The sequence below is a fragment of the Microvirga sp. GN3 genome, from assembly GCF_055792825.1.
Genome location: NZ_JBVVAK010000036.1, coordinates 1 through 56,339 on the forward strand (window position 1 = coordinate 1; position 56,339 = coordinate 56,339).

Annotated in this window: 51 protein-coding genes, 1 tRNA gene and 1 pseudogene (1 of these 53 running past the window's edge); 21 read left to right on the forward strand and 32 right to left on the reverse strand. The window is 59.3% G+C overall.

What is annotated here, in order from left to right; genetic code table 11:
• Positions 1-123 precede the first annotated feature (123 nt).
• The 8 genes and pseudogenes from ACS5Q1_RS18305 to ACS5Q1_RS18340 all read right to left on the reverse strand — a co-directional run.
• Positions 124-420, reverse strand: a complete 297-nt coding sequence (locus tag ACS5Q1_RS18305; protein WP_473099532.1) for a transposase — start codon at positions 418-420, stop codon at positions 124-126.
• Between the two features lie 212 nt (positions 421-632).
• On the reverse strand, positions 633-1,805 hold the full coding sequence (locus tag ACS5Q1_RS18310; protein WP_473099533.1) for an acyltransferase family protein: 1,173 nt from the start codon (positions 1,803-1,805) through the stop codon (positions 633-635).
• 363 nt (positions 1,806-2,168) lie between these two features.
• Positions 2,169-4,325 (reverse strand): hypothetical protein, encoded by a 2,157-nt coding sequence (locus ACS5Q1_RS18315; protein WP_473099534.1) that lies wholly within the window; start codon positions 4,323-4,325, stop codon positions 2,169-2,171.
• 134 nt (positions 4,326-4,459) lie between these two features.
• Positions 4,460-4,870, reverse strand: a complete 411-nt coding sequence (locus tag ACS5Q1_RS18320; RefSeq protein WP_473099535.1) for a GtrA family protein — start codon at positions 4,868-4,870, stop codon at positions 4,460-4,462.
• Positions 4,839-5,789, reverse strand: a complete 951-nt coding sequence (locus ACS5Q1_RS18325; protein WP_473099536.1) for a WxcM-like domain-containing protein — start codon at positions 5,787-5,789, stop codon at positions 4,839-4,841. Before ACS5Q1_RS18325 ends, ACS5Q1_RS18320 begins: the two co-directional genes overlap by 32 nt.
• On the reverse strand, positions 5,764-6,771 hold the full coding sequence (locus tag ACS5Q1_RS18330; RefSeq protein ID WP_473099537.1) for a glycosyltransferase family 2 protein: 1,008 nt from the start codon (positions 6,769-6,771) through the stop codon (positions 5,764-5,766). The genes ACS5Q1_RS18325 and ACS5Q1_RS18330 overlap by 26 nt, the downstream gene beginning before the upstream one ends.
• Positions 6,772-6,775: 4 nt before the next feature.
• Positions 6,776-7,876 (reverse strand): DegT/DnrJ/EryC1/StrS family aminotransferase, encoded by a 1,101-nt coding sequence (locus ACS5Q1_RS18335; protein WP_473099538.1) that lies wholly within the window; start codon positions 7,874-7,876, stop codon positions 6,776-6,778.
• A 434-nt stretch (positions 7,877-8,310) separates the two neighbouring features.
• Positions 8,311-8,530, reverse strand: a pseudogene (locus ACS5Q1_RS18340) (IS3 family transposase); the annotation flags it as partial.
• Positions 8,531-8,718: 188 nt separating this feature from the next.
• Here ACS5Q1_RS18340 and ACS5Q1_RS18345 point away from each other — a divergent pair.
• Positions 8,719-9,642 carry an NAD-dependent epimerase/dehydratase family protein gene (locus tag ACS5Q1_RS18345; protein ID WP_473099539.1) on the forward strand — a complete coding sequence of 308 codons (924 nt, stop codon included), beginning with the start codon at positions 8,719-8,721 and terminating at the stop codon, positions 9,640-9,642.
• A gap of 469 nt (positions 9,643-10,111) precedes the next feature.
• Here the strand turns inward: ACS5Q1_RS18345 and ACS5Q1_RS18350 are convergent, their stop codons facing one another.
• The 3 genes from ACS5Q1_RS18350 to ACS5Q1_RS18360 form a co-directional block, all read right to left on the reverse strand.
• Positions 10,112-12,181 carry a glycosyltransferase gene (locus tag ACS5Q1_RS18350; protein WP_473099540.1) on the reverse strand — a complete coding sequence of 690 codons (2,070 nt, stop codon included), beginning with the start codon at positions 12,179-12,181 and terminating at the stop codon, positions 10,112-10,114.
• Positions 12,182-12,346: 165 nt separating this feature from the next.
• Positions 12,347-13,612 carry a glycosyltransferase family 4 protein gene (locus tag ACS5Q1_RS18355; RefSeq protein WP_473099541.1) on the reverse strand — a complete coding sequence of 422 codons (1,266 nt, stop codon included), beginning with the start codon at positions 13,610-13,612 and terminating at the stop codon, positions 12,347-12,349.
• Between the two features lie 217 nt (positions 13,613-13,829).
• Entirely contained in the window at positions 13,830-16,247 is a 2,418-nt protein-coding gene (locus ACS5Q1_RS18360; protein ID WP_473099542.1) for a glycosyltransferase, read from the reverse strand.
• A gap of 292 nt (positions 16,248-16,539) precedes the next feature.
• Between ACS5Q1_RS18360 and ACS5Q1_RS18365 the strand changes: the two genes are divergently transcribed.
• Positions 16,540-18,534, forward strand: coding sequence for an acyltransferase family protein (locus ACS5Q1_RS18365; RefSeq protein ID WP_473099543.1), 1,995 nt, complete (start codon positions 16,540-16,542; stop codon positions 18,532-18,534).
• A 232-nt stretch (positions 18,535-18,766) separates the two neighbouring features.
• On the opposite strand, the gene ACS5Q1_RS18370 is transcribed toward ACS5Q1_RS18365, so the two are convergent.
• Positions 18,767-19,375, reverse strand: coding sequence for a peptidoglycan-binding domain-containing protein (locus tag ACS5Q1_RS18370; protein ID WP_473099544.1), 609 nt, complete (start codon positions 19,373-19,375; stop codon positions 18,767-18,769).
• 907 nt (positions 19,376-20,282) lie between these two features.
• On the opposite strand from ACS5Q1_RS18370, the gene ACS5Q1_RS18375 reads away from it, so the two are divergent.
• Positions 20,283-20,510, forward strand: a complete 228-nt coding sequence (locus tag ACS5Q1_RS18375; protein WP_473099545.1) for a hypothetical protein — start codon at positions 20,283-20,285, stop codon at positions 20,508-20,510.
• Here ACS5Q1_RS18375 and ACS5Q1_RS18380 read toward each other — a convergent pair.
• Positions 20,497-20,619 (reverse strand): hypothetical protein, encoded by a 123-nt coding sequence (locus ACS5Q1_RS18380; protein WP_473099546.1) that lies wholly within the window; start codon positions 20,617-20,619, stop codon positions 20,497-20,499. The two genes, ACS5Q1_RS18375 and ACS5Q1_RS18380, sit on opposite strands and share 14 nt — an antisense overlap.
• A gap of 658 nt (positions 20,620-21,277) precedes the next feature.
• On the opposite strand from ACS5Q1_RS18380, the gene ACS5Q1_RS18385 reads away from it, so the two are divergent.
• From ACS5Q1_RS18385 to vapC, 3 genes are all read left to right on the forward strand, one after another.
• The gene (locus ACS5Q1_RS18385; protein WP_473099547.1) at positions 21,278-22,420 is read left to right on the forward strand and encodes a hypothetical protein; all 1,143 of its coding nucleotides are present in this window, start codon (positions 21,278-21,280) and stop codon (positions 22,418-22,420) included.
• A 76-nt stretch (positions 22,421-22,496) separates the two neighbouring features.
• The gene (locus ACS5Q1_RS18390) at positions 22,497-22,715 is read left to right on the forward strand and encodes an antitoxin (protein ID WP_473099548.1); all 219 of its coding nucleotides are present in this window, start codon (positions 22,497-22,499) and stop codon (positions 22,713-22,715) included.
• Complete coding sequence (gene vapC / locus ACS5Q1_RS18395) at positions 22,715-23,128, forward strand: type II toxin-antitoxin system tRNA(fMet)-specific endonuclease VapC (protein WP_473099549.1); 414 nt, start codon at positions 22,715-22,717, stop codon at positions 23,126-23,128. The genes ACS5Q1_RS18390 and vapC overlap by 1 nt, the downstream gene beginning before the upstream one ends.
• Before the next feature lie 77 nt (positions 23,129-23,205).
• On the opposite strand, the gene ACS5Q1_RS18400 is transcribed toward vapC, so the two are convergent.
• On the reverse strand, positions 23,206-23,583 hold the full coding sequence (locus ACS5Q1_RS18400; protein WP_473099550.1) for an HNH endonuclease signature motif containing protein: 378 nt from the start codon (positions 23,581-23,583) through the stop codon (positions 23,206-23,208).
• 12 nt (positions 23,584-23,595) lie between these two features.
• On the reverse strand, positions 23,596-24,111 hold the full coding sequence (locus tag ACS5Q1_RS18405) for a hypothetical protein (RefSeq protein WP_473099551.1): 516 nt from the start codon (positions 24,109-24,111) through the stop codon (positions 23,596-23,598).
• A gap of 286 nt (positions 24,112-24,397) precedes the next feature.
• On the opposite strand from ACS5Q1_RS18405, the gene ACS5Q1_RS18410 reads away from it, so the two are divergent.
• On the forward strand, positions 24,398-25,345 hold the full coding sequence (locus ACS5Q1_RS18410; protein ID WP_473099552.1) for an NAD(P)/FAD-dependent oxidoreductase: 948 nt from the start codon (positions 24,398-24,400) through the stop codon (positions 25,343-25,345).
• A gap of 9 nt (positions 25,346-25,354) precedes the next feature.
• On the opposite strand, the gene ACS5Q1_RS18415 is transcribed toward ACS5Q1_RS18410, so the two are convergent.
• On the reverse strand, positions 25,355-26,374 hold the full coding sequence (locus tag ACS5Q1_RS18415) for an alpha/beta hydrolase (protein ID WP_473099553.1): 1,020 nt from the start codon (positions 26,372-26,374) through the stop codon (positions 25,355-25,357).
• Between the two features lie 161 nt (positions 26,375-26,535).
• On the opposite strand from ACS5Q1_RS18415, the gene ACS5Q1_RS18420 reads away from it, so the two are divergent.
• The gene (locus tag ACS5Q1_RS18420) at positions 26,536-27,867 is read left to right on the forward strand and encodes a solute carrier family 23 protein (RefSeq protein WP_473099554.1); all 1,332 of its coding nucleotides are present in this window, start codon (positions 26,536-26,538) and stop codon (positions 27,865-27,867) included.
• 128 nt (positions 27,868-27,995) lie between these two features.
• Positions 27,996-28,856 (forward strand): SDR family oxidoreductase, encoded by an 861-nt coding sequence (locus ACS5Q1_RS18425; RefSeq protein WP_473099555.1) that lies wholly within the window; start codon positions 27,996-27,998, stop codon positions 28,854-28,856.
• A gap of 54 nt (positions 28,857-28,910) precedes the next feature.
• Here ACS5Q1_RS18425 and ACS5Q1_RS18430 read toward each other — a convergent pair whose 3' ends face one another.
• A complete protein-coding gene (locus ACS5Q1_RS18430) occupies positions 28,911-29,114 on the reverse strand; it encodes a hypothetical protein (protein ID WP_473099556.1) in 204 nt (67 codons plus the stop codon).
• Between the two features lie 197 nt (positions 29,115-29,311).
• On the opposite strand from ACS5Q1_RS18430, the gene ACS5Q1_RS18435 reads away from it, so the two are divergent.
• Positions 29,312-29,485: a DUF1328 domain-containing protein gene (locus ACS5Q1_RS18435; RefSeq protein ID WP_009494036.1), complete on the forward strand. Its 174-nt coding sequence runs from the start codon at positions 29,312-29,314 to the stop codon at positions 29,483-29,485.
• 84 nt (positions 29,486-29,569) lie between these two features.
• On the opposite strand, the gene ACS5Q1_RS18440 is transcribed toward ACS5Q1_RS18435, so the two are convergent.
• Together ACS5Q1_RS18440 and ACS5Q1_RS18445 are read right to left on the reverse strand one after the other, a co-directional pair.
• On the reverse strand, positions 29,570-30,115 hold the full coding sequence (locus tag ACS5Q1_RS18440; RefSeq protein WP_203440515.1) for a sigma-70 family RNA polymerase sigma factor: 546 nt from the start codon (positions 30,113-30,115) through the stop codon (positions 29,570-29,572).
• Positions 30,112-30,336: a NepR family anti-sigma factor gene (locus ACS5Q1_RS18445; RefSeq protein ID WP_473099557.1), complete on the reverse strand. Its 225-nt coding sequence runs from the start codon at positions 30,334-30,336 to the stop codon at positions 30,112-30,114. Before ACS5Q1_RS18445 ends, ACS5Q1_RS18440 begins: the two co-directional genes overlap by 4 nt.
• Before the next feature lie 184 nt (positions 30,337-30,520).
• On the opposite strand from ACS5Q1_RS18445, the gene ACS5Q1_RS18450 reads away from it, so the two are divergent.
• The 6 genes from ACS5Q1_RS18450 (at position 30,521) to ACS5Q1_RS18475 (ending at position 35,007) form a co-directional block, all read left to right on the forward strand.
• Positions 30,521-31,327 carry a response regulator gene (locus ACS5Q1_RS18450; protein ID WP_203440513.1) on the forward strand — a complete coding sequence of 269 codons (807 nt, stop codon included), beginning with the start codon at positions 30,521-30,523 and terminating at the stop codon, positions 31,325-31,327.
• A 302-nt stretch (positions 31,328-31,629) separates the two neighbouring features.
• The gene (locus ACS5Q1_RS18455; RefSeq protein WP_473099558.1) at positions 31,630-32,145 is read left to right on the forward strand and encodes a hypothetical protein; all 516 of its coding nucleotides are present in this window, start codon (positions 31,630-31,632) and stop codon (positions 32,143-32,145) included.
• A gap of 381 nt (positions 32,146-32,526) precedes the next feature.
• Positions 32,527-33,216, forward strand: coding sequence for a PRC-barrel domain-containing protein (locus tag ACS5Q1_RS18460; protein ID WP_473099559.1), 690 nt, complete (start codon positions 32,527-32,529; stop codon positions 33,214-33,216).
• 244 nt (positions 33,217-33,460) lie between these two features.
• Positions 33,461-33,697 (forward strand): hypothetical protein, encoded by a 237-nt coding sequence (locus tag ACS5Q1_RS18465; RefSeq protein ID WP_203440510.1) that lies wholly within the window; start codon positions 33,461-33,463, stop codon positions 33,695-33,697.
• A gap of 13 nt (positions 33,698-33,710) precedes the next feature.
• The gene (locus tag ACS5Q1_RS18470; protein ID WP_473099560.1) at positions 33,711-34,259 is read left to right on the forward strand and encodes a hypothetical protein; all 549 of its coding nucleotides are present in this window, start codon (positions 33,711-33,713) and stop codon (positions 34,257-34,259) included.
• 331 nt (positions 34,260-34,590) lie between these two features.
• Positions 34,591-35,007: a VOC family protein gene (locus tag ACS5Q1_RS18475; protein ID WP_473099561.1), complete on the forward strand. Its 417-nt coding sequence runs from the start codon at positions 34,591-34,593 to the stop codon at positions 35,005-35,007.
• 58 nt (positions 35,008-35,065) lie between these two features.
• Here ACS5Q1_RS18475 and ACS5Q1_RS18480 read toward each other — a convergent pair.
• Positions 35,066-35,136: transfer RNA gene (locus tag ACS5Q1_RS18480), tRNA-Asn, on the reverse strand.
• A gap of 315 nt (positions 35,137-35,451) precedes the next feature.
• Here ACS5Q1_RS18480 and ACS5Q1_RS18485 point away from each other — a divergent pair.
• On the forward strand, positions 35,452-36,354 hold the full coding sequence (locus ACS5Q1_RS18485; RefSeq protein ID WP_473099562.1) for a DMT family transporter: 903 nt from the start codon (positions 35,452-35,454) through the stop codon (positions 36,352-36,354).
• A gap of 81 nt (positions 36,355-36,435) precedes the next feature.
• Here the strand turns inward: ACS5Q1_RS18485 and ACS5Q1_RS18490 are convergent, their stop codons facing one another.
• Positions 36,436-36,630, reverse strand: a complete 195-nt coding sequence (locus ACS5Q1_RS18490; protein ID WP_099508661.1) for a con-10 family general stress protein — start codon at positions 36,628-36,630, stop codon at positions 36,436-36,438.
• A 438-nt stretch (positions 36,631-37,068) separates the two neighbouring features.
• Between ACS5Q1_RS18490 and ACS5Q1_RS18495 the strand changes: the two genes are divergently transcribed.
• Positions 37,069-37,491 (forward strand): HIT family protein, encoded by a 423-nt coding sequence (locus ACS5Q1_RS18495; protein ID WP_473099563.1) that lies wholly within the window; start codon positions 37,069-37,071, stop codon positions 37,489-37,491.
• A 54-nt stretch (positions 37,492-37,545) separates the two neighbouring features.
• Here ACS5Q1_RS18495 and glpK read toward each other — a convergent pair whose 3' ends face one another.
• The 3 genes from glpK to ACS5Q1_RS18510 all read right to left on the reverse strand — a co-directional run bounded on the left by glpK (position 37,546) and on the right by ACS5Q1_RS18510 (position 41,873).
• On the reverse strand, positions 37,546-39,042 hold the full coding sequence (gene glpK, locus ACS5Q1_RS18500) for a glycerol kinase GlpK (protein ID WP_473099564.1): 1,497 nt from the start codon (positions 39,040-39,042) through the stop codon (positions 37,546-37,548).
• Positions 39,043-39,062: 20 nt separating this feature from the next.
• On the reverse strand, positions 39,063-40,583 hold the full coding sequence (locus ACS5Q1_RS18505) for a glycerol-3-phosphate dehydrogenase (protein WP_473099565.1): 1,521 nt from the start codon (positions 40,581-40,583) through the stop codon (positions 39,063-39,065).
• An 87-nt stretch (positions 40,584-40,670) separates the two neighbouring features.
• Positions 40,671-41,873 carry an MFS transporter gene (locus ACS5Q1_RS18510; protein WP_473099566.1) on the reverse strand — a complete coding sequence of 401 codons (1,203 nt, stop codon included), beginning with the start codon at positions 41,871-41,873 and terminating at the stop codon, positions 40,671-40,673.
• Between the two features lie 381 nt (positions 41,874-42,254).
• Here ACS5Q1_RS18510 and ACS5Q1_RS18515 point away from each other — a divergent pair, with 381 nt between their 5' ends.
• The 3 genes from ACS5Q1_RS18515 (at position 42,255) to ACS5Q1_RS18525 (ending at position 45,897) form a co-directional block, all read left to right on the forward strand.
• A complete protein-coding gene (locus tag ACS5Q1_RS18515) occupies positions 42,255-43,748 on the forward strand; it encodes a DEAD/DEAH box helicase (RefSeq protein WP_473099567.1) in 1,494 nt (497 codons plus the stop codon).
• A 108-nt stretch (positions 43,749-43,856) separates the two neighbouring features.
• Positions 43,857-44,552 (forward strand): hypothetical protein, encoded by a 696-nt coding sequence (locus ACS5Q1_RS18520; protein WP_473099568.1) that lies wholly within the window; start codon positions 43,857-43,859, stop codon positions 44,550-44,552.
• Between the two features lie 91 nt (positions 44,553-44,643).
• Positions 44,644-45,897, forward strand: a complete 1,254-nt coding sequence (locus ACS5Q1_RS18525; RefSeq protein ID WP_473099569.1) for a DUF763 domain-containing protein — start codon at positions 44,644-44,646, stop codon at positions 45,895-45,897.
• On the opposite strand, the gene ACS5Q1_RS18530 is transcribed toward ACS5Q1_RS18525, so the two are convergent.
• From ACS5Q1_RS18530 to ACS5Q1_RS18565, 8 genes are all read right to left on the reverse strand, one after another.
• Complete coding sequence (locus ACS5Q1_RS18530) at positions 45,894-46,841, reverse strand: acetamidase/formamidase family protein (protein WP_473099570.1); 948 nt, start codon at positions 46,839-46,841, stop codon at positions 45,894-45,896. The genes ACS5Q1_RS18525 and ACS5Q1_RS18530 overlap by 4 nt on opposite strands.
• A 109-nt stretch (positions 46,842-46,950) precedes the next feature.
• A complete protein-coding gene (locus ACS5Q1_RS18535) occupies positions 46,951-47,340 on the reverse strand; it encodes a VOC family protein (protein ID WP_473099571.1) in 390 nt (129 codons plus the stop codon).
• A 20-nt stretch (positions 47,341-47,360) separates the two neighbouring features.
• Positions 47,361-48,524: an ABC transporter permease gene (locus ACS5Q1_RS18540; protein ID WP_473099572.1), complete on the reverse strand. Its 1,164-nt coding sequence runs from the start codon at positions 48,522-48,524 to the stop codon at positions 47,361-47,363.
• Positions 48,521-49,540 (reverse strand): ABC transporter permease, encoded by a 1,020-nt coding sequence (locus ACS5Q1_RS18545; RefSeq protein WP_473099573.1) that lies wholly within the window; start codon positions 49,538-49,540, stop codon positions 48,521-48,523. Before ACS5Q1_RS18545 ends, ACS5Q1_RS18540 begins: the two co-directional genes overlap by 4 nt.
• Positions 49,537-51,450 carry an ABC transporter substrate-binding protein gene (locus ACS5Q1_RS18550; protein ID WP_473099574.1) on the reverse strand — a complete coding sequence of 638 codons (1,914 nt, stop codon included), beginning with the start codon at positions 51,448-51,450 and terminating at the stop codon, positions 49,537-49,539. The genes ACS5Q1_RS18545 and ACS5Q1_RS18550 overlap by 4 nt, the downstream gene beginning before the upstream one ends.
• Positions 51,450-53,315, reverse strand: a complete 1,866-nt coding sequence (locus tag ACS5Q1_RS18555; protein ID WP_473099575.1) for an ABC transporter ATP-binding protein — start codon at positions 53,313-53,315, stop codon at positions 51,450-51,452. The genes ACS5Q1_RS18550 and ACS5Q1_RS18555 overlap by 1 nt, the downstream gene beginning before the upstream one ends.
• Positions 53,316-53,346: 31 nt before the next feature.
• The gene (locus ACS5Q1_RS18560) at positions 53,347-55,287 is read right to left on the reverse strand and encodes a glycosyltransferase (protein ID WP_473099576.1); all 1,941 of its coding nucleotides are present in this window, start codon (positions 55,285-55,287) and stop codon (positions 53,347-53,349) included.
• A gap of 9 nt (positions 55,288-55,296) precedes the next feature.
• Positions 55,297-56,339 carry the 3' portion of a glycosyltransferase family 4 protein gene (locus ACS5Q1_RS18565; RefSeq protein ID WP_473099577.1) on the reverse strand. The gene runs 76 nt beyond the window's last position, so 1,043 of the gene's 1,119 nt are visible here — the last part of the coding sequence; its start codon lies beyond the right edge, outside the window; the stop codon is at positions 55,297-55,299.

Sequence of the window (56,339 nt, forward strand, 5' to 3'; positions counted from 1 at the left end):
GGGGCGCATCGAAATCAGAGCGGAGTGGGATTGGCATGGCGAACCTCTCTGGTTCGCTAAACTGAATCACACCCGCCCCAGTCCGAGAAATCACGAACGAGTCAACCCTTCAGGGACTTGGTATCAGAGGTCTTGACCGACTGGCTGTCGATGATCGCGGCTGTCGGCTGCGGCGCGTGGCCGATCGTGCGACGGTAGCTCTCGCGCTACACGCGCGACTTGCTCCCAGGTGCCGCTCTTGCGCCACTGGGCATAGTGATAGAAGACGGCGCAGCGCGGTGGATACTCGTGTGGCAGCATCCACCATTGCGCCCCGGTACGCAGCAAATAAAAGACTGCATCCATGATGCGGCGTAAGGAATGAATCTGTCGCCGTCCAGCCGGATGGCTGCGGGGATCGGGGGCGCGAGCGGCGCGCATTCGGCATCATTGAGATCGCTGGCATAGAGACAAGTGTTCAAAGCGGAGCTCCTCAACCGTCAAACAGCCCGCATCCGCCTCACCGGTTCCAGTGAAATCTCTTCTGATTCAAACACTTGAAGCGAGTAATATAATTGCTCACCAGGCTCTAAGCGATCAAGTCGGCTCTCGCTTCTGAGCCTCTTTATTGATCCGCATCCATGAATGATACATTAGGCAGCGCGTGACTTCACACGCTCAAACCTCGCCTTAAGGCGCAGAAATGGACGTTCTAGAAGATAATAAGACGCTAACGCCAAAGTCGTGGTTGCCGCGAACACAGCTGCAAATCCTATGAGCCATGCCGAAGGTGTTGGATTCTGGAATATCGACGGCATGAAGAAGCTCACAGCCCATATACAGGCAGGATGATAGACGTAGAGACCGAAAGAGATCTTGCCCAATTCCCTTAACGGCTTCAATGCCAAGAATTGCTTGAAGCTACCTCGTGCGAGAGCTGCTAAGGTGAAGCAGCCAGCAGAGATGGCAACCAAGGTAAACCGAACGGAGCCGCGGAAAACGGCGGGAGTGATCAAGCTGAATGTACTCCAGAGTACTAGGGCGCCGATCATAAGGAGCAGCCATGCAGGAGTGGCTACCAGCCACGTAGGTTTACGCCGCACTAAAAGCGCACAGATCGCCCCGACTACGAAGGGATCAAGACGGCAGAGAAATGAAACCCAGCTGAAAGCCGACGGCAGCTCGTTTGCGGTGGCATACATCCTGAATGTAACAGATACCGCGATGGCAACTGCAGCAAGGACAAGCGCTCGGTGGATGAAGGCTGCGGAAAAGAAGATCAGTATTGGTGCGACAAGGTAGAATTGTTCCTCCAAGGATATCGTCCACAGGTGTGAAAACAGTGGCGAGAGTGTACCCGGAAACACGACATACGAAATATTGCCTGTGAACGTAGCGAAGGGCAGAAGGTGCTGTTTCAGTGCCAGAGCCGTATCGTTGAATGGGTAGAGTGACGGGATCAGGACCAGCGCCAAAAACAAATAGAAGAAGTAGAGAGGCCAGATCCTGAGAGCGCGCCTAACATAAAATCCTCTCAGAGAAATCGCGCCATAGCGTGCACCTTCTTCCCGTAGCAGCGTGAAAATGAGGAAGCTCGAAAGAACGAGAAACAGATCTACCCCTACCCAGCCATAGCGGTTCACGGTGCCGATCGCGCTGCCGATCCAAAGCACCTCCGAAAAATAGCCGGCTGGTGTATGGTAGTGATGAATAAGCACTAGGAAAAAGGCGAAGAACCTGAGGCCGTCAATCTGGGGTAGGTAAATTCTATCGCTTGTGGACGCGGAAACTACTTCCAACCCTAGAGGCTGAACAGGGCGCTGCATGAGAAGAATACTTGGGTTGATGTTCCTGATAGTGCAAGCCATAGCCGAAAATGATCCAGCTGCAACGAATTTAGGTGCCGCTCCTGTCGGACCTTACGCTTTTGTGTCTTTACTACAACTTCGGACATCCCAAGACCATCGAGACCTTCGAGAGGGTGCTTTCGCTCGTCCGACAAACCTCTGAGGCCTCCTAACCCTCACATCGAAAAGGACATTTTATGACTCGCTAGCCTCGCTGATGCGAGCCTTTGGACTGCCGCCCGGCTGGCTGACCATCTGGCTGAGGAGACGGGCTCCCATGTTAACAGTTTCTCGGGCGCAGCGGCAGTGGTGTTGTGGCTTAATCAGAACCTTCATGTTGCGCTAAGAACCGGCCAAGCGCCTACTCAGTAGGTAGCCTAAGAGCCCAGCCGCCAATAGAAGAGATACCCCCGCGTAGAAGAGCATCCAAGCGTATCGCTCACTGCGAACCTCAAAAAAGACCTCAATGTCCCAGTTACCGGGCGGAACAATCCAAGTGCGCAAATATTCTGGCGTATGCTCGGTACTTTGAGGTGCAAGACACTGGCCGTTCTGGCAGAGCCGCAACGACCAACCACGGGTCCATATCTCGTTCTCTACCACGCGGACGGCAACAATGGACGACAGCTTGTAACGCGCCCAACTCCCTCCGTACCCAATAATGCTGCCGCTGATACCAGGCACACTGCTCTCGATTTCCCCAGCATCTGACGGAGCCCCAATCATCGCTACATCAAACGGTGTGTTGGCAGGCAGGACGAAAAGCTTCTGCGCTTGTCGAACAAAGCCCAGAAGTTTGGGGCCGGCAACTGGGTCGGCAATTGCCTGCCTGTAACTCAGATGAGGCTGCGAGAGACGTAGATTATTGTATCCTAAAACGCAAAAAAGAGGGGCGTAGAAACACTTGTTGTAGGCGACCGAATTCTGATGTGTCGCCACAACATCATGGGTCTCTCCGATGACGAAGCGTGTAGGGCGGCGCGTAGTCGAAAGAGCTTTTCGGTCAGCCACTTTTGTGCTGCTCAAGCGGAAATCGAACATCTGCCGCTCGATCTTTGCTCCCCATTCCAACCTCCAACTTCTTCCTTCTCGGTTATGGAAAATATATCCCTCGCCAACGACGACGAGTCCGAGGCCAGCAATGAGGACGAAGGAGATTGTGTTGATGTTTGAGGGTCTAAAACGGCTTGCCACCATCGCCCCTGACAAAAGTGTGGCAACAATGATGATTGTGATCGCCGGAAGGACGAGATCTACCAGGCTATAGCCTAGCTGGATCGCAAGCCAGGTTAGGAGGGCAAAGCCCATCATTGCATGAAGCGTGCGATGCGAGACAAATTTACTATCCAGTTCATTTGTGACGCTACGCCACCCCTCGCAGGCTAGCACTATCAGGCCTATGTGTAGCGTCGGGCGCCAGTCAGAGAGTGAGAAACGACTGACGCTGAATCCTGGAAGAGGGAGAGATTGCCCAAATAGCGCCGGGCTCATTGCTGCGAGAAGGGCCGCGGCAATCAAGATCAAAAAAACCTTGGTTACATACGACAACTGCGAGATGAATATGCATCCGATTAAGAAGCCGGCCGGAAGCCATAGGCTTCTCATCGTCAGATCGTTGGGCAGGAATGGCTTGTTATGAGAAAGAACCAGCGTGATCAGCAGTGACGGTGTCAGAGGCATTCTCAGTGCGCCGTCCGTTGACACCCAGTCTCCTTCGACAAAAGGTGGAAGCCATTTCAACATGGCCATAGCGAGCGCGCTGAGACCAACAACTGCATAGATGATAATTAAGCGAAGCGTATCGCCGCGTGTGATGTAGGGAATGGAGGAGGCGCCTAGGAAGAGGGCGAGTGTGTATGCGCTTGCAACTATAGATCCAGGGTAGGCTGCAACAAGGAACTGAAATAGTAGCAGGGCCGCGATGATCGGTTGAGCCCAGGAGCGAAGTATGATGCTGGGGTGAAGGCACCACATAAGCCATGGCAAAAAGGCCGTTGCCCTAATGATATCGACGTGCTGAGCATTTGAGTAGAAAGAGGATGAAAAGTGAAAGGCAAGCGCGCCCAATAACGCCATTGGTTGATCAAAATCGAGCGTTCGCAAGAGTACATACATGCCGACGCTGCCGGCAAGCACGTGTAAAGTCTGAAGGATCGTTGCTGCTTGGATCGTGTAGGGTTGGTTGATAAGATCAAGCAGGGCCAATGGAATGTAAAACGCGCCTGACTGCAGGGACCAGTAAGCGGGAAAGCCCAAATCTCCCCAGGAGAACCATTTCGGAGGATGAAAAAAATTGCCATCCGCGTACCAAGCAAACGCCTGTGCGTGGTACCCACCAATAAAATCAAATGGGAACGTCATCCAACCCAATAGGTGCGGATAGAATGCGAGAATGTTCGCGCCAGCAAGTGTCAGGAGAGCGACAATAGCCCAGCGAACGGCCGGCGTTGGGGTTGATAGTCCCCCAAACCGAGAGATGCCTCTCTTGAGATGACGCATAGCCTGTCCTTACTGAGCTTCTTTCACGACTGAGATGTCTAACTTAGCTCATCTGCAGCGAAGCCGATCTCTCTGCCACTGAGAGGTCGCAGCGAACCGCTATCGGCTGTAACCCGTTCGCCACACCGGGATATTTACAACTCGGATGTCTGTTTCCTCGTCCCTTGGAGAACGAACCGAGTGAGTACATACGTCACGGGAATGTTCAGGGCGATCACGGCGAGCATAGCAATGCGACTATCAAGCCCTATGTGTGTCAGTGCCGCCAACACGATGAGCCCTAAAATATACTGAACGAGGTAAACGGCCGGAAATTGGACGGCGGTGCTCAGGGATGCCCGTGCACGGAAGACAAAGTATGTGTTGATCAAATAAGAGAGGCCTATGCCTGCTATATAGGCGATGGTGTAGGCGATAGAGGAGGGCAGTGCAAAGCTGAGCCCCACAAATAGCATGTAGGTGGCTGCGGTGTTCGCTATCCCGCCCAATAGGAACTTCAGCAACTGCAAACGACTAGCGTGCACGGTCAGATAGTCCTGGGCCAACGGCGGCTTTAAAGTCATCGTATGAGCGAATATAGTCATCTGGATCATAGTAGTGCGATGCAAAGACAAGAAGAACCGCATCTGCGGAGTATCTGTATTGCGTCCCCCAGATCATCGCCGGCATATATATCCCGACGCCTGGGCGGTCCAAGGTCACTTCTCGACGGTTGATTCCATCATCAAGCAATACACCGCACGATCCTCGGACGCATATAAGAAACTGATCGCACATCTTATGGGCGTGTTCGCCGCGGACCTCTCTGCTAGGAACATTGAACACGAGGAAATAGCGCTTCGGAGCAAATGGAACATCACGCTCGAATTCCCCAACAGATAGTTCACCTCGTAGGTCTTTGGCGACCTTCAAAGTCTGCATGAAAGACGCGCCAACTCCTAGATCAACGCGTCCGAATCCGCTAACCGCATTCGAGTCGCCGGTTGGATTCTCCTGGTCTGTCACATAACCCTTAATGCGCGCAGGGTTGCCAACGACGATTGCATTGGGTGGAACGGAGCGTGTTACGACCGCACCTGCGCCCACCATTGCACCGGTACCGACCTCGAGGCCCGGCAAAATCGTCGCATTTGCTCCAATGGAGGCCCCGCGACGAATGATCGTTCTTGCAAAGGCTTCAGGGTAAATCTTGCTTCGTGGAAAGCGATCGTTTGTGAACGTGGCATTTGGACCAATGAAGACGTCGTCTTCAATCGTAATACCGTCCCATAGCTGCACGCCGCACTTTACAGTAACTCGGTCACCTACGATGACATCGTTCTCGATGAAAACACCATCGCAGACATTACAGTTAGCTCCAATTCGAGCTCGTGGAAGAACATGGGCAAAGGCCCAGATCCGGGTTCCAGGCCCTACATTGTCGCTTTCGCAGAGGGCATTAGGATGAACGAAAGGCTGACTCATAGTCTATCTCATCATGCGGGAGCGAGTTGGAGGGTTCTGTGGAACCTTCGAAGACGCGTGCTGTGCGCACCAAGGCAAGAGGACGTCGCTTTGTGTTTTCGTAGCTCCTCCAAGAGTACGCGCCTACAAGGCTAAGCCCAAGAGTATTCAAGGCTCCGAAGAAGGTAATGACCACGATTGTCGTTGTGTAACCAGCAACTTCAATCTCTCCCAGAATGCGTAGGATGATCACGCCAAGCGTGAGAATCGCAGCTACGGCAATTCCCAGGATTCCCGCTGCTGCTAGTAGCCGGATTGGAAGATCCGTGAAAGCAAATATGCTATCGAGGAGATAATTGATTTTCTTGCTAAGGGTCCAGGCGCTCTTTCCAAAAGCGCGCGCCCTCCGCTTGTACAGAACCTCACTGCGTCGGAAGCCCAACCAAAAAACTAATCCGATCAAGGAACTGTTTGCTTCTTCCAGCGCAAGCAGTTCATCGCGAATACGTCGATTGCAACCGAAGATATCAACACCTCCGGCAGGAATCTCACGAACGATAAATCGACGATAGAATCCCCAGAAGATATTGGCTGATAGGCGTGACATCGCCGGATCGTCGCGTTCCTCGCGCACACCCACAACAATATCGAAATTGTTCCGAACAAGCTTTTCTAGAAAGTCCACTAGCAGTTCGGGCGGTTCTTGGAGATCTGCCGCTATCACCGCAAAATATTCACCATGCGCAGCGTGCATTCCCGTCCGAATTGCGGCGAACGATCCGAAATTTCTCGAGTGAAGAACAAGCTGTGAGCGAAACGCAGCCTTTGGAAGAGCCTCTTCCAGCAGGGAATAGCTATTATCTGGGCTGGCATCCACCACAAACACAAACTCTGTTTCCAAATCGTATCGCTTGCGAATAACTTCACTGATACGAGTAAACTCGGAGATCAAGTGAGGAACGAATTCTGCATTGCGGTAGACAGGGATGATGACAGAGTACATGGCTCTACCATCCATTCAACGTGACAATCACGCGTGTCACTTCATCGTCCTGCAGTTCTGGATAACATGGCAGTGTAAGGATCTCTTCAGCAAGCCGATCCGTCACAGGCAAAGGTTGCCACTCGTGCATCCCCTTCAGTGCTAGCTGCCGATAATCTGGAATCGGGTAATGAATGTCGGTCATGATCCCTTGAGCTGCGAGATATGCCCGTAGCGCCTCTCGCTCACCGCAGTTCACCACGTAGAGGTGCCCTACAAATTCCTGCCCGTACACGGGAGGGCAGGTGATCCGGGAATTGGTAATCTCTCGCGAGTAACGGTTGGCGATTGCACGGCGGCGCTCGTTCCAAGCGTCGAGTACGGGCAGCTTGCCCCGTAAGATCGCTGCCTGAATCTCGTCAAGGCGACTGTTACGAGCTCCAAGCGAGGCAGCTTGGTACTTGGATATCCAACCGTACTGGCGAAGGCGCCGGATCTGAGCGGCAATTTGGGGGTCGCTTGTTGTGATTGCGCCACCGTCTCCGAGAGCGCCCAAATTCTTAGTTGGATAAAAGCTAAAGCTTGCTGCTGCGCCGAAAGCTCCAGCTTTCCGGCCGTTACGACTTGCTCCATGAGCTTGAGCACAATCCTCGAAGACGGGAACGCCCGCTGCGTCAGCAACCTGCAGAATCGTCTCCATATCATGAAGAAGTCCGAACAAATGTGTCACGACGATTGCCGACAATTTCTCCTGGGCGACGATATCTCGGAGGCGCGAGATGTCCATCAATCGAGACTCGCGCTCGACTTCGACAAATACTGGCTCAGCACCAATGGCATTTAATGCCGTCATCGTGTAAAAGCCAGCATTCGCAACTGTTGCAACTCGGCTTCCGCTCGTGACACCAAGAGCACGCAAGCCGATCTCGATAGCGTCCGTACCATTCGCAACGCCGATGCAGTCCTTAGTCCCGCAGTATGCTGCAAACTCGCGCTCGAAGTCCTCGTTCTCACGGCCAAGTACATACCAGCCGCTTTGTATTACCCTCTCGATGGCAGAGCGTACTTCGGTTTCAGTTGCCTGAGTGTGCCGGACCAGGTCGTTAACTGCTATACGAGGCGTCATTGTATTTCTCACATTCCTGATGCTCATTAGATACAAACGTCATCCGATGCAAGACGCAGTTAACTTGGTGGGCCAAGACAGAGCGGTTATGTTTATGGTTATCTGGGTTCAAATTGTTTTTGATAGGTATCTGATCGGAACCGTATGGATCTCATAGAGATTTTGATGTTAATGGCAAATTAAATCTTAAATTATGATCCATGATGTCTTAGTTTTTATTTTCCTTGCATGTCGGCGTATCACTGCTAAGCTTTAGAGAAATGCCTTTTGGACCAAGAATATCTTCAGGGTGCGTATCTTTTGTCTCACACCATAGTGCATCATAAGAAGGGTAGAGACAGGTTGCTGGATTAGGACTTCGACCGCTTTCAGACACGGGAACGGTCTGATTTCATTTTTGCCCGGGAAGCTATGGGCCACGTCGGCGGCGGAGGCTTCTTTGGACCTGTGGCGACCTTCAGCGCTTCCTTTAAGGATCTCGGCTTCCAAGGTTTTCTTGCCGAGCAGCCTCTACAACTCGCGGATCTGCTTTTGCAGAGTTCGATACTCGGAAGCCGCAATTGCCTCCCCTTGAGCACTGGAGGCGGTCAGCGCGCCCTGGGCGGCGAGCTTGCGGTAGCGAATGCGATAGCGAAAGAGTTGATCGGGGGCCACCTAGGGCCGGACCTCCGGTCGCATCTTTCCATCAATGACTGATACCGAGACAGCCAAATCGTTGGTCGCTACGGTCCGCCGATAATCGAGGGAAATTCTATTTGGATCGACGACTTTCTAGACGAAATACTTCGAATTCGTGCTAGCGGTTTATAAATCAGTCGATCAATGCACTGTTGAAGGTTCTTATGTCGTCTTATCTTGTCACAGGTGGTTGTGGGTTCATCGGATCGCATCTCGTGGAGGCTTTGTTGGCGGATGGGCATTCTGTCCAAGTTCTTGACAATCTCTCGACTGGCAAACGGTCAAACTGCCCGGCTGAAGTGGAAATTATTGAAGGCGACGTTGCTGATGCAGCACTCGTTGCTGACGCCATGCGCGGAGTCGATGGATGCTTTCACTTAGCGGCGGTTGCCTCAGTGGAACTCGGAAACCAGGATTGGCTCGGCACTCACCGGACCAACCTGAGCGGGGCCATAGCGGTTTTCAATGCGGCAAGACAAGGTAAGGACGCCCGGCCGATCCCAGTGGTCTATGCTTCGTCTGCTGCCGTTTATGGGAACAATCCAAGCATTCCGCTCCAAGAGCATGCTACCAAGGCGCCGCGCTCAGCCTATGGTGCCGATAAACTTGGTTGTGAACAGCACGCACTCGTGGCCGGCATAGTTCATGGTATCCCCACCTGCGGCTTGCGCTTCTTCAACGTCTATGGACCTCGGCAGGACCCAAACTCTCCATATTCAGGAGTGATCTCCATCTTCTGTAAGCGTCTGAAGATGGGTGAGCCTATAACCATCTTCGGTGATGGATCGCAGACGCGTGATTTTGTTTATGTTAGTGACGTTGCAAAGGCCCTCATCGCTGGTATGGGGAACGCTTCTATCGACGGTAACGTGTACAATGTTTGTACAGGCAGGCCCACAACAATCGTCGATCTCGCCAGCAGGATTGCTGAATGTCTCGGCGTCGACATCAAGCCCAACTTTGCCACGCCTCGTAAGGGCGAAATTCGGGAGTCAGTTGGAGACCCCATCAAAGCATCTTTGGGGATCGGATTTTCGGCGAGCGTCGATCTAAAGTTCGGTCTTGCCCAAACCATAGACGCAATATGAACCTGCCTCCGGAATGTTCCATTAGAGGGGTCGATTGAAGTGCTCAGGAGGCTTGACTGGAGCCGAGCGACATTTTGACCCCTTTGATCCCTTCGACCGGCCGAGGCGCCGGTTGATGCGAAGAGTGTACGAATGCTTAAAGGGGCAATTTGCTATGACTGGCGGCGGGGTGGGAATGTGATGTCGTTTGGGCGATCCGAGATGGATGGCCATGCCGATCCAACGCAGAACTGGATTTGACGCGCTGCAGCTTCATTCATTTCCCAATCTGGGAGGGTGGCCCACCCCCTGGCATCAATGACCTGAGCTGCAGGCCGCACCCTCCGGGCAAGTTCGATGTCGAAGGACCTAATGGAACCCTGGTTCGCAAACCAGGGTCCAACCATCCCAGCTTATCAGCCTTCATCGTCAGGATCGGATCCCTGTGAAGCCGGAGTAGCCCGGTCCAGCCGTCTATTCGAGAATGTCCTCAGAATAGCTTTCGCTTCAGCCAGCGCAGAGTTTTCGCCACTTTCCTTGGGAGCACTCTCTCGACCAGAAAAATGCGCCCAACAAGCATCCTTTCCTCTATGCGATAGCGCCTCCTGAGGAAGGTGGAGACAGGCTGTCGGGTTAAGGTTTCGACTGCCTTGAGACGCGGAAACGGTCTGACCTCGTTTTTACCTGAAAAGGTGAGGGCGGTATCGGCGGCGATGGTTTCGAGCGAGGTGAGGTACTGCTCCATCGAGTAGTCCTGGTGGCGGGCAAAGGCCGCCTGCGACAGCCGGACAAGCGTGTCCGGCGTCAGACCCTCCAGCCGCTCCACCACCGCCTCGGCCGAGTACTCGTCGAGCAGGAAGCCGTCCACGCCATGCCGGATCACCTCGGCCGGGCCGGGCGCATAGCTCGGCGCAATCACCGGCACGCCGAACGAGAACGCCTCCAGGATGACGTTGCCGAGCGACTCCTTCTTCGATGGCAGCAGCAGAACCGAGGCTTCCTCATAGAGCTTGGGTTTGTCGGTGACGTTGTAGGTGATCTCGACCCAGTCGCTCACCCCGGCCGCGGAAAGCTGTGCCAGGAAGGCCGGCAGGTCGGGGGAGTTGGGGCCGTCGGTGGTGAAGATGCGCAGCCGCGGCAGGCCGCGCGCCTTCATCAGCTTTGCGATCGGCACCAGACGCTCGGCGCCCTTGGCATGAAAATCGATGCGCCCGACATAAGTGACGAAACGGTTCTTGTCCGGATTGTAGCCGTTGTCGGAGCGGGTGGCGACCGGCAGCCGGACCTTGGTCAGCTCATGAAGGCCCATCTGGCGATGGAGCAGCATGTCCATATCGGACAGGCACAGGATGCGCGACACCTTGTAGCGGTTGATGTAGCTGGAATGCGCCAGAACCTCGGAATCCTGCAGGAAGAAGGAGAGCTGGCCCGAGGCCATGTGGAGGATGGGCAGGCGATCAAGGTGGGCGCGGACGGCGGGCGAGAAGCCGCGGATGATGTTGTTCGGGGTGATGACCACCGTGTCGGTGGGATGACAGGTGCTCAGGAAGGCGAGCACGCCGGCCTCGTCGTCCGCCGCACGCAGCGCCCCCGGCACGGAATGGTTCGGGTCGCGCCGGGTCAGGCAGACGTGCCGGATGGCTCGGCCCTGGGCGGCGAGCACGGTATTGCGCACGCGGCTCGAGATCCCGCCGATATACGACAGATCATGAACCAGATGAATAATCGTGCGGAGCTTGAACGGCATGATGTCATTCAATGCCTTACGCAGCGCCAATTTTTCGCTGTCCGTCTGGGACGGATCATCGCTCACGACCGCGAGCAGATTGCGATGCAAATTCTTGAGATAGGTATCGTCGATTCCATACCGCTCCTTGAGAGTGTGATAATTCTCCACCCTGGCTGCGATTTCCGGAAGAAGAATGTTCTTTGAAAGCGTGGACTTGCGAGCGGACGCGATCAGATAAAAGGGGGCTGTGTCGACCAACTGGACGCGATCAAAGCCGCCTAAGAGAAGCCGCATATTCAGACGCACGTCCTCGCTGCGCCCTTTGACGCTGTCTTGCAGGTGCAGACGAAGCGCATCCCGGTTATAGATTTTTCCTCCGATGCCGGAAAGGATACGTGTAATCGTGTGACTGGAAATCGGGCGCTCAGGATCAATCGCTTCTGGAAACATTCTGTTCCGCCCGATCTCGAAGGGCGTGACGATCATATCGAACCCTGGCGTCAGGCGGCTGGCCATTGCCGTGAGAGCTTTCGGCCGGATGAGGTCGTCGCCATCGATAAAGATAACATAAGGCGCTCGTGCCTGGTCGGCGATGAACTGGCGACCAGCGGATGGGGAACCGACATTGACTTTTGCCAGGTGAGCCTCGAAGTGGCTCTTCCTCGATATGGGATGCTGTTCAATCAGGGATGCAGTGCCGTCGGTGCTGGCATCGTCGAACAAAACGATTTGAAAGCGCTTCTCGTCCAGCACGGCAAGCCGATCGAGGAGGTGCTCGATGTTGTCCCGTTCATTGTGAGTCGTGACGCCAACCGTCAAAATGGGATGCATGCCTGATCTCAAGTTCACTTTGGAGAAACGACGTTATTCATAGGATATCCATTCGCACCCGCTGAAGCTTGACCGGCATCCTGCTCATGTCCTGGTGCAAGGACTGCCTCCAACAGCTCTCACAAGTGGCGGCAATCATCTCGTGCGCGCTATCGCGATACTCTTCTAGGGTTGAGACTTCCATGTGAGCTTCGCCCGAATGAGACGGAGCGGCTCTGTCATACGCCAAGACAGAGTCCTTTTTATCAGACTTAACCGCAATTGAGTCCGTTCCAGCCGAGCTGTCAGCATTTCTATCGACTTGATGACGGGGTAGGGTCTGAATTCATTTCTACCTGGGAAGCTGTGTGCCACCTCGGTTGCGATGGTTTCGAGCGAGGTGAGGTACTGCTCCATCGAGTAGTCCTGGTGGCGGGCAAAGGCCGCCTGCGACAGCCGGACCAGCGTGTCCGGCGTCAGACCCTCCAGCCGCTCCACCACCGCCTCGGCCGAGTACTCGTCGAGCAGGAAGCCGTCCACGCCAGGCCGGATCACCTCGGCCGGGCCGGGCGCATAGCTCGGCGCAATCACCGGCACGCCGAACGAGAACGCCTCCAGGATGACGTTGCCGAGCGACTCCTTCTTCGACGGCAGCAGCAGAACCGAGGCTTCCTCATAGAGCTTGGGCTTGTCGGTGACGTTGTAGGTGATCTCGACCCAGTCGCTCACCCCCGCCTCATCGAGCAGGGTCAGGAAGGCCGGCAGGTCGGGGGAGTTGGGTCCGTCGGTGGTGAAGATGCGCAGCCGCGGCAGGCCGCGCGCCTTCATCAGCTTTGCGATCGGCACCAGACGCTCGGCGCCCTTGGCATGAAAATCGATGCGCCCGACATAAGTGACGAAACGGTTCTTGTCCGGATTGTAACCGTTGTCGGAGCGGGTGGCGACCGGCAGCCGGACCTTGGTCAGTTCATGGAGGCCCATCTGGCGATGGAGCAGCATGTCCATGTCGGACAGGCACAGGATGCGCGACACCTTGTAGCGGTTGATGTAGCTGGAATGCGCCAGAACCTCGGAATCCTGCAGGATGAAGGAGAGCTGGCCCGAGGCCATGTGGAGGATGGGCAGGCGATCAAGGTGCGCCCGGACGGCGGGCGAGAAGCCGCGGATGATGTTGTTCGGGGTGATGACCACCGTGTCGGTGGGATGACAGGTGCTCAGGAAGGCGAGCACGCCGGCCTCGTCGTCCGCCGCACGCAGCGCCCCCGGCACGGAATGGTTCGGGTCGCGCCGGGTCAGACAGACATGCCGGATGGCTCGGCCCTGGGCGGCGAGCACGGTGTTGCGCACGCGGCTCGAGATCCCGCCGATATACGACAGATCATGAACCAGATGAACAATCGTGCGGAGCGTCGAGGCCTCCGGAAGCATCGACACTGAGGGTAACTCTGTCATTGCTGAGCTGCTCCAAGCTGCATTCCGCCGGCAAAGATTCGCATATGAGAGCCAAGGTGTAGTCGTAAGGATAACGAGTTGGATTGGGTAACTTGGAATTGTAATTGAATCAATGCTTCATAGGAAGCGTATGTATAAGTTGAAGATGATGATGTTGGTTGCAAAATATTCCCTTGACGTACCGTCAGGCCGCGTTGCCCGAGAGAGGTGTATTGTACTAGTCAGAATGAGGGGATTGCGGAACGTTCTGGTTGAGGCTGGCGGTATCCGATCCCTGGCTCAATTGTTGTTGTCTGGCAGTATTTTTGGGTTCTGACGGCCGACTTTTGCTTGGAAGACGAGCAAGAAATCCTTCATCTGAAGATTTTCTCTTCTGTGTTGCGACGCCCTGAAGGTGATACACCTTGCTGTGGGGTGTGTAGATAATCCGCTGGTTCAAATGTCGTCGGATGAAGTCGCACAGGATCCAGTCGGAGCGGTAATGCGGACCGTTGCCGCTATCAAGCCCGCCGGCAGCTCTCATTGTCTCCGGCCGTACGAGACCACAGAACAACGGGGCATAGGTGAGTTCGACAAATCCATCGTCCCGGTCGAATTCCAAGTCGATGATGTTGTTGTGGTGAGCGGAAAGATTAATGTCGCATTCGATGGCGCTTACTGCTCCCGGTGTATGTACCTTGGAGGCTTTACTATTGGCTGGGAGGGTTTGCCGCGGAACCGCCATGCCTGCGTCAGCATGCTTGAAGAGAACGTAGCGTAACTCATCAAGCCAGTCGGGCGTGGCCAGCGTATCATTGTTGAGAATGAGGATCTTCTCATTGCGATCCATAACCTCCGACAGACCGCGGTTCACGGCAAAACTGAACCCGGAATGCTTGTCCTCCTTGATCAGACGCACATTCTCAAACAGTGTCGGCAACTTTTCCAATTGCGCATAGGTCTCCTCGGAGGATCCGTTGTCGACAATCACGACATGATAAGGGGTTGGCGTATGTTCCGCGATGGACCGCAGGCACACCTCGAGTTCGCTCGCTGACTCGTAGTTTGGAATCACGATTTGAACCGGCTCGACAGGCAGTCGAGACAGCTTCGTCTGACGCAGATCCCGTGATCTTTGTCCGATTGAAAAGGCGAGATGTTCTTTCTCGTCCATGGTTGTAAAGGGCTGGGTCCACGCCGACCGTTCAACGAGTCTCAACTGCACAGCCTTGAGGGCGTCAGCGTCATCCCGCGCAGCGCTGGCGTTATCGGTCGGTTCCGTCTGGCTCCCGGCGGCGACGTTTTCGTCGGCCTTTGCCTGACCGGCAGTGCTGAGATTGTCATCCGCTTTTGCCTGATCGGCCGCGGCGATGTTTTCGTCTTCTTTTGCTTGCTCAGCAGCGGCGGCGTTATCGTCCGCTTTGGCTTGGAACGAGTGGCTCAGCAGGCAGGGAACAGCAATCGGTTGTGCGACTTCCGTCATCCTGAGGGCGAGGTCCCATCCGCCATGCTGCTTTAAAGAGGCATCGAACGGCCCAATCTCATCCAAAAGATCGCGCTCGTGCACGAGTGTGACGGGCACCATGTAATTGGTATTTTCCAGAAGGGGCCGGTTAAACGGCGCGAACCGAACTCCTTTGAAGGTACGGCCTAGCCGAGCGTTGGGATCGAATTTCTCCCACATGACGTGAGCGCAGTATGCGATCCGTGCACGTTGCGATCGCATCTGATTCAGAAGAATCAGGAGGAAGTCGGGATCCCATTGGTCCTTATCACCAAGATAAGCAATGACGCGGCCAGATGAGCGCTCAATTCCTGTATTGCGAGCGCCGCCGACCCCAAGCTGCTCGGCAAGACGGACATACTTTATGCGATCATCGCCGAACTGTTTGATCAAGGCCTCCGTCTCGGAATTGTCGCTCGCATCGTCGACAACGATCAACTCCCAGTTCTCGTATGACTGCATCAGGACCGAGACGATCGCGTCAGCAATGACAGCCGCACGATTGCGCGTAGGCATGATGATCGAGATGAGAGTGTCTTGTGGGAGCGTGGAATAATCACGCGCCAACTTTTTCTTGTTGTTGTCCATATAAGCAACAACGCGAAGATCGCTTTCCCATAACTCGGAGCCGATCGCATCGGGCGTGGTCATGGCTCTGTGGCAGTACTCCTCGAACGTATTGTAATGCTTGTGGAGTCGGGTCTTGATCTGATATGGCGCCAGAAATTTTGTGGGCGGCACGCGGCAGAGAACCGGGGAGGCTGTGACGCGATAGAGATGTTCCTGAGGAATATTCGCGCGATCCAGATAGCGGACGTTCTCGAAGACTTGAGCGGGCTGATGGCCCATGTTCATCCCGCTCTCAAGATAAGTTCGGTATGCCTCTTCAGGGTCCTTCGGGACCTCGGGGTGGCGCGCAGTATACCAGGCCGCGTCGAAGAGCTGCCGCGCCGTTTCAACCCGTGGTGGCTGCGGCGCGATCTCGGTTTTGAGCGGCTTCTCGATTTTCGGGGGCGGAGCTGGCGGAGCGGGGGCGACAGTGATGCGCTCAGCGATAACTTTCACTGTCCCATGAGGCAGAACGGGCCTGATCCACTGCCGAACAGGCTGGGGGATGAGGAAGAATGCCGATTTGAGGATGCGCCGTATCATGTCCGTTTGCATGGGTTTGCCGGAACAATGCGTTAGCTGCGAGTGCTCCCAAACGCAACCTCATGTGACATGATATCTAGGGGTCGAAGAGCCTCGCCCCAGGTAAGCCTCAGGGGAGTTGCCGTTACGCATGGATTAGGAAGATGGCCAGTCCGGTACCTAAAGTCGCATGCTCGGGATGGTGGTTGGAACCATAGTCGGTCTGGTCAGCACTGCCTTACGATTGCCCAAGCTTGCATGTTGATCAGGACTTTGGCTATGAGCCAAGAGCTATCAGGTTATAAAGTTTTTCATGCTTCTCTCTCGCCATCACCTTGTTCCGGAAATCCAGGGGCTTCGCGCTGTGGCGGTGCTGGCGGTGCTGATCTATCACCTCTGGCCTAAGATCTTGCCGGGTGGCTATGTGGGGGTGGATGTCTTCTTCGTCATCTCCGGCTACCTGATCACCGGCTCTCTGTTCAAGGAGTTCGAGGGCACAGGCGGGATCAACATCGGCGGCTTCTATGCCCGCCGGATCCGACGCCTCCTGCCGGCTGCCGCCCTTGTCTCTCTGGCGGTGGCCGTGTCGGTTCCGCTCTTCCCGCGGGGGCAGTGGGCCGATATCGCCAACAGCCTCGTGGCCAGCGCGTTCTACGTCCAGAACTGGTTCCTGGCCGCTCAGGCCGTCGACTATCTGGCCGACGACGCCAAAGGGCCAATGAACCACTTCTGGTCGCTCTCGGTCGAGGAGCAGTACTACATCGTCTGGCCCTTGATCCTCCTACCCCTCCTGCAACTCGCACGCCGGACCGCCTTGAGCCCCCGCGCGGCCTTCGGCTGGTTTGTGGGCTTGATCGGGCTGGGATCGCTGGCCTACTCGATCTGGGCGACCCCGCTCAACCCGGGCATGGCCTATTTCGCCACTACCACCCGCGCCTGGGAACTGGCCCTTGGGGGAGCTCTGGCCGTCTTTCCGGTAAGGCACGTCCTGCCCCCATCCACGCGTGGGACTCTCGGGCTCGCCGGTCTGGGAGCTATCGTCCTCGCGTGTCTTGCCTACAGCGATGAGACGAGCTTCCCCGGATACACGGCATTGCTGCCGACCCTTGGCGCGGCGGCGGTGATCGTTTCCAGTGGCGCCCAATCTTCCTGGTCGGCCGGTCGGCTGCTGAATTCGCGTCCCTTTCAGTATTGCGGCGACCTCTCCTACTCGCTCTACCTCTGGCATTGGCCGCTCATCGTGCTCTATGGCGAGGTGACAGGCCGGGCCATCGGTCCTCGGTCCGGTCTCGTCCTCTTCCTGGCCGCGGTGGGCTTGGCTCATCTGAGCAAGATCTTCGTCGAGGATCCTTTCCGAGGCGCACGCTTTTCCATCGGTCGCACCCTTGCTGCCGGTGCGGGTGGGATTGGGCTCACCGTCATCGCCGGTGCGGTTTATCTCGCGCGGGACGGGAGCGAACCAGTGCCGGGTGCCATTGCGGAGCTCCCGCGGGGGGCGCCGGCAATGAAAGATCCGCAATACAATTGGCGAAGGGAAGATCCTTCAAAGGTCATACCTAAACCCGAGAGGGTCAAAGATGATGTATCATCTGCCTATGCAGCCAAATGCCATCAGATGATTGAGGGAACTGAGGTTCTGACCTGCGACTACGGGGATCCCAAGCGTGGTACGAAGATCGTCATGGTCGGCAATTCCCACGCCACGCACTGGTTTCCTGCCTTTGAGGAACTCGCACGCACACAGCCGATCTACTTTCGTGGACTAGCGAAATCGGCGTGCATATTCTCATTGGAGCCGGTTTACGACGCTGGTCTCAAGCGCCCCTATACGGAGTGTGCGGAATGGTCGAAGAACGTGATCGAGTGGCTCGCGAGGGAACGCCCGGATGTCGTTCTCATTTCCCATTCTCCGGCTGATAGAAAGATCAAGCCCGAAGTACTGGCCGCGACTTGGAAACGCTTGATTGAAATGGGGATGGACATTCGTCATGTCCGATCCATTCCGCGACCGTGGTTCGATCCAGGTAAATGCCTTGAGGGAAACGAGGATTGGATGGCCAAGTGCATACCTTCACGCAAGCGGGCCCTAAAGCAGAACAATCTCTATGTTGTGGCAAAGATGCTGAATGTGGAGATATTAGACTTCTCTGAATATTTCTGTGATGCTGATCGTTGTCCCGTGCTGATCGGTGGAGTTCTCGTTTACCGCGACAGTCATCATATGACGGCGACCTATGCGAGGTCACTTAGTCGGGCTATGGAGGAAAAACTCGCGTCCGTCATACGAGTTAAGGCTGCTGACCGATAGTCGTGTATCCAGGCTTCCAAAATCCTATCTGAATGGTGACGGATTGTTCTCGCCAGTTCATGCTCCTGGGAACGATCTGACCGGATACCTTTCGCTTCCACGCGCTGCTTTTTCCACATGGCAGCCGCCACTTAGGGGCATAAGCTCCGATGTAGTGAATCTTTTGACGCTTGCGCCAAGCCACCGATCGCCGCATCCATCGACCCCAAGGTGCACGTGATTGCCAGTCAATCTAGCGTAGTGAGGGCTGTGCTGCCGTGTGAGAAGCGCGAAGCACACGAATAGTGTCAGCGTCGAGGCGCCCGGTTACTGGCAGCCCTTGGGCTTGCTGGAAAGCCTCAATTGATCGCCGGGTGCCTGGGCCCGATACGCCATCTGCTTTCACGGGCCCATATCCCAGCACCGTGAGCGCCTGCTGTGCCTTGCTGACTTCCTCCTTTGAAAGGGGGATGCTGGCTTCCGCAGGTCGGGCGGGGCTCACCTGCGACGATCCTGTCTCTTTTGGAGCTGCTGCTTGAGCCGGACCGTCGGTGGGTTGGGGACGTATCAGGTCAATTTCGCCACTTACTCGAGCCCGAAGATACTCCAGGTGCTTTAGCTCTTGGGTAGCGGCGGCGATCTGCTTTTGCACGTGCTGCAGATCTCGATCCCCCTCTTTGAGACGCTCCAGTTCCACAGCAAGTGCATCACGATCTGCACTGGCCGTCTCAGCTACCTGGGACAAGCGTGCAATTTCAGCTTGAGCATCCGCCTGGTACGATTGGGGACCCAGGACTGAGAAACCATACAGAGCCCACCCCGCTACGGCCACCACGGTCACTGTCAGACGGTTTATCACCACGCACCCCGGTCCTATCCTGCTTCTTGTATGCCGCTGATATGGGCTGCCGAGGGTGTGGCAGGAAGGGGTGACGAGAGGGTTTCATCGATTTCTGTCCGCTGGCTTCTGCCGGCGGAACTCCTTATCGCCTCGCGCCAATACCAAGTGAACCTAATAGGGGAGGTGCATGTCCGGACTTGATATCGTGGACCGACTCAAGTCCGCCTCAGAATACGAGGGAGATGTATCTCTCGGCGAAGTTCAGGTACTCTTCATCGAGTCCGCCGAGACGATCGAGTGCCTTCGGTCCCTGTTGGAACCATTGGACGACCTCGAGCTACAAGACTTGCCGCCCAACGGCAATGCTTAGGTGTTTTGTTGCGGAATGTTGTTGGGATCGGGTGCGTTGGGCGATTGAGGACTACGCCTGGCGCTTCGCTGGCATGCGGCGGCCGTCTTCTCGCCGCAGGATGACGTGGTGCTCTCCATTCATCCCTGTGCCGCACCACCCCTGCTATCCGGATCAAGATTGCCCGCTCGGCCGCGCCCGCAGGCGCATTGGCGAAACCGTCCGGCGGGAGCATTGAAACTATCCGTAAGTGGCGCAAACGCAGACCGAGGACTGCCAGGACTGCTCCAGCCGTCCGCACAAGCTGCCCTGAAAAGCCATGGAAGATGAGCGAGCCAGTGCATTGGGCGATGAGGATCAGCAGAAGAATGTCAATCATCCATTAACATTCATCCGTGACCACCTCATGGGGCTGGCCAGTTTCCAAACAAGCGAACAGGGCATGTCTCAGCTGGTCGCTGATATGACTGATTGCTCATCATATTTAGGTTGTTTAGCAATGATCTGGCCGGAGATCTTCCGCTTCCATGGACGACGCTTGCCACATGGCAGCGGCCTCGTTGACCGTTGGGCGCCAATATGCCGGATCTTCTGCCGCTTGACCCGGGTCGCCCCGCGATGATCATCGCGGCTCTTTATCAAAGCGCGGGCCTCATGGGCCAGTTCCCTGTTATCAAGATTGTCAGCGCCTCCGAGTTCCAGGGCCCGAATATGCTCGGCAATCCAGCGGTTGCGCACGCCATCGATCTGTTGGTGCGCATCACACGCCGCCCACGTGTTCTCTCCCACGCCTTCAGCCGCCGGTAGGGGTCAGCTTCTCACGGGGCGTTGTCCCCACATCCTCAACCTCGACGGAAGCCATGGCATTGTCCTTCAGGAGTTGGTCTGCGATCGCGAGTAGCGATGGTCGCGTCATCCGTGACTTTCCGCCGAGAAGATCAACGATCCTCTGGAACAGCCGCTCGCATTCAACCTGCAACACTTCACATGAGGCGATGAGGATTGCGATTTCTGACGTGCTTGGGGTCGATGGGAACAGCAGGCCTGTCGAGGCCACGATTCACCCAGACGCTTCTTCACAGCTTCTCTCTGGTGGGCAGACTTCCTCGGTAGGTGAGATTGATCACGGCAGGTCGAAAAAGTCCTCCTGCTGCAGGGATGAGGATTCTCGCCTCGTCCACCGGGCTTGGAGGGGAATGGCCCGATACCAACAGGGGCTCCAAACTGTGCACGATCAGGGCTGCAGGACATGGTTGACCTCCAGTTCCAGACTCTGGAAGACGCTGGCATTCCGACGATCATGAGCGTGAAGAACGGGGATTGGTGTTCGCTTGTGCCATCCCAAGCATCCCGCCTCCGGCACCGGTTGTCGCCCCGTTCGGTGGCCAAAGGACTTTGAGAGGCCAGAAGATCTCCTCCCCATCGAAGCGAGATAGCCAGCTTAGGGGCTCCTGGTCCCGAAGCGCGAGGCTCGTTGGTCGATCTTGTGCAGGATCAGCACGGATGCCCTAGGCCACCTGGTTGCACCCCCGGCATATAGGCCGCGTTTACCGCACAGCTGCATAATCAGGGCTATGAGTAAGAACAATCCGACACCCAAGCAACCCGCCGAGCAGAACCACGCCTTTGATGGCAACCGGCCACCGGCCGGCGTTGTGTCGATCCTCCAGCAGCGCGCCCTGGTTTGGGGTGAGTCGGCGGCGGACTATGATGCCCTCTTTTCAGCAATCCTCGAAGAGATCATGCCAATCACGACCTTGCAGTGGCTGCACGTGAAGCACCTCACCGACCTGACCTGGGAGATCCACCGGTACCGCCGCCTGAAGACCAACATCATCAACCTCGCCCGGATCGAGGCGGTTGAAGCGCTCCTGACACCTCTTTTGGTCGGCCGCCCCGACACGCTCCAAGCCTATGAACAAGAAGGTCAGGTGCGGCGCGTCGCCCATAATCTGCAGTTCGGCAATGAGGCCGAGCGGTCAGCGGCGCATCAAACTCTCATCAATTTTGGTTTCAAACCTGATGATGTCACCACCCAATCCATGGTGCTGTCGCTTCCCGATGTGATGAGGCTCGAGAGCCTGATTGCCTCGGCCGAGGGCCGGATGGTGCTGCTCCTGCGCGACGTCAATCGCCTCAAGGATGACTTCGCCGCACGGCTCCAGAGGACCGCCAGAGCCCTTCAGGATGGAACGTTGGCGGGGGCCCGCTGCTCCAGATCCGGAGCCGCCCCAATGACCTCCTCACAGCAAAGGGCCTCCAATCGCGCCAACGCGCAAAAGAGCAGTGGGCCAAGGTCAAAGGAGGGCAAGGCCCGCTCTGCCCGCAATGCCCTGAAACACGGGCTGGCCGCCCCGGTGGCCCTCGACAACTCCATCGCCTGGCACATCGCGAGCCTCGCCCGCAGCTTTGTGGGGGATCAGGACCCCAACTCTCCGATCTGGATCTATGCTCAGCAGATCGCCGAGGCCGAACTCGATCTTGTGCGCATTCGGCAAGCGCGCGTAAAAGCCTGGAATCAGCAGGCGGCGGAGTGGACGAGCCCCCCGGGACGGAATTTGCCCGATGAGCGAGGAATCCAAACATACAGGACTCTCAGCAGCCTGCTGGCCAGGATCGACCGCTACGAGCGCCGAGCACTGTCCCGCCGACGGACAGCGATCAAAGCCCTCGACACCGCCCTGCAAGCTCTCAAGGGCAATTACAGCTCAGAGTGACGTGACCGGCGCAGACCAAGTCTTGTCCTGATGATCTCTGTGCGTATATACTATCGTGTATATACGGAGGGTGCGCATGGCATTCGCTAAGGTTTTCCGGTCCGGCAACAGCCAAGCCGTTCGGCTGCCCAGACAATTTCGCCTCACGAGCGACGAGGTCGAGATTTTTCGCCGCGGCGACGAGATCGTCCTGCGCGAGAAGCCCAGAAGCCTGGCACGCGCCTTCGAATTGCTGTGTGATCTCCCGGAAGTCGAGCGCGACGATGCTCTCCCTCAGGAGCGTAAGGGCCTGTAATGCCCGAACCCCGTTATCTCCTCGATACCAATATCTGCATCTACATTCGCCGGGAACGCCCACCATCCGTGCTGGATCGGTTCAAGGCCTTGAACCCCGGCTCGACGGTGATCTCCGTCATCACCTATGGTGAGCTGGTCTACGGGGCCCGCAAAAGCCAGGACTCCGACAAAGCGATGATGATCTTGGACGAGCTCACAGAGCTCATTCCCGTGGTCCCCATGGCGACGGATGTGGCGGACACCTATGGACTGATTCGGTCTGATCTGTCGGCGCGCGGTGCCTTGATTAGCAACAATGATCTTTGGATCGCAGCCCATGCCATGAGCCTGAACTTAACTCTCGTGACAAACAACGAGAAAGAGTTTCAGCGGGTTGGCGGCCTCACACTCGAAAACTGGGCCAAGGGATAGGCCTCGGTCATTGCCGGCACGAGCCGGCTGCACACGTTGGCTCGGCCTCCAGCTGGCCTTAAGATGAAGACGACGCGCTACTGGCGCCGCACGATGGTGCCATCAAGTCTTTTCTTCCAGCGGCTTTGCCGGCCACAGGGCATTGGACGTTTGGATTGCGCAGCACCGAGATGCTGGATTTTCTGCTTCTTGGCTTTGGCGGCGCGGCGATGGTCATCCTGTGTCTTGCGCAGCCCACAGGTTTCATGCGCCGGTCCCATGTTGTCCGGTTCATCCAGCCCTCCGAGCTCCAGCGCGCGAATGTGTTCGATGATCCACCGCTCCCGAACCCCATCGATCGGTTGCTCACACAGGACGCAGATGCCGCGGGCGCGTTCCCATATCGCCAGTCGCTGGCGCGGCGTGAGCTTGCGCCGCCGTGTCGTTCCCACATCGTTTGGTACAACAAGGGACATGTCGCATAGCCGTCATCGTTTGAGGGGCTTGGGATTCGCGTCCACTTCAAGCCCATGCTGATCATGGTCTCGATCGCCGTGGGACGAGGCGGCTGCTTCACCGCCATCGATCGGAATGAGCCGAGCCCGCAGACCGGTCGCGGCGACGGTGAGAGCGGAGGCAGCAGGGGCTTGTTGCCGGAAGACGGGTGTCCTGTCGGTGTCGCGTTGTGCAAAAGGGACACGCGGTGACGGGTCTTTCTGTGTTGGCACACCCACGAAGGTCAGCACGTACTCTGCGCGCCGGGCCAACCATACAAGTTCTGCCTGAGTGCACGTCAGCTGGTTGAGGTCATTCGTCGTCAGCACCGCTGCAAGATCGCGAATGAGGCGGATCAGAAGATCACAATCGCGGCAGGTGCGAAGGGCCGCTTCCTCTGCCGCATCGCGGTCCCGCGCGATCAAGGCCATAACAACCGCGCGAGCCGAGGCGATGGCGTAAGAGAGGTTGGCCGAGCAGGCATTGGCAGGATCATGATCACCAAGCATGGGCGGCCTCCTCCATATCGATAAAAACAATATATCGTTACTTACGTTACGTCAAGTGCGATCTCATCAAAACTCGCTGGTCCCCCTGGAAGGTATCAAGGGGCTTGCAGAAGCGTCTGGCGATCAGGATTTTGGCAGAACGAACCCAATGCGAGGGTACCGCCTGCAGCTGGCCCGCTGACACCATCAGCTTGCCTGATCAGACAGAACGCGGCAAAGGTGCATGACCTTTTCCCGCCCTCATGTGTTGTGCCTCCTGTGAGGCCAGCGGGGAGATTGTGCGGGAATGGGGTCGAACGGGGACATTCTGGATTGCCTGATCGTTGGTGGAGGGCCGGCAGGGCTGACGACGGGTCTGTACCTGGCCCGTTTCAAGCGCCGGTTCGCGGTGGTGGACGGCGGAACGCCGCGGGCGGCCTGGATTCCGACCAGTCACAACATCCCCGTCTTCGCCGAGGGCATCTCCGGTGAGGATATCCTGGCCCGCGCCCGGGCCTGCCTCGAGCAATACGGCGCTCCGATCCGGACGGGGCAGGTCACCGGCCTGCGCAAGCAGCCGGATCGTTTCATCGGGGTGGTGGAGGGCAATGATGGCAGCACGTGCCAGATCGCGGCCAAGCGCGTGGTGCTGGCCACCGGCTCCGTCGATATCGAGCCCGATCTACCCGACTTGCCCAATGCGGTGCAGCGTGGCCTCGTTCGGTATTGCCCGATCTGCGACGGTTATGAATCGCGGGATCGGAAGATCGCCGTCATCGCCTATGGTTCACATGGGATAGGGGAGGCGGTCTTCATCGCCCGCACCTATTCCCGTGATGTGACCCTGCTTACCCTGGGGCAACCTCTGGAGCTGAATTCGGAGCAGCGGGGAAGGCTCGAGGAACACGACATCAAGGTCGTCGAAACGCCGGTCGAGTCCCTCGACATGGAAGACGACCGGATCTCCGCCGTGCATATGGGCGGCAAGGAGCACCGCTTCGACGTGCTCTATTCGGCGCTCGGGCTCAAGTACCGATCGGATCTCGCGATCTCGCTCGGCGCAGAACATGACAAGTCGGGTGCCCTCATCGTCGACCGCCATTGCCAGACGAGCGTCAAAGGCCTTTATGCCGCGGGCGACATCGTTCGCGGTCTCGACCAGATCGTGGTCGGGATGGGGCACGCGGCGCTCGCCGCGACCCACATCCACAATCACTGCGAATTGCCGACCGAGGATGAACCCGGCGGCGCGTGATCCGATCTCTTAAGTGAGCGCCTTCGCCAGAAGCGGCAGGCTGATGTCCATGCGGTAATCGACCGAGGAATGGTCGTCGTGGAATTCCTCGTAGGTGTGCGGAATGCCGGCGGCTTCGAGCTTCCGGTGCATGATCCGCGAACCATAGACCATGTTGTATTGGTCGATGTCTCCGCAATCGATGAAGAAGGTCTTCAGTTTGCGCAGGTTTGCCTGATACTCGGCCTGATCGACCATGCGCAAAGGATCCCAGCGCAGCCAGTTGTCCCAGCGCTCCTCGATGATCTCGCAGGTCTGAAGATCGACCGGCAGGCGGATGCCGTAGAACTGGCTCGGATCGGGATCGAAGCTCGCGGCCTGGGCGAGCAGCATCAACGTATGCCAGTCCTTATCCTTGGCCTTCGGACCGGCCTCGAATTTGCGTAAGAAAGCCTCGATGGACATGTTGTGGTCGACGAGGTGGCGCAGCGCGCCGGCGAATTCGCCGAGGTGATAGAGATACTCGAAACCCACATCGCCGGAATGGGAGGCCGCCGCCGACCAGACCGAGCCGCCGTGGCGCAGGGCATGGACCATGGCGCCGAAGCCGCCCGAGCTCTTGCCGAACACGCCCCGGCGCCCGTCTCCGCCGCAACCGAAGCGCTCCTCGACGAAGGGCAGCATCTCGCGGATCAGGAAGGTCTCCCAAAGCCCCATGGCCGCGCTGTCCACATATTGGTTGCCGCCAAGGCGCGTGAAGCAATCGGGGAAGGCCACGACGACCGGCGGCATGGCGCCCGTGCCGATCAGGCGGTCGAGGCGCTCCGGTAGGTTTTCGCTGTAGTTCTTCCAGTTGGTATGGGCCGGCCCGCCCGCCGTATAGCCGACGAGGTCCACGAGGAGAGGCAGGTGCCGGCCGTCATGGCCCGCCGGTACATAGACATCGATCCGGCGGCGGGACGGGTCCCCGAGAAGGTTGCCCTTGAGGCTTTGGCTGTCGAGCCAGAGGCTATGTACCGTGCCGACCGGCACATCATGGTCCTTGCGCATCGTCACCCTCGTTCATCCAATCGCCCATGATGTGAGCGCCGAACGGGCACTTGTCCAGAATCCGGGCCCTTACGGCGGTTAATAAGTCCTTATCGCACCTAGCCATTCCAAGCGCTGCGGGTCTACGGTGCAGCCCGATGCGTCATAGCTTGGGGGATCTTATGAGCGACAGTTTCTTGCCACGATGGAGCCTAAAGACCGAAGGCGTCATCATGCCGGACGAACGGCTGCCGACCGGCCAGATGGTGATCGTGGGCCTGCAGCATGTGGTGGCCATGTTCGGTGCAACCGTGTTGGCGCCGATCCTGATGGGTTTCGATCCCAACGTCTCGATCCTGTTCTCGGGTCTTGCCACCATCATCTTCTTCTTCGTGGTCGGCGGCCGGGTGCCGAGCTATCTCGGCTCGAGCTTCGCCTTCATCGGGCCCGTCCTCGTCGCCACGGGCGCGAGCGTGGGCAGCCCCAATCCGAACATTGCCCTGGCACTCGGCGGCATCATCGCGGCGGGTGCGCTTTATTTCCTGATCGGCGTCGTGGTGCAGATGGCGGGACACCGCTGGATCGAGCGGCTGATGCCGCCGGTGGTGACGGGCGCCATCGTGGCCGCCATCGGCCTCGTGCTGGCGCCGATTGCCATCAACAGCGCCTCCGGGGTCACGCCCGATAATGCGGCCGGCAACGATTTCGCGCGCTGGATCGCGCTCGCCACCGTCGTGGCGGTGGGCCTCGTCGCCGTCTATGCGCCGGGCACGGCGCGCCGCCTGCCAGTGCTGATCGGCGGTGCCGCCGGCTACCTGATCTACTACATCTGCGCCAACATCTTAGGGCTCGGGCAGCCGATCGACTTCACCAAGATCGGTCAGGCCGCCTGGTTCGGTCTTCCGACCTTCCAGAGCCCGGTCTTCGATGCGCGGGCGATCAGCCTGATCGCTCCCGTGGCGATCATCCTGGTGGCCGAGAACCTCGGGCACATCAAGGCCATCGGCGCTATGACCGGCCGCAACCTCGATCCCTATCTCGGCCGCGCCTTCATGGGCGACGGTCTTGCCACCATGCTGTCCGGCTCTGCCGGCGGCACGGGCATGACCACTTACGCCGAGAACATGGGCGTGATGGCCGTGACCCGCATCTACTCGACGCTGGTCTTCGTCATCGCGGCCGGCTTCGCGCTGCTTCTCGGCCTGTCGCCCAAGTTCGGAGCCTTCATCGGCACCATTCCGGGGCCGGTGCTCGGCGGGTTGTCCATTGTGGTGTTCGGCCTGATCGCCGCGACCGCGGGCCGGATCTGGGTGGAGAACCGGGTCGATTTCTCGAACCCGCGCAATCTCATCACCGTGGCGGTGGCCCTCGTCCTCGGGGCCGGCAACTTCAAGCTGAACGTTGCGGGCTTCACGCTTGATGGCATCGGCACGGCCACCTTCGGCGCGATCATCCTCTATCACATCCTGCGGATGGCACCTGCGCCGGCCGAGCGTCCGCACGCAGCGGAATAGGTACAGTCCTTTTCCAGGAACACGCCTTTGGAGCCCGCGTTGAGCCTCAACGCGGGCTTCGTCTTGCGTGGCCTTTCTCGATCCCGGCCGCTCGAAGCTCCGCATCCTTTTCCTGCATGGGAGATGCCATGAGTTCCGAACAGAAACAGACCTTGCCGCCTCAGGTCCAGGATCAGCAGCCCGGTCATGAGACCGAGATGAATCCGCGTCCCGACTACGAGCCCCGCTATCCCGGCAGCGGGCGATTGAAAGGGAAGGTTGCCCTCATCACCGGCGGCGACAGCGGCATCGGGCGTGCGACCGCCGTTCTCTTCGCCCGCGAAGGCGCCGATCTCGCCATCCTGTATCTGAACGAAAGCGAGGATGCGCAGGAGACGAAGCGGCTCATCGAGCGGGAAGGGCGCACATGCCTGACCATCGCCGGCGATGTCGGCGATCCGGATTTCTGCCGCTCTGCCGTCGATCAGATCATCAAGCGTTTCGGCAAGCTCGACGTGCTCGTCAACAATGCGGCCGAGCAGCATCCGAAGAAGGACATCGGCGAGATTACGCCGGATCAGATCGACCGCACCTTCCGCACCAACATCTTCGGCTATTTCTACATGGTGCAGGCCGCCAAGCCGCACCTCAGGAAGGGAGCTGCAATCGTCAACACCGCCTCGGTGACGGCTTATCGCGGTAGTGGAGATCTTCTCGACTACAGCGCCACCAAAGGCGCCATCGTGGCCTTCACGCGCTCGCTGGCGCAGAAGCTTGCAAGCGAGGGAATCCGCGTCAATGGCGTCGCACCCGGTCCGATCTGGACGCCGCTCATTCCATCGACCTTTCCGGCCGAGAAGGTGAAGCAGTTCGGGGCCAACACGCCCATGGAGCGTCCCGGACAACCGAACGAGGTGGCGCCGTCCTTCCTGTTCCTGGCTTGCGAGGATTCCTCTTACATCACCGGTTCGGTTCTGCATCCGAATGGTGGCGATCCGACAGAGGCTTGAATAACAAAAAGGGCGGCCTGAAGGGCCGCCCGCTTTACGATTGCCGTTACTGCATCAATGTCTGCGACGGACACGCACCGGAACGAGTCCATGCGCAGGTGTCGTCAAGGCGAAGAAAAGCATGATGGCTGAAAGCGAACCGCCGATCAGGAAGAGTACTTCTGCAATTTCGACCTGAGAAACCGCACCAGTGATGGCTGAAAGGGCAGTAACAGCGGCAAAGATACAAAATGCACGAAGGGCAACTGAACGAGTCATTGACCATCTCTCCCAAGTGATCTGGAAAACGTATGGGTTGAAGGCAAGTTCCATGCGAATAAAAGCCTGCCAAACTACTTTTGAATGATTGATGAATGCCGACGATCATGCTTCGCGCAATGGAACCCTACAGTCGCGCTTGGCGTTGTTTGAGCATCGTCGGCTTGAAGTCGATTGTACTTTAGCGAGGTAACACCATGCTCGGTTGGGCAGTCACTTTTCTCATTATCGCTCTGGTCGCCGCTCTGTTCGGCTTCGGTGGTATCGCCGGTACCGCTGTCGAGATCGCCAAGCTGATCTTCTTCGTCGCGATCGTTCTCTTCGCCATCTCGGCCGTCATCGGCCTGCTGCGTGGACGAAGCCCCATGTGACGGCAGACGCATCCTTATTCGCAAACGCCGCTCCGAAAGGGCGGCGTTTTCGTTTGTGCTGCTGACATGACAGGGTGTGCGAGGTCAGCCCTGCAGGGCAGCTCGTGTCATGCTGTCGGGGCCGAGGTCCTCGATGTCGTCGACATTCAACAGCGAGGCGAGACGAAACCGCGCCCGGTTCACGCGGCTCTTGATGGTGCCGACCGCGCAGCCGCAGATATGCGCGGCTTCCTCGTAGGAAAAGCCCGAGGCGCCGACCAGAAGCAGTGCTTCTCTTTGGTCGGGCGGAAGCTTGGAGAGAGCGCTCCGGAAATCCTCGAAATCCAGGTGTGAGCCCTGTTCGGGCTGCACCTTCAGGCGTCCGGCATAGGACCCGTCCGGATCCTCGACCTCACGGCGGCGCTTGCGATACTCGGAGTGGAAGAGATTGCGCAGGATGGTGAAGAGCCAGGCATTCAGGTTCGTTCCCGGCTCGAACCGATGCAGATTGGCCAAAGCTCTTAAGAGGGTGTCCTGAACGAGATCGTCTGCCCTGTCGACTTGACCCGAGAGCGAGATAGCGAAGGCGCGAAGGCTGGGGACCGCCGCGAGAAGAGCATCTCGTAACTCCGGTTCGGGTTCTGGGGTCATTGAGACCCCCCCTTTCCTCCGTTCTTCTTGTCCAGCTGGTCAAGCAGTTCCTTGAAACGGTCAGGGACAGGCTGCTGCATGAGCTCGTCATACATGGCGCGCAGTTGGTCGCCGATGCGCTTTTGGCTGCCGCTGTCGAGCTTAGGATCGGTTGCAAGCTTATCGCTCACGGACGTGTCCAGAATGGTCCGAGCAAGCTTGTTCCCCTTATCAACCGTCATCGTCGTCCCCTTGCCATCCCATTATCTTTCAGAGGGATAGCCAACCTTGGCAATATCCATATATTGGTTTTCGAGCAATAACGCTGGTTGCGGCACCCGGTTCCATCCATGGAACTTTTGCAGCTTTGCCACGTTGAATGGTCCGTCGGTACAACGAGTCAAAAGCACAGTTAAGGGGAAGCGAATGTCGACAGCGCAGCTTGTCGTCCAGCATTTACCGTATCTTCGCCGCTACGCACGCGCTCTCACAGGCAGCCAGATGGCTGGAGACGCCTATGTGGCTGCCACCTTGGAAACCCTCGTCAGCGAGCCTGAGACCATCGGCCCTTCCGGAAACGTGAAGGTCGAGCTCTTCCAGGTCTTCACCCGAATCTGGAATTCCCTGTCAGTGAACGGCCGCAGCGAGCAGATCCAGCGCGATCTGCCGGCGGAAGTCCGTCTCGGACAGATCACCCCGCTGCCCCGCCAAGCCTTCCTCTTGTCCTGCCTTGAAGGTTTCGGAGAGGAAGAGGTCGGCCAGATCCTCGACGTCGATACGAAGACCGTTCGTGAACTCGTCGACGAAGCGGGCCGGGAACTGGCGGCCGACATGGCCACCGATATTCTCATCATCGAGGATGAGCCTCTGATCGCCATGGATCTCGAGGCTCTGGTCGAAGGCCTTGGCCACAACGTGACGGGCGTCGCCCGCACCAGGACAGAGGCCGTGAAGCTCGCCACGGCGAAGCAGCCGGGTCTGATTCTTGCCGATATCCAGCTTGCGGATGGCAGCTCCGGTCTCGACGCCGTCAACGATCTCCTCAAGGCCTTCGAGGTACCGGTGATCTTCATCACAGCCTATCCCGAGCGCTTCCTCACCGGTGAGCGGCCCGAGCCGGCCTTCCTGATCGCCAAGCCCTTCCAGCCGGCGAATGTTTCGGCCGTTATCAGTCAGGCCCTGTTCTTCCAGCAGAGCGCCCGGCGTCGCGAGGCGCGGGCCGCCACGGCCTGATCCCAAAGCGACAGGGGTTACCAAGTAATCGCCCGGCCTCTGGCCGGGCTTTTCTTTTATGATGATGTATTCAGGGCAAAAAAAGACGGGCTCATGAGCCCGTCTAAGGTGCCGGCCAATGCACAAGGGGAATGCGGGGAGGACCAGGAGGCCGGTGCTTTAAGAACGCCCTATCGAAAACAAAGGTTCCCAGCTTTTTTATGCCCCTTTTTATTCGCCACTCCTACGGAAGCAGACAGGAACATCAAAGATATGGTCGCGTTGTTTTCTCGAATTGCTGAGGTGGATAGCAGGAGAGGGGAATGTTCCGCACACCCGTAGCTTTGGTCGGACTGGCTGGGGCTTTCTTCGTGGCCGGAAGTTTCGCCCCCGCGTCCTTCAATATGCCGCCCCTGATGCAATCCGAAGCTCTGGCTCTCGCGGCCGCCGGATCGGTCAAGGGTGACCGGATCTCTGCGCCGGTCCCAGCCAGCAAGCCGGCAGCGGTGTCGATCGTGGAACTGATCGGAGTCACCAATGCTGCCGTGATCCTGCGCGACCATGATGGAAAGGTGCTTTACAAGTCGGATCCACGCACAGGGATCACGATCTTCGCGCGAGACACGGATCTGCCCGTCGTCACTCTCAAGGACGAGACGGACAACCCTGTCGCCCAACATCCCGCCCGCCGTCAGGAAGGCATCGAGGCTCCGCGGGAACAGAAGCCGAAAGCCCGCAATCCGGTCGGCTGTGTGGGCGATGTCAGTCCGTTGGTGAAAGGCAACGCTAATCGGATGCCGAGCCTCTGCCTCGCGCTGCTAGAGCAATCCCTTTCGTGAAGGCGATCAGAGCCGCAATAATCTCACCGAAAGCCAATGTCGTCGCAGCCTCGCTGCCGGATGGGTCCTGTTCTCGCCGTGATTGAGCCTAGCGATCACACGTCAGTCAGGTTGTGGCATCCACCCGCTTTTCATTGGAACCAATCGTCTGAGAGTTGGTTGCCGTTATCGGCATATCTGCGCTGCTTGTCGGTTGATGAGTGGCAATGGAAATGTGTTGTCTCTGAATATTAACAAGTATTCAGGTTTAGTATCGAAATATAAAGCCAGATAACATTGTCTTGATTAAGGCGTTATTCGGAACGGTTGCTGGTGCCGCGCGTTACACTCCCGCGCACTTCGGTGCCAACGCGATTTAATGGATCCTCAGGAGAAAAAACAATGCTGAAGAAGCATATGGCAGCTTGCCTTGTAGTGACGGCCTTCGCGGCTGCACCCGCCTTCGCACAGACCTCGGCCCCCTCGGGTTCGACCGAACGTCCGGCTGCAACGGGTTCCGGCTCGACCACCACGGGCTCGCCGGCCATGCAGCCTGGCGCATCCACCACGAGTCCGTCTTCGACCACCATGGGTCAGAGCAGCGCCATGTCCGGTCAGTTTATGACCAAGATGGACGCCAACCAGATCATGGCCTCCGATCTGATCGGCACCCGCGTGGTCAGTGCCAACAACGAGTCCATCGGCGACATCAATGATGTCATCCTCGATCGCAATGGTCAGGTCATGGCGGCTGTCGTGGGCGTGGGTGGTTTCCTTGGAATCGGCGAGAAGGATGTGGCCGTTCCGTTCAAGTCGCTTGAGTTCATGAGCGCCCAGCAGGCACAGGCCCTGGATAGCAGCAAAAACGTCAACACGACCGGCTCGACGGCTACGACGACTGCTCCTGGCTCGACGGCTGGCTCGTCCAACACGGCGGCGAACACGTCCTCGAGCGACCCGAACGAGCCCGAGCGAGTCGTTCTCCGCATGACGAAGGCCGAGCTGCAGGCTGCTCCGGCGTTCGATGATGACGACGACGCCAACCGCTCGACCACTGGTACAACCGGGACGACGACTGTTCCGAAGCAGTAATCGGAACGCGGTTCCGTCGGTAAGCGGCGTCCGGGGCACACCCGGGCGCCGTTTCTGTTTGCGGTGCGCACGATACTCTAAGCGGTTGAGGTCGAAACGCGGTCCCAGGGAACCGCTTCTGAAAACCCGAAAGAAAGTTTCCCGAGCCCGTTCGGTTCGATCCGATCGGGCAAGACGTCTTGCCGCACGGAACCGAGGATTGGCGCATACGTTGCCGTTTCAAGAGCGATGAGAGGGAACGACCATGACCGCCACGAACGAACTGGACGCGGTGCTGTGCCAGGAGGAACTCCCGGACGAGTTTTCCCGGCTCACTTCGAGTTCTCCCCCAAGAGACAGGCCGTCTGTGGCCTCGATGCTCAGTGGCATCATTCCCGTTTGCTCTCAGGACGAGGTGACCTGTCCTCTGTTGCTGAGGCGGCATCTCCTCGTCCCGGCGCTGCCTCATGTGGTGCCGACGGGAACCGTGCCGCGTATCTAAGGTTCGCCCATTGATGGTTGAAGTGTCGTCCTATTCATCAGCACCTGGATCCGTCGCATTTCTGCTCCATCCGAGTGCGGTGCCGGTCATCGATGTGTTCCGGTCGCTCAGCAGTCTTGACGATCAATACGATCTTTCCCTGCTCGATGGGCCTGAACAGGCGCTTGCGACCTATACCAAGCCAGAAACGGCCAAGGGGATCGTTTCCGATGCGTTGCTGCTGGCATTCGCTCTGACCCGGCAACGGGGCAGGCCGTTCTCGCACCGTCCCATCGGATCTCGCCATGGGAGCTTGGATGAATACTGCCTGCTGACCCTGCTCGGTTCCGCACGCAATCCCGCGTCAGACGTGGCAATCGAGGCGGCGGCATTTCTGGATATCGTATCGCTGGATTTCATGGTGGCTCTTGCGGGCGGCCTCATCCGCCAGATGGATCTCGGCGCCATCGTGTTCGAGCCCCCGAGCCTGACCGAGTTCAGGGCTCTTATGGGCGATGGGCCGTCCGAAGAGATCCTCATCGAGGCTGCTTCGGGCAAGGCCGAATTCAACTTCCGAAACTAGGGTACTCATAACCGCTACAGGACGGCGGCGAGATGTACGCTGCCAAGGTAGACAGCGGCGGGCCGGTCATACCGGGTAGCAAGCCACCGGCAGTCTTTCGGGTGGCAGATATACGCCCGATCTCGTTGCGTCCCCTGAGAGCACGCGGCTGAAGCAGCTTTTCCAGCGCCGGCTCGCTTTGAGCGGAATGTTTAGGACGGCGCTCTGGCTCTTGATCAGGGTGCGGATGCGGTCGCTGTCGTAAGCGCGGTCAGCATGCACGATGCAACGCTGCGGCTTATCGGGGAGTTTCTCAATGACTGAACCGGGGCGGCCGCCCGCCTCAGATATCATGGCAACCTTTCTGGTCGAGCAGGCGTTCGCACCGAACCTGCCCGGAGGAGAGCACATGAACGTGCAGAAGATCTACACCGTATTGCTGACCGCAGACCTTGCGGCGGCCGAAGGCTGGTATACGAAGCTGCTCGGTCGCGGACCTGACTATCGGCCGATGGACACGATGGTGCAGTGGGAGATCTTCGATCAGGGCGGGCTAGCGCTTTCAACCGACGACAAGATCGCCGGCAGGGGCGTGATGTTCTTGATCGTCGACGATGTCGCGGCCGAGCGCCGCAGGCTGGAGGGCCTGGGGATCGTGCTCGGAGATGACATGGCGGGCGACTACTCGACGCTGGCGCAGGTGCGTGATCCTGACGGCAACCTGCTCACGCTGGCGACGCCGCCCTCGCGGCCCTATCCGCCGGCATGACCGCGCCGGAAGAGCGAAATTCGCTTCAAGCGATCAATGCACCGGCCGATGAAGGCTGGCCCCCGAGTTGGATTCGAACCAACGGCGCTCGATTAACAGTCGAGAGCTCTAAAGCTGCGCTATCGGAGACCACTTGCGGAGGCGGGCGTATAGCAGCGTCAGGTCACGTGGCTTGTTCGGCAGCAGCGGCGCGAGGCGCGCCCTTTGCTCGTCGCTCAACCAAAACTCCGACGCCACAAACCTCCCCAATCTACGGAGAGGCTGAGTCACAACGCGACGCCCCTGTGAATCCCCTTTATGGGACTCAGCCCTAGGTCCTTTCCTGGACGGGCGCTGTGAAAAGCCCCGACATCCGTCTGTTCAACCCGACCTGCTGCTGCCACGATACCGCCTGTCGGAAATCATTCGTTCGGACGATGGAATGATCGTAACCGGGGCCCCAGCGTGAGTCGCATCGCAGCCTTTGCCCTGATGGCGCTCATCTGGGGGCTGACGTGGTTGCCGATGAAGGTGGCCTCCGAGGTCGTTCCGCCGATCTTTCTCGCTGCGGCCCGTTTCCTGCTTGCCGGACTTGGCTTCTTCCTGATCGCAAAGGCCCAGAGCCTGCCCCTGTCTTCCAACCAGTTCGGCCGCGTTGTTGCCGCCTCGCTCCTGATCACCACGGGTTGCTACAGTTTCCTGTTCTGGGGTGTCGCGATGGCTCCCAGCGGTCTATCGGCGATCGTGAATCTGTCGTTGATGCCGATCTTCCTCATCATCATCGGGGCCCTCTACGGCCAGGAGCGCATCACGAAACGACGGGTGGGTGCCATTGGACTGGGAGTCCTGGGGCTCATGCTCCTGTTTTCCGGTCGAACAGGTGCGGCTCAAAGTGGCACCATGGCAGCCTTTGGCCTTGTCGCCGTTGCTATTGGGACCGTTTCCTATGCCTGGGGCTCCGTGATCAGCCGGCCGCTGACCCTGTCCATGCCGCCTCTGGCGCTGGCCTTCTGGCAAAGTCTCATCGGTGGGATAGCGCTCGTTCCCGTTTCCCTCCTCATCGAAGGATACGATCCGGCGTATTTCGCGGCCCTTTCCGAGCCGAGAGCTCTTTTCGGTCTCGGTATTCTGGTGCTGGGAGGCTCGCTGATCGCCTTCTGGATCTATCTCGGGCTCGTGCGCGACTGGGGCGCCTTTCGGGCCGGGCTGTATTCCTTCGTCAGCCCGGTCATCGCCGTCGCCGTCGGAAGCATTTATGCGGCCGAGCCGTTCGGGTGGGCTGAAGGTCTCGGCATGGGAATCATGCTGGCCGCGACTGCTCTCTCCCTGTCGGAGAAAAGGGCCGGCAAGGCCGCTGCCCTGGCTTGAGCCTGTCGCAAGAGGCTTCTGACGCGCTCAAAAGTAAAGGGGCCGTTTGGCGGCCCCTAAACCGTAAGAAATGGAAATGAATTATTCCTGGTTGCCGCGGGTGCTGCCTGAGGCTTGACCGCCTTTGCGGCCCGCTTCGGAGGCGAGTTCACGATCCTGAGAGAAGGAACGCTTCTCGGCGGGAACGCTCTTGCCGCCTTTGCTCGCAATCTCCCGCTGCCGGTCAGAATCCATCGACGCGAAGCCACGCTTCGAGGTCGAACTACCTGGCGTCATTTAAGCCTCCTTATCGAATGGTGTTCGTGATTCTTAACCGCTCGCGGATTCGATGGTTCCGGTAAGGAAGAGGGAACCTTTGCAAAAAATTTCATGAAAATATTCATCCAATACGAATTGTTACGCTTAGCTCAAATGTTTGAGCCCGATAAACGTGGCAACAACATGATCATGGGAATATGAACCAAGAAGGTACTTGCCTGGGGCCAAGTTGAAAGGCGGGCTCTATTTACGAATAAGTCGGATGCCAAGCTCAGTCTCTTCTCTTGAAAAGATCGCGCTGCACAACGGCGAGCGCTGAACTTCCATGGGAGGACTCGGCATCGGCGATGGCACTGAGACCGGAGGAGATGATTGTCGGCTCCGATCAGTATAAAAGGCTTGGCGCAAGCGTTCCTCCCGGGACGCTCAGGACGATGCTCAGGAGGAGAGGGCGGGATGATCTACGACGACAATAACGTGTTCGCGAAGATTCTGCGCGGCGAGCTTCCCTGTCATAAGGTCTACGAAACGGATCAGGTTCTCGCCTTCATGGACGTCATGCCGCGCGGCGACGGGCACGTGCTGGTGATCCCGAAAATCAAGGCCCGCAATCTGCTGGATGTCGCACCGGACGATCTGGCCGAACTGGTGAAGGCGGTTCAGATCGTGGGAAAGGCCACGAAGAACGCACTGTCGGCCGATGGCCTGACGATCCAGCAGTTCAATGAGAGCGCAGGCGGGCAGGTGGTCTTCCACATCCACTTCCACGTGCTTCCCCGCTTCGAAGGGGTGGCGTTGAAGCCCCATACGGGTCAGATGGAAAAGCCGGAAGTCCTGGCGGATTTCGCCTCCAAGATCCGCGCCGCCTTGGCGGCATGACTGGGTAAGTCATGGGCGGCAGCAGCGCATGCCTGCCGCCGCCCGTTCACGGGGTCAGTCCACCCAATCGAGCGAGCGGGCGATGGCCTTGTCCCAGACGGCGTTCAGCCGTTCGCGGCGGGATGCCTCCATGGCCGGAACCCAGCGCTTGTCGACGGCCCAATTGCGCACCAGTTCGTCGGTTCCGCTCCAGAATCCCGTTGCCAGCCCGGCGGCATAAGCGGCGCCGAGCGCGGTGGTCTCGATCACCTTGGGACGCACCACGGGGACGTTCAGGATATCGGCCTGGAACTGCATCAGAAGCTCGTTGACGACCATGCCGCCATCCGTGCGCAGTTCCTTGACGGCGATGCCGGTATCCTTGGTCATGGCATCCAGCACTTCGCGGGTCTGGAAAGCGGTGGCCTCGATCGCGGCACGGGCGATGTGGCCTTTGTTGGCGAAGCGCGTCAGGCCGCCGATCAGGCCGCGGGCATGGGAGTTCCAGTGCGGTGCATAGAGGCCCGAGAACGCGGGCACGATGGTCACGCCGCCATTGTCGTCGACCCCGCGGGCGAGAGTCTCGATTTCGCTGCTGTTCCGGATGAGGCCGAGATTGTCCCGCAGCCAGTGTACCAGCGCGCCGGCAATGGCGATCGAGCCTTCCAGAGCATAGACGGTCTTTCCCTGGCCGAAGCGGTATCCCACGGTGGTGAGCAGGCCGCATTTCGAAGGGTAGGGGGTCTCGCCGGTATTCATGAGCATGAAGCAGCCGGTGCCGTAGGTGTTCTTCACCTCGCCCTGCTGGAAGCAGGCCTGCCCCACGAGCGCCGCCTGCTGATCGCCGAGAATGCCCGCGATGGGAACGCCGGCGAGACTGCCGGTCGCCTCGCCATAGACTTCGCTCGACGAACGGATCTGCGGCAGGCAGGCTTTCGGGATGTCGAACAGGCTCAGGATCTCCTCGTCCCAATCGAGACTCTGGAGATTCATGAGCTGCGTGCGGCTGGCATTTGTCACGTCAGTGATGTGGCATCCGCCATTGGCACCGCCTGTCAGGTTCCAGACCAGCCAGGTGTCGATATTGCCGAACAGCACATCACCGGCCGCAGCCTTGTCCCGGGCGCCCGGCACGTTGTCGAGGAGCCAACGCAGTTTCAGACCCGAAAAGTAGCTCGCCAGCGGCAGGCCGGTCTTGTCGCGCAACCGGTCATGGCCGCCATCCTTGGCGAATTCCTCGACGACGGAATCGACGCGGGTGTCCTGCCAGACGAGAGCATTGTAGAGAGGCTTGCCGGTGCGTCGGTCCCAGATCAGCGTCGTCTCGCGCTGGTTGGTGATGCCGATGGCGGCGAGGTCCTGGGGCTTCAGGCCCTTCTTCGCCAGGGCGTCCTGGATGACCTCTTGCGTGTTGCGCCAGATCTCGAGCGGGTGGTGTTCCACATGACCAGGCTTGGGATAGATCTGCTCGTGTTCCTTCTGGCCGACGGAGACGATTGCTCCTGCCTTGTCGAACACGATGAAGCGCGAGCTGGTCGTGCCCTGATCGATGGCGCCGATATACTGAGCCATGGCCTCCCCCGAAAATGTTGTTATTGCGCAGCTATGGCGGCCGCGCGGTTCTTTGCAATGTATGCATCGATCTTAGCCGCGGCGTCGGCCGGCATGTGCAGACCGAGCTTGGAGCGCCGCCAGAGGATGTCCTCAGCACTGCGCGCCCATTCACGGCGCGCCAGATAATCGACCTCCGCCGCCGTCAGTCCGGCGCCGAAATCCTCACCGAGATCGGCGAGCGACTTTGCGGAGCCCAGGAGCTCTTCCATCCGCGTGCCATAGGCGCGTGCCAGGCGATGGGCGAGATGTTCGGGCAGGAAGGGCCATCGCTGGCGTACGGTGGCGAAGAAGCGGTCGAAATCCGCATCCGGCATGTCGCCGCCCGGCATCTTGGCCTTTTCCGTCCAGGACGGCTTCATGGTGGGGAAATAGGCCTTCAGCTCGTCGAGGGCGTGCTCTGCGAGCTTGCGGAAGGTGGTGATCTTGCCGCCGAAAATCGACAGAACCGGCGCCTGACCCTGCGGCGCGTCCATATCGAACACATAGTCGCGGGTCACGGCGGAGGCGTTGGTCGAGCCGTCGTCGAAGAGCGGGCGCACGCCGGAATAGGTCCAGACCACGTCTGCCGGCGTCACCGACTTCTTGAAGAAGTGGTTCACGACGTTGCAGAGATATTGGATCTCGTCCTGGCTGATTTCCACCTTCTTGTCCGGTACGGACTCGACCGGGATGTCGGTCGTGCCGATGAGAGTGAACTTCTCCTGATAGGGGATCGCGAAGACGATCCGCTTGTCCGTGTTCTGGAGAATGAAGGCTTCCTTGGTGTCGAAGAGCTTGGGCACCACGATGTGGCTGCCCTTCACCAGACGTACGTTCTTGGTGGTGTTGAGACCGAGCTTGGAGTTCAGCACGTCCGCCACGAAAGGGCCGCCGGCATTGACGACAACCTTGGCGCGAACCTCCTCGCTCTGCCTCGTCTCCACGTTCTGGAGGGTGGCCACCCAAATGTCGCCGTCGCGGCGGGCGGAGGTGAGCTTGGTACGGACCCGGATGTCGGCACCTTTCTCGAAGGCGTCGAGGGCGTTGAGGGCCACCATGCGGCTGTCCTCGACCCAGCAGTCGGAATAGACGAAGGCCGTGTCGAAGCCTGGCTTCAGGGCTTGGCCGGCAAGATGGCGCGTCAGATGGATCGTCTCGGTGCCCGGCAGTTTCTTGCGCGGGGCAAGGTGGTCGTAAAGGAACAGACCAAGACGCACGAACCAGGCTGGGCGGATGCCCTTTTCATGGGGCAGGATGAAGCGCAGGGGCCAGATGATGTGGGGGGCGGATTCCAACAGGCGCTCGCGCTCGAACAGGGCCTCGCGCACCAGCCGGAATTCGTAGTATTCCAGATAGCGCAAGCCGCCATGGATCAGCTTCGTGGAGGCGGAGGAGGTGTAGCCGGCCAGATCGCCCTGCTCGCAGAGCACCACCGAGAGGCCCCGGCCCACCGCATCACGCGCGATGCCTGCGCCGTTGATGCCGCCGCCCACAATCAGAAGATCAGTCACTGTCGTCACGAAACTTGTCTTTCCTGCAACCCGGTTACCCCGAAGTCCTGCACATGATTTCTTTAGCCGTCTAAAGCAAGCGAATTTTTGAGGACGTCAGGGCTCCCTTGCCAAGGCTAGGTTTAGCATGAAAGCGACCAGGGAGCACACGGCCATGCCTAAGCATAGCAGCAGCACGGCGTCATAATTGCCCCGCCAGGCCCAGAGGGCGCCGAAAGCGAAGGGGGCGCCTGCCATGGCGATCCGGACCGGCATGGCAATCATGCCCTGAATGGTTCCGTAATCCTCACGGCCGAACAGCTCCGGTGGGAGGAGAGCCCGCACGATGGTGAGCATTCCGTTGGCTGCACCGTAGAAGGCAGCAAAGCCCAAGATCAGCCAGGAGCCAGCCGGGACGAAGGGCAGGAGGATGAAGGCAAGGACGCTCAGGGCCATGGTCGCCACCCCGATCCCTCTCAGGCTCATGGCGCGCTCACCAAACCCGGTCAGGAACCGGGCCGCGACCTGGGCCGGTCCGATCACCGTATAGGCAGTCACGGCAGCGTCGATAGTGAAGCCCCTCTCAAGCAGGATCGGGATTAGGTGAACTGGTATCCCGGTCGAAATCATCCCCTGAAGAATATTAGTAACGACAAAGAGCCAGAAAGCCGGTTTGGCGAGCACACGGCGGGGATCCGAAACAGGGCGGGCAGCGATGTGGCTTTCGCTGCTGTGCTTTGGCCGGACTGGCGCAGCTGGGATGCTTGCCGCATGCAGCAACGCGCAGATTGCCAGGTTCAAGGCAGCCAGAACGAGCAGCGCGCCGCGCCAGCCATAGGCCTCGATGAGCAGATGGGTGAGGGGGATGAAGACCGTGCTGGCAAAGCCGCCAACGAGGGTCATGATGGTGATCCCGCGGCGGGTCAAAAGGCCGAGCCGGGACGCCAGAACCGCAAAGCCCGGTTCGTAGAACACGGCACTCATGGCCGCGCCCATGCCGAGCCAGATCAGCACGAAGGCCGGATAATAATCCGTCCAAGCCCAGAGCGCGAGAAGCAGGGCCGCGAGGACGGAGCCGCCCGTCATGACGGCCCGGCCATAGCCCCGGTCGATCAGGCGGCCAATGGGGACCGCAAAGAAGGCGGAGGAAGCGAGGGCGAGGGAGTAGGCGGCGGTCAGGGCTGTTTTCGACCATCCAAGCTCCTGCTCCATCGGCTCGATGATGAGCGCGAAGGCGTAGAAGAGCGTTCCATATGAGATCAGCTGCGTGAATGACAGGGCCGAGACAAAACGCCAGGGCATGGAGCCGGAGGGAGACATCCCTGCTTTATGTCAGGCCTTGCGGTTGACGGATAGGTTTTTAGCCTCCATATGCACAGCAGGCGACGGCGCCCGGCTAGTGCATCGTGCGGAAAAGTGGATCCGGTTTTCCGCCCTCAACGATGCGCCAGCATAAGAATAAGCATCGGATGGATCCCAAAAGTGCAAGTCCACTTTTGGGTCCGATGCTCAGGCGCTTGAGTGGGACTGCGTGACGGATAATCGCGAAACGGCGAAGACCCCGGTCCCCTTCTTCAATCGCTTGATCATACGACGGCCCCATCACGCGGGCCCTCGCCTCAAGAGCCCTGAAGCGCCTTTGCTTTCTCAAGCCGAACCTGCTTTGCGGCTCACCGCATCCGTTCGAAAGACGATACCACTTTGACACTCTTCACCGATTTCGGATTGGCTCAGCCGATCCTGAAGGCCTTGTCTGCCGAGGGCTATGAGAAGCCCACGCCGATCCAGGCCCAGACCATTCCCTATGCCATGGAAGGCCGCGACGTCTGCGGCATTGCCCAGACCGGCACCGGCAAGACGGCGGCCTTCGCGCTGCCGATCCTGCATCGCCTGAACGCGAACCCGAAGCCGCGCAAGCACAAGAGCGCCCGCGTGCTCGTGCTCAGCCCGACCCGCGAGCTCTCCGGCCAGATCGCCGACAGCTTCCGCGCCTATGGCCGGAACCTTCGCCTCACCACTGAGGTGGTGTTCGGCGGCGTCACCATCTCCCGCCAGGAGAAGGCGCTGGCGAACGGCGTCGACGTGCTCGTCGCCACGCCCGGCCGCCTGATCGATCTGGTGGACCGCCGGTCCCTGTCCCTGCGGGACATCGAGATACTCGTCCTCGACGAGGCCGATCAGATGCTCGATCTCGGCTTCATCCATGCGCTCAAGCGCATCGTGACCCTGCTTCCGAAGGAGCGCCAGAGCCTGTTCTTCTCGGCCACCATGCCGAAGACGATCTCGACGCTGGCCGATTCCTTCCTCCGCGATCCGGCCCATGTGGCCGTCACGCCTGTGGCGACGACCGCCGAGCGTGTGGAGCAGAGCGTGATCTTCGTGCAGACCGGCCGCAAGCAGGTTCTGCTCGAAACGCTCCTGCGCGATCCGTCCATCGACCGCGTCCTCGTCTTCACCCGCACCAAGCACGGCGCGGACAAGGTCGTACGCGGTCTTGACAAGGCCGGCATCGCCGGAGCCGCCATTCACGGCAACAAGTCGCAGCCGCAGCGTGAGCGCGCGCTCGCAGGCTTCCGTGACGGCTCCTGCCGGGTTCTGGTGGCGACGGATATTGCCGCGCGCGGCATCGATGTCGACGGCGTTTCGCATGTCATCAACTACGACCTGCCGAATGTGCCGGAATCTTACGTCCACCGTATCGGCCGCACGGCCCGCGCGGGCGCGACCGGTCTTGCGATCTCGTTCTGCAACGACGAGGAAAAGGCTTACCTGAAGGACATCGAGAAGCTGACCCGCCTCAAGGTGCCGGTCATGCCTCTGCCGGAAGGCCTGCCGGCCGCCCCTGCAGGTGGTGAGACCTCCGAGCGTCGCGAGCCGCAGCGCGGCCGTCCGGCTCCCCATGCCCGCGGGCATCAGGGCCATGGCCAGCCACGCAGCGCCGATCCGAACGCAGATCGGGGCCCCAAGCGTCGTCGGGGTCGCGGTGGCAAGCCCGGCGGCAACGCTCAGCTGCAGGGCGGCCAGCCTACCGGGAACCAGCAGAGGCCCGCACAGGATCAGCGCCCGGCGCAAGGCCAACGTCCGGCACAGGGACAGCGTCCCGTCCAGGGAAAGCCAGCAGCCGGTCGTCAGGACGGACGCCGCGGCGATGGAGCCCAGGTGGCGTGGCTCGAAAAGAGCCCGCGCCGCCGCTAAGGCTGAACATGGAAAAGGCGCCTCAGGGCGCCTTTTTTATTGGATTTAGTTCGACGCCTTCCATAGCAGATGTTACACAGAAACGCTTGCTGCGGGGTAGGTGATGCATTGGTACGTCTTGAGGCTATTGCTTTTTTGGTTACGCAATCTGGCTCTTGGCGTGGGCGTCTTTTTTTAGGCGTGGCTTTTGCTGCAAGCTTCTGGGGAGCTTTATCGACAGAGAGTAATCGCAGAGCCTTTGCACCAGCTTTTATCGATCAGCTAATCATTTATGGTTTGCCTGCTCTTCTAGCGGGGTTGTGTCTTAGCGTTGTTATCACATCTGGCCGGAGACGCCTCTTTTGGGCGTTGGGAATTATCCCTGGTTCTCCAATCTTGCTTCTGATGCTTGCCTTTGCCGGCCTTGTCTCTGGAGCACCTGGCGAGGTCAACAGGGCTCAGCTCGAAGATGGCAGATTGCTAATGTTAGGTATTGAATCGATTCCAACCGATGTTGTGTATAGGCTTTGGCAGGCAGAGGATCGCTATGGGCTTGTTTGGCGGAAATTGTCAGACGTTCAACTTACTTATTCCGAGGATGGCTCTTGGACAGATGATCCCGCGTTGATTGCCACGCCTGATGGCAAGCGCGTCCTTGTTCGACGAGGTGGTATCTGGACCGATTGCCTTGAGGCGACGCAGGAATTTAAGCAGTGCCCGGGGGTTCACGGCGCGCTCGATTGGACAAGACCTACAGAATGGCTCCAACAATCAGAGCAAATTGCGAGCATCACAGGTTTACTACCCGGTCCAATAGAAAAATAGCCAATTTGTGAGGCGCTCGTCCATGAAATTGCGAGTGCTATAGAAATCTCCCGCGATACCTCAGATCGTTAGTTTAAGGAGACATCACTCGATGGCGAAGCGCGCCGGAAGTGCCGATCTGCCACTGCATACCGGTCATGTGCCGAAATGGCTGGCCGACCGCATGACGCGCCTCGGCGGCGTGGTGACTGAGGCCATCGTGCACCATTACGGGCGCGACGAGCTGCTGCGCCGGCTTGCGCATCCCTTCTGGTTCCAATCCTTCGGCGCGGTGATGGGCATGGACTGGCACTCCTCCGGCATCACCACCAGCGTCATCGGGGCGCTGAAGCGCGGGTTGACGCCGCTCTCGAAAGAGCTCGGGATTCACGTCTGCGGCGGACGGGGGAAGAACTCACGACAGACGCCTCATGAATTGGTTGCCATCGGCGAGCGCGTCGGCTTCGACGGTGCTGCACTCGCAGATGCCAGCCGGCTCGTGGCGAAGGTCGACAGCGCGGCGATCCAGGATGGTTTCGATCTTTATCTCCACGGCTTCATCGTCACGGATGACGGCAAGTGGGCGGTGGTGCAGCAGGGGATGAACGACACGTCCCGGCTCGCGCGCCGCTACCATTGGCTGTCCGAAGATCTGAAGAGCTTCGTCGATGAACCGCACACGGCCATCGACGGCAAAGGGCAGGGCACCATCGTCAATCTCACGGATCGACGGGCGGAGGCTTCTCGCAGGGCTCAGATCGAGATTTTGGGCTCCTTGGGACCTGATGGTGTCGCCCGCAAATTCCTGGCGCTCGAAGAGCGCGAGCCGGAGGCGACGCTCGCCGCGAGTCCACAGCCGCTGCTGCCGCATCTGGTGATGCCCGAGCATCACGACGTTCGCGCGAAGGATGTGGTGCTGCGACGGCTGCACGGGACCCTCGCTGCAGCAGCGGATCGAGGGCCTACGGATTTTCCCGAACTGCTGATGACGCCCGGCGTTGGACCACGGACGGTCCAGGCGCTCGCCATGGTGGCGGAGGTCGTGCACGGAACGCCATGCCGCTTCAGCGACCCGGCTCGTTTCTCTTTGGCTCACGGTGGAAAGGACCGGCATCCGTATCCGGTACCGGTGCGCGTCTATGACGAAACCATTCGGGTGCTGAAATCGGCGGTCCAGAAGGCGAAGCTCGGACAGCAGGAAGAGCTGTTCGCTCTGAAAAGGCTCGACGACCAAGCCCGTCAGCTTGAACGCCATGCCAAAGGTCCGGATGTGGAAGAGCACATCCGCCAGGAGCGGGCAAAATCCCATTCCTATGGCGGCCGCTCCATCTTCGGAGACGAGCCGCCACCGGACGATAGCGTTTAGCGCTGCGCCTTCTGCAACAGGTTCTTATCCAGCATCACGTGGACGCCCTTGTTGCCGTTGACCACCTGCGTGATCCGTAAGTCAGCCGCGAGGCTGCACAGGGCATAGGCCTCTGGCTTCGTGATGCCGGTACGGGCGACAATCAGGTCGATCATGTCGCGTAGCGCGATGACCACGCAATCGTCGAGATCCGGATCGAAGGCCATGGTCATGACATGCGTCGGCGTCTCGGCCATCGGCCAGGTGAGGCGCATATCCTCGCGCAGATGCAGCTCGAAGGTGCCGATCAACCCAGTCTCGATGGCAGTGACGCAGACCTCGCCATCGCCCTGTACACCATGCCCGTCGCCAACGGAGAACAGGGCGCCGTCCACATGAATCGGCAGATAGAGAGTCGTTCCGGCAACAAGTTCCTTGTTGTCGAGATTGCCGCCGTTGCGACGCGGCGGCAGGGTGCTGAGCGCACCCCAGGCGGCGGGTGGTGCAACGGCCATGACGCCGAAGAACGGCTTCAAGGGCAGTTCCAATCCCCACGGCAATCGGCCGATCATCCGCTCGCGGTCGAGCGGAATGGTCATGAAGTGAATCTCGTCGAAATCGTCGGGCAGGGCGCCTTTGAGCGGTGCGGAATAGGTGAAGCCCCAGTCGTAATGCAGCTCGATGTCCTTGATGCGCACTTCCAGAACCTGACCGGCTTTGGCGCCGCGGATTGCGACCGGGCCGGTGCAGATGTGACCCGGCAGCTTCGGCTTGTGGGCAGCATGTATGGCCGACAGCGCTTGCGGGACCACGAAAGGCGCCTTCGGCATCGCCTCCGGGCCGCCCGACACGGTGGAAATCGTGACCGTATCTCCGGAATCGACCGTCAGCAGTGGCGGCAGCTGTGCGTCGAAATAGCCCCAGTGGATGGTCTCGGGGGATGCGTCGAGTCGGTGTCTGGCCACGGGATACCTCGGAGTGAAATCGAGCAATGCCGGTGCATCGCGCAGCACCGGTCCTGGTTGTGTCGCATGTTCTGCCGTCGATGAAAACGATTCCGCAGCCCGGCTCGATCTAGAAATTTCCGAGATTGAAAATGTTGCCGTCCGGATCCTTGAACCATGCCACGCGCAGCTTGCCGAAAACATGGATGTCCCCGTCACGCGTCGCGTCAGGCATGTCGTAATGCTCGAAGGTGACGCCCTTCGCCTTCAGAGCCTGAATGACGGCGTCCAGGTCGTTGCCGAGTGGCCACGTGACAGCGGTTGCTTGGTTGGTTCCAGCGAATGCCGATTCATAGACAAGGATGGTTGAAGAGCCTGCACGATAGCCCTGCACACCACTCTCATCGCCTTCAACAGGCTCGAGGCCCAGTGTGTTCTCGTAGAAGGTCCTGACTTTAGCCAGATCCTTGACCGCAACGGTCGCGAGCGCATCCTTCGTAGCGAGCAGTGTCGGCTTCATATCCACCTCCGTAAGAACGTCTAGTGGTACGGGTCCGCCGCATCGCGCAGGCCGTCACCCATGAAGTTGAAGGCAAGCACGACGATCACCACCGGCACCATCGGGAAGAGGAGCCAGGGGTGCAGTTGCACGGCGGCGAGGTTCTGGGCCTCATTCAGCAGCACACCCCAGCTCGTCACCGGCGGGCGCAGGCCGAGCCCTAGGAAGGAGAGGGCCGTCTCGCCGAGGATCATGGAGGGGATCGAGAGCGTTGCAGAGGCGATCAGGTGGCTCATGAAGTTCGGGATGAGGTGGCGTGCAATGATGCGCTGCTTCGAGGCACCCATCAGTTCCGCTGCCTTCACGAAATCCTCCTCACGCAGCGAGAGAAGCTTCGAGCGCACGGCGCGGGCAAGGCCCGGCCAGTCGAGAAGGCCGAGGATAATCGTGATGCCGAAGAAGACGAGGATCGGGCTCCAATTCGCCGGGAGCGCAGCGGAGAGCGCGAGCCACAGCGGCAGTTCCGGAAGCGAGCGCAGAATCTCGATCATGCGCTGGATCACGTGATCGACCCAGCCGCCGAGGTAACCGGCGAGGCCGCCAAAGAAGAGGCCAAGCGCGAAGGATACCGCAATGCCGACAATGCCGATGGTGAGCGAGATCCGCGCGCCATAGATGATGCGCGAGAGCAGGTCACGCCCGAGCCTGTCTGTGCCGAGTAGGAACATCGTGCCGTCTTCCGGAGGACAGACGAGGTGGAAGTCCATCTGCCAGATGCCCCAGAACTGATAGGCATCGCCTCGGCAGAAGAAGCGGATCGGCTGCGGCTTCGACGTATCGACGGTGTAGACGCGTCGGAAGCTCTCCAGGTCGAAGTTGTAGGTGTAGGGATAGGTGAAGGGGCCGATGAACCGGCCCTCATGCATCAGGTGGATGCCCTGCGGCGGCGCATAGAGGAAGTCGCCGTGGCGCTTGGTGTGGTTGTAGGGCGCAATCACCTCGACGAAGGGAACGATGGCATAAAAGACAAGAAGCACGAAGGCTGCTGCCACCGCCACCTTATGGCGGCGGAACTTCCACCACATCAGCTGCCAGGACGAGGCGCGATAAAAGCTCTCGTTCTCGGCGCCGACAGGTTCGGTCTTGCCGGGGTCGAAGGGAGCCGGGTCGACGTAATGGCGCTTGGTAGGAAGGGCCGTATTCATCGTCCGCCTCCCATCCGGATCCGCGGATCGAGCCAGGCCAGCAACAGGTCCGAGATCAGCATGCCGACGACCGTGAGCACCGCGACGAACATGAGGATGAATCCGGCCAGGAACTGATCCTGGCTTTTCAGCGCGCTCAGCAGGACCGGACCGACCGTCGGCAAACTCAGCACCAGCGACACCAGGACCGAGCCGGACACGAGATGCGGCAGCAGGTTGCCGATATCGGCGATGAAGGGATTGAGCGACATGCGGAAAGGATATTTCAGCAGGGCCTTGGTGGGCCCAAGGCCCTTCGCCTTCGCCGTCACGTAATATTGCTTGCCGAGCTCATCGAGCAGGTTCGCGCGCATGCGCCGGATCATGGCGGCCGTGCCGCCGAGGCCGATCACGATGGTCGGCACGACAAGGTGCGAGAGGAGGGACTGTGTCTTGGCCCAGGTCCAGGGCTCGCCCGCATACTCTGCATCGTAGAGCCCACCGATGGAAATGCCGAACCAGCGGTTCATGTAATAGAGCAGAATCAGCGCGAGCAGGAAGCTCGGGGTCGCAAGGCCGATATAGCCGATGAAGGTGGCGAGATAGTCGCCGATGGAATATTGCCGCGTCGCGGAATAGATCGCGATGGGGATCGAGACCACATGGATGAAGATCACCACCGCGAGGTTGACGAGAAGGGTCAGCCACAGGGCATCGCCGACCACATCCACCACGGGCTTGTCGTATTCGAAGGACCAGCCCCAATCGCCCTGGAGCAGACCGGAGAAGCCGTTCGGTCCAGGCATGACACCGAGCCAGACCAGGTACTGCTGCCAGGCGGGCTTATCGAGTCCGTATTGCTTGATGAGGAACTCGGCTTTCGCAATCGAGGCGGATTCTCCCTGCGCGCGCAATTCGGCGATCTGATTGGACAGGAAGTCGCCGGGCGGCAGCTTGATGATGAAGAAGACCAAGGCCGAAATGATCAGCAAGGTCACCGCCATGGTGACGACGCGACGCAACAGGAAGCGGATCATCGACGGGCCTCTTTGCCGGCGGCTTTGTTCCAGAAGATTTCATCGACGCGATAGATGCCGAGCATCGCCGTCGGTTCCCAGCTGTAGAGCGCCTTGGCGGGGAGGCCCTGCAATCCGTTGCGGACGACGATGGGCTGCAGTGCGCCGGAGATGGTGCCGATGGACCATTGATTCTCAGCATGATTGCGCAGCATCTCGGTCCAGGCATCCCTCTGCACATCTCGGTTTCCGGTGTTCATCCAGGTGGAATAAAGATCGAGAAGGCGCTGGGCTTCTGGAATATCGACCTGCTCGCCGTTCTTGCCTTTGGTCTCTACGTACTGGCCCCATTTCGGCCAGGTGTAGTTATCCTGACGCATGGGCGCGAGTTCGGTCGGCGGCATGATGGCGGTGGGGATCGCGTTGTCGAGACCGGGAGCCGCCACCATGACGGTCAGCCCGGCATAGGAGCGGTTGCGCAGAACTGTGCGGTCCTGCGGCTTCACGAAGAGTCTCACGCCGATCTCGCGCCAGAACTCGCCGATCAGGGTCAGGCCATCGACCACGAGGGTGCTCTCGCCGTCCGTCTCGACGATGATCTCCAGTTCGCGTCCGTCGGGCAGCAGGCGGATTCCAGCGCCGTTGCGTTTCGTCAGGCCGATCTCGTCGAGCAGGCGCGAGGCCTCGGCCGGGTCATAGCCGGCATGGGCTGTGCGGAGTTCCTTCGAAAAGAGCGGGCTTTCCGCGACGATGGTGTTGTTACCCTCGGTGCCGAGCCCGAAGAGCAGCGCGTTGTTCAAGGTCTTGCGGTCGATGCCGAGCGACAGCGCGCGGCGGAAGTGAATGTCCCGGTTGAGCTTGCGCCAGACCGGATCCACCGTGTTCAGGTTCGGATAAAGCGCAAGCTCTGTACCCCGTGCATAGGGCCAGAGCAGGGTGGTGTAGCCCTTTGCCTTCTCGCCTTCCTTGAGAACCGGGATGTCGCTCATGGAGAGGCCGCGGAACAGGAGGTCGATTTCGCCCGCATTGGCTTTGGCCGCGAAGAGACCGGGAGCCGACACGTCCATGATGAGTCGGTCGACGTAGGGCAGCTGCTGTCCCTGATTGTCGATGCGGTGGTAATAGGGATTGCGCTCGAAGATGAAGCGATTGGCCGGCGCCGCATTCATGACGCGCCAGGGCATGAGCGTGGGAAGGGCAGGATTGGTCTGCTCCTTCATGTCGTCCATGCGATTGTGCAGGGCAGCCCAGGATTTCAACTTCTGCTGCTTCGCCTTTTCCTCAAGGGCGGCCTTATCCGCATATTTGGCGTGGAACTGCTTCAGATAGGCGGAAGCCCGATAGATGCCGGGATCGAGCGGTCCGGCCAATTGCGGCAGGAAGCGCGGATTGGGCTTGTCCCAGGTGAAGCGTACCGTCCGTTCGTCAAGGATCTCGAAGCGCGGAGGCTTGCCGTCGACCAGCATGAATTCGGGCGGTCCGGCCGGTGAGAGATCCGCGTTCTGCGCCACATCCTCCCAATAGTAGCGGAAATCCTCTGTCGTGAGGGGAGCCCCGTCCGACCAGCGATGGCCGGGGCGCAGGACGAAGGTGAACACCCGGTCGTCCTCGTTCTCGAGTTTTTCGAGAAGATCGGGCTGAAGCTGCAGGTTCCTGTCGTAGCCGACAAGGCGGGTATAGGCGAAGGTCGAGATGTAGCGGATGTCGCGCGGTCGCGGCACCAGGGTGATGATGTCGCCGCCATATTGGCCCGCCGCTTCGACGACGATGGGCGCTTTCGGCAGCCGCTCGGCCAGGGGCGGCAGCTTCTTGTCCTTCACCTGATCGGCGAAGAAAGGAGCGTCCTTGAAATCCTGTGCCCCGGCGGGCAGCGCGAGCAGACCGAGTGCGGCGGCAAGGATGAGCGAGTGTGTGCGGGTTTTGAGCAGCATCACGCAGCCTCCTGGGCTGTCTGGCGCCCCAGACGAACCTTATGGCCAGGTTCGATCTCTTTCATCAGGCCGAACTCACCGGGTTTGATGCGGAAGGGTTCTGGCCATTCCGACGGGTGAGAGAAGCGGCCGGTTCGCAGTTTGGCAAAGTCCAAGGGCCGGTCAATATCCGGATCCGGCACGGCGGCAAGGAGCGCCTGCGTGTAGGGATGAACCGGATTGCGGAAGAGCGAGGATTTCGGTGCCTCTTCGACGATATAGCCCCGGCACATGACCGCGATGGTATCGGCGATATAGTCCACGACCGCGAGGTTGTGGGACACGAAGAGATAGGACAGCCCGAGAGCCGATTGCAGATCCTTGAGCAGGTTCAGCACCTGTGCCTGGACCGACACGTCGAGAGCTGAAACAGGCTCATCGCAGAGCAGGACGCGCGGCTCGAGAGCGAGTGCCCGCGCGATGCCGAGACGCTGGCGCTGGCCGCCGGAGAACGAATGCGGATAACGCCTGAGTGAACGCTGATCGAGACCGACCATGTCGAGGAGCTGCTTCACGCGCTCATAGCGCTCGTCCGAGGTGCCGATGTCGTGGATGCGCAGGGGCTCGGTCAGAAGTTCGTAGACCGTCATGCGCGGATTAAGCGACGAGAACGGATCCTGGAAGATGAACTGCACGGAGCGGCGATAGGCGGTCAGTGCGTCGCCTTCCAGTTTATGCACGTCCTTCGGGCCCGTGCCGTCGTCGAACAGCACCCGGCCCGAATTGGGCGTGAGAGCGCGCATGATCATCTTGGACACGGTGGTCTTGCCGCAGCCGGATTCGCCCACGAGCCCAAGCGTCTTGCCGGCAGGCAGGGCCAGATCGACCTCGCTGACCGCGCGGATCTCCTGGGTCTTGCCGGAGAACCAGCCCGACCGAAGGGTGAAGCATTTCGTGAGGCGCTCGGCCTTCAGAATGGGACCCTTCGGCTGGATGCGTTCGGGTGCATCGGCCGATGCGAGGGTCGCGCTCGTCACTTCGCGGATCGGCGTCAGGCGCTCGTTCTCCGCCATGGCAAAGCGCGGAACGGCGCGCATGAGCGCCTGGAGATAGGCGTGCTGCGGGTTGCGGAAGAGGTTCTCCCGTGACCCGGCCTCCATGATCCTGCCTCGATACATCACCACCACCTCGTCAGCCACGTTGGCGACGACGCCGAGGTCGTGCGTGATGAGAAGCACCGACATGCCGGTCTCGATCTGGAGCTCTTTGATGAGATCCAGGATCTGCGCCTGCGTCGTCACGTCGAGTGCCGTCGTCGGCTCGTCCGCGATCAGGAGGGCGGGGCGGGTGATAAGCGCCATGGCGATCATGGCACGCTGGCGAAGGCCGCCGGAGAGCTCGAACGGGTAGGTTTTCAGGGCTCGCTTCGGATCGGGAAAGCCGACCCGGGCCAGCACCTCCATGGTCCGCTGGTTCGCCTTGGCCTGATCCGCATTCGAATGGATCATCAGCGCCTCGGAGATCTGGTCGCCGATGGTGTGGAGCGGTGACAGGGACGTCATCGGCTCCTGAAAGATCATGGCGATACGTCCGCCGCGCAGGGCATGCATGGCATCGCTCTCGGGCTGAAGCGCCGCGATGTCGACCGTTCCGCCGTTGGCGGGGTCGTTGAAGAGGATGGCGCCGCTGGTGATCTTGGCCTTCTTGGACAGAATCTGGAGAATGGCCTGCGCCGTCACCGATTTGCCGGATCCGGACTCGCCGACGAGCGCCACCGTCTTCCCCTTGGGAATATCGAATGTCAGGCCATCGACCGCGCGGAAATTTCCGGCATCGGTGTTGAAATCAACTGTCAGCTGGCGAACCGACAGGAGTGGCGCTTCCATATGCTCCTCCAGGAACTATGAGCATAACGCATTAGATCTCATTAGATCTCAAATGTGATCTTGTTTCCAAGCCGAAACACACATCGGGACACAGGAAACGTATGTCTCTGGCGGCGAGATGGGCGATAAGTCTTTCGCATAACGCCCAGATGACGTCGTCATGGACGAGATGATGGGTCAGAAACCCGATCGGCTCGTCGCGATCCGCTTCGCCCGCGACACGCCGCTCAATCGCTCTGGCGAGATTGGCAATGATCAGTGCCGGATCGGCCAGACTCTTCGTGCCGTGCCAATCGATGGGATCCATGTGGGTGTTGATCTGAATCAGCCCTTCGGCGGGGAAGGAGGCCTTCCGGTCGGTGAAGGTGGATAGGCCCCGAAATCCCAGGCGCGGCAGGTGAGGGACGAGATTTCGAGAGATCCGGTTCCAGGGCGGCACGAAGACCGGCAGGACCCTGGAGTCGAGATGCTCCCGTGCCACATGAAGCGCCTGTTTCGCCTGTGCCGCCATGACGTCCAGAGGGCGATGGGCACCAAACTCGGCCTTCTTCTCGGCGGCAGGGGCATGATTGGCATGGCTCCAGCCGTGGACGAGAGTGAAGGCCTTGTCCTCTCCTGCCAGACGCAGGGCGAGCGATGCTTCAATGCTTTCAGAAATGACGGCCAAGCCGATTCCGGCGTCGTAGTGGCGGGCGAGACCGAGAAGTCGGTCGAGCTGGGGCGTATCGGCCACCGCATCGTCGTCCCGCCACCAGAAGCGGATGGGGCAGCCCTGATCCCGAGCCCGGTCCAGAGCCAGATCCAAGGGTGCCCAGTCGATGCTTTGCTGAAGAGCGGGCTTGGAGTGCGCGAGGCTTTCGGCCACGGCAACGCTCCGCCGGGCTCCGTCGACGGATATGGACGGAGGCGCGGCGGGCGCACGGGTTAGCCCGCGCCGGATTGCGTCGGCCAGATTTTGCGGTGACAGCTCTGCTTCGGGCACGATTTCAGCAAGGCCCAGCGCTTGAAGACGCTCGGCGCGCAGGCGCTGCTCCGTCTCGGACCCTGCCTCGAACGGCACGAGAACCGATGTCACGCCGCTGCGCAGGAGATCGATGGTCGTATTATAGCCAGCCTGGCTCACGGAGAGGTCGGCGCCGGAAAGCAGAGAACGGAAATCTGACCGTGCGCGCTCGACGGTGACGTGAGGTGGAGCGCCTTCCTGAAGGACCAGGAAATCGGCTTCTCCAACGCCCCGTCCGATGAGGATGCGCCAGGACCGGTCGGCGATGTCTCGGGCTGCCGCAAGGGCCGTACGATAGAGCGAGAGGCTTGCTGCACTCGATCCACCGGAGACCACGATTCCGTGTCTGTGAGTGTCCGGGACAGGTTCCTCGTTCTCGTCCACATAGCCGGTATAGCGGATGAGGGGCCTGATCCGCTCGTCCAACGACCAGGAAGCCTCCAGTGGCACCATCTCCGGATCGCCATGAACGAGAACGGCGTCGTAATTGCGAAGCACACGCTCATGCGCTTCCGCGATCCGCGAGGCTTTCGAGGAGGGCACGAGGATGTCTCGGATCGAGCACAAAACCAGCGGGCGTGGATTCGCGTTACGCGCGGTATCGAGCAAAGCGCTGAATTCATCCTTCAGAACGCGACGGCCGAAGGGAAAAAGCTCGGTGATGAGAATATCGGGCCGAGTTTCTTTCAACGCGTTGAGCAGAAGGGTTCGGCGCCGTTCAAGATAGGTTGCATCTACCGACTCAAAGCGTTCATCGAGCAGCGTCTTGAAATCCGTGCCGACAGTCCGCACGGGTGGCAGCTGAACGAAGGTTACAGTCTCCAGATCGGGCAGCCTGGCAGGGCTTCCGCCCGACACCAGCGTCGTTTCATGTCCTTTTCGCGCAAAAGCCCGTGCAAGGGCCGCCGCCCTCGTCAGGTGGCCCGATCCCAACAGATGCGTGACGACAATCAGAATGCGCAAGCTCATTCTCCCGCTCTAAGTCGTGAGCGGTTCGAGCGCATTGCGCAAGCGCAAAGCGGCATGAGCGAGATCGCGTTCCTGTTTAACGAAACGGGACGCGCTGGCGCCGAGGCTCTGCAGCCGTTCCCGATCCTGCAGGAGATTGCTCAACGCATCCGCGAAGGCCGCAAGGTCGCCGGGCGGCGTCAATAGTCCGGTCTTCCCGTCGCGCATCACGCTGGCAACGCCGCCATAGGCACCCGCTACCACCGCGCAGCCGAGAGCCTGAGCCTCCAGCAGCACCATTCCGTAGGCTTCGTTGACCGCAGGCCAGACGAAGAGATCGGCTATCTCGTAGAGCGCGGTCAGCTCGGCTCTGCTCTCGATCTGACCGTGAAACCGCACACGTTGTGCCATGGGAGAGAAGAGCCGCACGATTTCTTCCCGTGCCTCCCCATCACCCACCACGTCCAGGGACCATGGCAGGTGCCGAATCCGCTGAAGAGCTGCCGCCAGAATGCGATAGGAGGCGAGCTTGTCGCCTTCCCGCATCATCGCCACCGTGAGAAGACGTGGTTCGGTTTGTGGCGAAGGACGTTCGCTCGATGCAGGCCATTCCGCCAAATCCAGAAACGGCGGCAGATCGACCAGAGCCTGATGCGATGGCCTTGCTCTCTCCAGCGCCTCCCGGTCATGCGCGGTCATGACGAAAATCGCATCGGCCCGATCCAGAGCAGCTTCCGCCCCGTCATGACCAAGGGCCCACGAACCTTGCGCACGTTTCGCCGCTCTCGATCCTTCCGCGATCACATAGGGAATGCCGAGAGCTTTCGTGACAGGTGGGCCGATCCAGTCCGGCGCCTTGTAATAGACGTGATAGGTAAACCACAGGCAGGGGCGGTTCTCTTCAGGTAGTGCTTGATAATGCGCGATGAGGCGATCAGCCTCTTCAAGCGATCGTTGCCGAAGGCTTTCCTGACGCTGCCGGTCGCCTGTCTTGTCGAGCGTTCGTATTTCGCTGGCGAGAAATGGCGAATAGCCTGCCCGGTCTAAGGCTTTCATCAACAGGCGCGCCATGG

Excerpts from the sequence above, each read along its gene's own strand:
- ACS5Q1_RS18305 (WP_473099532.1), bottom strand. The coding sequence starts at position 420 with ATGCGCGCCGCTCGCGCCCCCGATCCCCGCAGCCATCCGGCTGGACGG.
- ACS5Q1_RS18310 (WP_473099533.1), bottom strand. The coding sequence starts at position 1,805 with ATGCAGCGCCCTGTTCAGCCTCTAGGGTTGGAAGTAGTTTCCGCGTCC.
- ACS5Q1_RS18315 (WP_473099534.1), bottom strand. The coding sequence starts at position 4,325 with ATGCGTCATCTCAAGAGAGGCATCTCTCGGTTTGGGGGACTATCAACC.
- ACS5Q1_RS18325 (WP_473099536.1), bottom strand. The coding sequence starts at position 5,789 with ATGAGTCAGCCTTTCGTTCATCCTAATGCCCTCTGCGAAAGCGACAAT.
- ACS5Q1_RS18330 (WP_473099537.1), bottom strand. The coding sequence starts at position 6,771 with ATGTACTCTGTCATCATCCCTGTCTACCGCAATGCAGAATTCGTTCCT.
- ACS5Q1_RS18335 (WP_473099538.1), bottom strand. The coding sequence starts at position 7,876 with ATGACGCCTCGTATAGCAGTTAACGACCTGGTCCGGCACACTCAGGCA.
- ACS5Q1_RS18345 (WP_473099539.1), top strand. The coding sequence starts at position 8,719 with ATGTCGTCTTATCTTGTCACAGGTGGTTGTGGGTTCATCGGATCGCAT.
- ACS5Q1_RS18350 (WP_473099540.1), bottom strand. The coding sequence starts at position 12,181 with ATGCATCCCATTTTGACGGTTGGCGTCACGACTCACAATGAACGGGAC.
- ACS5Q1_RS18355 (WP_473099541.1), bottom strand. The coding sequence starts at position 13,612 with ATGACAGAGTTACCCTCAGTGTCGATGCTTCCGGAGGCCTCGACGCTC.
- ACS5Q1_RS18360 (WP_473099542.1), bottom strand. The coding sequence starts at position 16,247 with ATGATACGGCGCATCCTCAAATCGGCATTCTTCCTCATCCCCCAGCCT.
- ACS5Q1_RS18365 (WP_473099543.1), top strand. The coding sequence starts at position 16,540 with ATGCTTCTCTCTCGCCATCACCTTGTTCCGGAAATCCAGGGGCTTCGC.
- ACS5Q1_RS18375 (WP_473099545.1), top strand. The coding sequence starts at position 20,283 with ATGCCGGATCTTCTGCCGCTTGACCCGGGTCGCCCCGCGATGATCATC.
- ACS5Q1_RS18380 (WP_473099546.1), bottom strand. The coding sequence starts at position 20,619 with ATGACGCGACCATCGCTACTCGCGATCGCAGACCAACTCCTGAAGGAC.
- ACS5Q1_RS18385 (WP_473099547.1), top strand. The coding sequence starts at position 21,278 with ATGAGTAAGAACAATCCGACACCCAAGCAACCCGCCGAGCAGAACCAC.
- ACS5Q1_RS18390 (WP_473099548.1), top strand. The coding sequence starts at position 22,497 with ATGGCATTCGCTAAGGTTTTCCGGTCCGGCAACAGCCAAGCCGTTCGG.
- vapC (WP_473099549.1), top strand. The coding sequence starts at position 22,715 with ATGCCCGAACCCCGTTATCTCCTCGATACCAATATCTGCATCTACATT.
- ACS5Q1_RS18400 (WP_473099550.1), bottom strand. The coding sequence starts at position 23,583 with ATGTCCCTTGTTGTACCAAACGATGTGGGAACGACACGGCGGCGCAAG.
- ACS5Q1_RS18405 (WP_473099551.1), bottom strand. The coding sequence starts at position 24,111 with ATGCTTGGTGATCATGATCCTGCCAATGCCTGCTCGGCCAACCTCTCT.
- ACS5Q1_RS18410 (WP_473099552.1), top strand. The coding sequence starts at position 24,398 with ATGGGGTCGAACGGGGACATTCTGGATTGCCTGATCGTTGGTGGAGGG.
- ACS5Q1_RS18415 (WP_473099553.1), bottom strand. The coding sequence starts at position 26,374 with ATGCGCAAGGACCATGATGTGCCGGTCGGCACGGTACATAGCCTCTGG.
- ACS5Q1_RS18420 (WP_473099554.1), top strand. The coding sequence starts at position 26,536 with ATGAGCGACAGTTTCTTGCCACGATGGAGCCTAAAGACCGAAGGCGTC.
- ACS5Q1_RS18425 (WP_473099555.1), top strand. The coding sequence starts at position 27,996 with ATGAGTTCCGAACAGAAACAGACCTTGCCGCCTCAGGTCCAGGATCAG.
- ACS5Q1_RS18430 (WP_473099556.1), bottom strand. The coding sequence starts at position 29,114 with ATGACTCGTTCAGTTGCCCTTCGTGCATTTTGTATCTTTGCCGCTGTT.
- ACS5Q1_RS18435 (WP_009494036.1), top strand. The coding sequence starts at position 29,312 with ATGCTCGGTTGGGCAGTCACTTTTCTCATTATCGCTCTGGTCGCCGCT.
- ACS5Q1_RS18440 (WP_203440515.1), bottom strand. The coding sequence starts at position 30,115 with ATGACCCCAGAACCCGAACCGGAGTTACGAGATGCTCTTCTCGCGGCG.
- ACS5Q1_RS18445 (WP_473099557.1), bottom strand. The coding sequence starts at position 30,336 with ATGACGGTTGATAAGGGGAACAAGCTTGCTCGGACCATTCTGGACACG.
- ACS5Q1_RS18450 (WP_203440513.1), top strand. The coding sequence starts at position 30,521 with ATGTCGACAGCGCAGCTTGTCGTCCAGCATTTACCGTATCTTCGCCGC.
- ACS5Q1_RS18455 (WP_473099558.1), top strand. The coding sequence starts at position 31,630 with ATGTTCCGCACACCCGTAGCTTTGGTCGGACTGGCTGGGGCTTTCTTC.
- ACS5Q1_RS18460 (WP_473099559.1), top strand. The coding sequence starts at position 32,527 with ATGCTGAAGAAGCATATGGCAGCTTGCCTTGTAGTGACGGCCTTCGCG.
- ACS5Q1_RS18465 (WP_203440510.1), top strand. The coding sequence starts at position 33,461 with ATGACCGCCACGAACGAACTGGACGCGGTGCTGTGCCAGGAGGAACTC.
- ACS5Q1_RS18470 (WP_473099560.1), top strand. The coding sequence starts at position 33,711 with ATGGTTGAAGTGTCGTCCTATTCATCAGCACCTGGATCCGTCGCATTT.
- ACS5Q1_RS18475 (WP_473099561.1), top strand. The coding sequence starts at position 34,591 with ATGGCAACCTTTCTGGTCGAGCAGGCGTTCGCACCGAACCTGCCCGGA.
- ACS5Q1_RS18490 (WP_099508661.1), bottom strand. The coding sequence starts at position 36,630 with ATGACGCCAGGTAGTTCGACCTCGAAGCGTGGCTTCGCGTCGATGGAT.
- ACS5Q1_RS18495 (WP_473099563.1), top strand. The coding sequence starts at position 37,069 with ATGATCTACGACGACAATAACGTGTTCGCGAAGATTCTGCGCGGCGAG.
- glpK (WP_473099564.1), bottom strand. The coding sequence starts at position 39,042 with ATGGCTCAGTATATCGGCGCCATCGATCAGGGCACGACCAGCTCGCGC.
- ACS5Q1_RS18510 (WP_473099566.1), bottom strand. The coding sequence starts at position 41,873 with ATGTCTCCCTCCGGCTCCATGCCCTGGCGTTTTGTCTCGGCCCTGTCA.
- ACS5Q1_RS18525 (WP_473099569.1), top strand. The coding sequence starts at position 44,644 with ATGGCGAAGCGCGCCGGAAGTGCCGATCTGCCACTGCATACCGGTCAT.
- ACS5Q1_RS18535 (WP_473099571.1), bottom strand. The coding sequence starts at position 47,340 with ATGAAGCCGACACTGCTCGCTACGAAGGATGCGCTCGCGACCGTTGCG.
- ACS5Q1_RS18540 (WP_473099572.1), bottom strand. The coding sequence starts at position 48,524 with ATGAATACGGCCCTTCCTACCAAGCGCCATTACGTCGACCCGGCTCCC.
- ACS5Q1_RS18545 (WP_473099573.1), bottom strand. The coding sequence starts at position 49,540 with ATGATCCGCTTCCTGTTGCGTCGCGTCGTCACCATGGCGGTGACCTTG.
- ACS5Q1_RS18550 (WP_473099574.1), bottom strand. The coding sequence starts at position 51,450 with ATGCTGCTCAAAACCCGCACACACTCGCTCATCCTTGCCGCCGCACTC.
- ACS5Q1_RS18555 (WP_473099575.1), bottom strand. The coding sequence starts at position 53,315 with ATGGAAGCGCCACTCCTGTCGGTTCGCCAGCTGACAGTTGATTTCAAC.
- ACS5Q1_RS18560 (WP_473099576.1), bottom strand. The coding sequence starts at position 55,287 with ATGAGCTTGCGCATTCTGATTGTCGTCACGCATCTGTTGGGATCGGGC.